Genomic DNA, 57,671 nt, shown 5'->3' with positions numbered 1-57,671 from the left:
TTTATCAACATATAGACTCTCCTTTTGCTAGAAAATTATTATTGAAAAAATTAATGGAACAAACTTCGGTTTGTTTTGACACAGAAACCACGGGCTTAAAAGCCTTGGAAGTTGAATTAATAGGTATTGCTTTTTCTTACGAAATTGGCAAAGGATATTATGTTTCTTTCCCAGAAGATCAAGAGGAAACCAAAGCAATTTTAGAAGAATTTAGACCATTTTTTACATCCGAAGGAATTGAAAAAATTGGACATAATTTAAAGTACGATATTAAAGTTTTATCAAATTATGAAATGCCTGTAAAAGGGAAGTTGTTTGATACCATGATTGCGCATTATTTGATCAATCCAGATATGCGTCATAATATGGATATGTTGGCAGAAACCTATTTAAATTATCAACCAGTTTCTATTGTAGATTTGATTGGCAAGAAAGGAAAGAATCAGCTTTCTATGCGTGTTGTTCCTTTAGCAGATCAAACAGAATACGCGGTAGAAGATGCAGATATTACGTTTCAATTAAAACAACTTTTTACGAGTGAGTTAGAAAGTGGAAATGTAACCAACCTATTTAATGATATAGAAACTCCTTTAGTTTCGGTTTTAACCGCCATGGAAATTGAAGGAATTAATATTAATATCGATTTCTTAAAGGAATTATCTGTTGCTTTAACCGAGGACATTAACAGACTTGAAAAAAATATTTACGAGCAAGCAGGAGAGGAATTTAATATCGCTTCGCCAAAACAATTAGGAATTGTGTTGTTCGAAAAAATGGAGTTGGTTAAAAAACCTAAAAAGACTAAAACGGGTCAGTATAAAACCGGAGAAGATATTTTATCTTTCTTAGCTAAAGACCATAAAATTATTAGAGATATTCAAGAATATCGTCAGTATAAAAAATTACAAAGTACGTATGTAGATGCCTTACCAAACGAAGTGAATCCGAAAACAGGAAGAATTCATACAGAATACATGCAAGCGGTTGCTGCTACGGGAAGATTGAGTTCTAACAACCCGAATTTACAAAACATTCCTATTAGAACCGAAAGAGGTAAAGAAGTTAGAAAATCGTTTATTCCTAGAAATGAAAATTATGTATTGTTAGCTGCAGATTATAGTCAAATTGAATTAAGAATTATTGCTGCTTTAAGTGAAGAAGAAAACATGATAGAAGCTTTTAAAAACGGCGAAGATATTCATGCTTCTACGGCTGCAAAAGTGTTTAATGTTCCTTTAGATGAAGTTACTCGCGAACAACGTAGCAATGCAAAAACAGTAAACTTCGGAATTGTATATGGAGTTTCAGCATTTGGATTGAGCAATCAAACCGATTTATCTAGAAGTGAAGCAAAAGAACTAATTGATACCTATTATGAAACGTACCCAAAGTTAAAAGCCTACATGGCTGCACAAGTAGATTTTGCAAGAGAACACGGGTATGTAGAAACGGTTTTAAACAGACGTAGGTATTTAAAAGATATCAATTCTAGAAATGCAATGGTTAGATCTGGCGCAGAAAGAAATGCCGTAAATGCACCAATACAAGGTTCTGCAGCAGACATTATAAAACTTGCCATGATTAATATTCATAACCGTTTTGAAAAAGAAGGTTTTAAATCTAAAATGTTATTGCAAGTACATGATGAATTGGTTTTTGACGCACATAAAGACGAGTTAGAAATTATTAGACCTATTATAAAAGACGAAATGGAAAATGCTTTTAAAATGAGCGTTCCTTTAGATGTTGAAGTTGGAATTGGTGAAAACTGGTTACAAGCACATTAAATTACATAAACAATACCGAAACAAGTTCAGTACAAAAAATGGAATTAGATTATATAGAAAATATAGATGGACACGATCAAAATATTGTTCGTTTATACAACTTTGACAAGGCAGAAGCAGTACTTTTTAGAGAACTGATTGTAGAAACAATTATCAATAAAAAACAAAAGTTAGATTTAGCTCAAGTAGATTTTATAACACCACGAAATTGTAATTTAATTTTTGGTTTATTTAAATCTGATGAAGGAATATTATCTGAGGACAACCAAACTTTTTTCTGCGTTTTAACTTTGGATGGCTTTACAAATATGGCAAGACTTTTAGAGCCTTTTTGCAGAAAAGAATCTAAAGGTTATGAGTACTTATATGATATTGACAACCCAACAGATTTATTGTTTTGTCCCACTGCTAGTTATGATGAGGAATAACTAATTTTATAAATCTTTAACTCTAGTGAATGATTCTTTTGCCACGCAATAACCAACACCCATATAGTCAACTAGAAATAAACAAGTTAAAACCATTTTTTATATTCAGAGAGTTGTATAACTAAAAAAGAATTTTAAAAACTACCAAATATTTATCTGGAACTAAATAATTATAGATAGGACGATTAGGTTTTAGTACGATTTACATATAACATAAAATTAATTCAGTTAATAAGATCAATTAAAGATACTTATCGTAAATTATTAATTGAAATTATTAGAGATATCACAGAACGTAAAAAAACCGAAATAGAATTAGTTAAACTTAGAACCGAGGAGGTTAATTCTAAAAATGCTAAACTACGACGAATGAATAAAATATTTATTGGAAGAGAGTTAAGAATGAAAGAACTAAAAAAAGTGATTAAAGAATTGAAGTTAAAAAATGATAACTAAACTTAATAAAAAGAACCTTTTAACTTTGTTAAATACGAAACGTAGTGCTTTTTATTCTTTTTTTAAAAAACCTATTGTATTGGGTTTTGCAACCTTTATAGTACTACTTGTCGTTTCGCAATATATAGCATATCAAAAGTATTTATTAAATGAAAATGAGCAAAAAAAAGAAGTAAATAATAGAGTAGATTTAATTAAAGAAAAACTACATGCCTTAGTAATGTATAGCTACTCTGCAACAAAAACACTAGAATATATTGTTGAAAGAAATGGAGTGCCAACCGATTTTGATAACATAGCTATAGAGTTATTAGATAGAAACAAATATTTTAACGTTGTAGAACTTGTAGATAGTAATGGTGTTATTACACATGTTTATCCGTTAAAGGATAATGAAGTAATTGGTTATAATATTTTAACTAGTATGGAAGGTAGTAGTGGTGCACTAGCTACTATAAAAAATAAAGATTTTTTTATTGCAGGTCCAGTTCGTTTAAAACAAGGTGGTGTCGCTATGGTAAGCAGGCAGCCTATTTTTATAGAAAACAAATTCTCAGGGTTTTCTGCAGTAGTTACCACCTTGTCTACTTTTTTTAATGATTTAAATATAGATACCGCTAATGATAATAGTTATACCTATCAATTATCAAAAGTAAATAATGTTACGGGTATAGAAGATTATTTTTTAGAGCAAGATGTTACGTTGTTTAAAGAATATGCTGTACCCATAGAAATGTCATCTGGTGAATGGAAACTATATGTAATACCAACAACAAAAACATTTAATACAGCAATAGGCTTTGCTATATTTGGTTTGATTATTACCCTTTTAGGCGGTTGGAGCGTTTGGTTCTATACAGGTCAATCTGTACGTCTAAACGAACTAATTAAAGAGAAGTTATTAGAGCAAGAAGCACAATTAAAATTAGTTCATGAAACCTCTAGAGCACAAATAGAAGAAAGTGAGTTGTTGTATCGTAGTCTTACTTCTAACGCGCCAGTAGGTATTTTTAATACAGATAAGCTTGGTGCTTTTACGTATGTAAATGAAGAATGGACAAAGTATTCTGGAATAAATCTTGACGAAGCTTCTGGTTTTGGTTGGCTAAAGGCAATTTATCACGAAGATAGAGATAGAGTAACTAAAGAATGGCAAGAAACCATTATAAAAGATATCGAGTTTAAATCAGCGCTTAGATTTCAAGATAAAAATGGTAAAATTACTTGGCTTCAAGCAAAAGCTGTTAAACTTGTAGATACAAATAATAACATGTATGGTTATATAGGTATTGCATCAGACATTACAGAAATAATTAATTACGAAAAAGAATTATTGGTTTATAAAAATGATCTAGAAAAACAAGTGGACCTAAGAACAAAAGAGCTTCATGATAGTAAAGAAGCCTTGCTAAACCTTCTAGAGGATATGAATTTTCAATCTGTTCAACTCGAAAAAGAAAAAGTAAAAGCGCAGTCGGCAGATTTAATGAAGTCTGCCTTTTTAGCGACCATGTCGCATGAATTAAGAACACCAATGAATTCGATAATTGGTTTTACAGGAATATTATTAAAAGAATATGCAGGACCACTAAACCAAGAGCAGAAAAAGCAGTTGTCTATGGTTAAAAACAGTAGTCAACACCTATTAGGCTTAATTAATGATGTCTTAGATATCTCTAAAATAGAAGCTGGAAAATTAAAAGTATCCTATTATCCTTTTAATTATTTAAAAACCTTAGAAAAAACAATAAACTTCTTGTTACCACAGGCATCTAAAAAAGGACTTACCATAAATTCGGAAATATCTGAAATAGATATCATTATAAACAGTGATGAACGAAGAGTAGAACAGGTATTACTTAATTTATTATCTAACGCTATAAAGTTTTCATATAATGGTATAATACAAGTTAAGGTAGATGTGGTAGATAATTTAATTATTACTCAAGTAATTGATCAAGGTATTGGTATGAATAAAAAAGATCTTAATAAATTATTTATGCCATTTATACAACTAGAGGGAGGTTTAAGTAGAAGTCATGAAGGCACAGGGCTAGGTTTGGCAATTTGCAAAAGTTTAGTCGAGAAATTAGGCGGAACAATAAAAGTACAAAGTGAAAAAGATAAAGGAAGTAACTTTACATTTACATTACCTTTAAAGAATGATGAAAATAAATAACCTATTAAAAATCTAAATATTTTATAATTTATTTAATTTTAGTATATTTATAAATGAACCATTTGATAATAAGGTGGCTATGTAAATTATTCTATGAAACAAACTATTTTAATTATTGAAGATAACGAGCAGAACATGTATATGTTATCTTTTTTGCTTACTCAAAATAATTATACTATAATTAAAGCATATAATGGATTAGATGGCCTAAAGTTTGCACACGAAAATAATCCTGAAGTTATTTTAATAGATATTCAACTTCCAGATATGGATGGTTATGAAATATGTACTAAACTAAGATATAACGGCCTACCTGTAAATACAACCATCATAGCGGTTACATCTTATGCAATGGGTGGCGATAGAGAAAAAGCAATGGAGGCAGGAGCAGATGGCTATTTAGAAAAACCCATAGATCCGGAAACCTTTGTAAGTCAAATGGAAAGCATTATTAAGGCAAAAGAAAAATGAATAAAAAAACTATTTTAATAGTAGATGATACTTTTGAAAACCTTTACCTGCTAAAAGTGATCCTTAAAGAAGAAGGTTATAACGTACTTGAAGCAACTAACGGTAGTGAAGGATTAGAAAAACTGCACCAAAATAGTAATGTAGATCTTATTATTTCAGATATTTTAATGCCTATTATGGATGGGTACTTGTTTTGTAAGGCATGCCAAAAAGAAAAGTTGTTTGCAAATATTCCGTTTGTTTTTTATACCTCAACCTACACAGAACGTTCGGATGAAGAATTGGGCTTAAAATTAGGGGCTGCGCAATTTTTAAGAAAACCAATTGACCACGACGAATTACTTTTAACCATAAACCATATTTTTAATAATAAAGAAGAGCAAGAAGCGCGAGTAAAAAAGGGGCAAATTTCTGAAAATGAGGTTTTAAAACTCTATAGTGAGCGACTCATTAATAAGTTAGAGCAAAAAAGTTTAGATCTCGGTAATGAAGTTCTAGAAAGAGAAAAGGCACAGAAATTATTAATACATAAAAATGAAATTTTAGATTTAATTTCGGTAAACACACCTTTAAACGAAATATTTGATCAATTACTTTTAAATTTTCAATCAATATACCCAGATTATATTGGCTCTATTAGTTTGTTAGATGAAGATGGTATACATCTTAATCTAGAGTCTGCACCTTCCCTACCGATCTCTTATAGTTTAGCTATAAAAAGGCTTTTAATTGGTAAACGTACTGGTTCTTGTGGTACTGCTGCATTTACTAAAAAATCAGTTATTGTTGCAGACATAAGTACAGATAAGTTATGGGTAGATTATAAAGACCTTGCATCAAAACACCATTTAAAGTCTTGTTGGTCTATTCCAATATTTTCAAAAGACAAAAAAGTGTTAGGTACTTTTGCTATTTATAGTAAGTATATAAAGACTCCGTCTTTAGAAGATATTCACGAACTTAATTTTGCGGTAAATTTAGTATACATAGCCATTGAAAAATCTTTAATTGTAGCAGAAATAAAAAAGAAAGATGAGTCTTATATCGCATTAATAGATCAAGCTAGTGATGCTATTATATCCTATTCTTTAGATGGAGAAATACACCTCTTCAATAAAGCAACTTATATAAATTTAGGATATACCAAAAGTGAGTTTTTAAAATTAAAAATTCAAGATTTAATTGCTGGAGATTTCATACATAAAGAAAAGAATAACAATAAGTTACTCTTAGGTGAAGCTGTAATTTTTGCTAGGAAATTTAAACGAAAAGACAGATCTCTATTAGAGGTAGAAGTATCTGCAAAACTTCAAAAAGATGGTAAAATACTTGCCATTGCACGTGATGTAACAAAACGTAAGGAAGCAGAAAGAAAACTTAAAGAAAGTGAATACTATTTAAGGCAATCTCAAACAGTTGCCAATATTGGCTCGTATGTATTGGATTTAAACACTGGTATCTGGGAAGGTTCTGCAGTATTAAATAATATTTTTGGTATCCCAGAGACCTATGTAAAAACAATAGAAAGTTGGGGCCATCTTATTCATCCGGATGAGAAAGACGAGATGTTAAATTATTTTAAAAAAGGCATTGGAAGTAATGTAAGATTTAATAAAGAATATAGGCTGTTGAAGCCGAATACAAAAGAAGAAATATGGGTACATGGTATAGGAGAGTGGATTTTTGATAAGGATGGAAATGCCATAAAGTTAATTGGTACCATGCAAGATATTACCGAACGTAGAAAAGCAGAAACAGACTTAAAACTAGCTAAAGAGTTTAATGACAAGCTAGTTATGTCTATGCAAGAAGGCTTGCTAATTCTTGACATGTCTGGTAACATTATTAAAGTAAACGATTCTTTGTGTAAGCTTCTTGGCTACTCAAAAAAAGAACTTATTGGATTAGAATTTCCACATCCCTTTTCTAATTTAGAAGACTACGATAAAATTCAAAAATTAAAAGAAAAAGTAGCAAAAGATGAAGCCCCTTCCTTTCAATTAGAATTAGTGAGAAAAAATGGCACACCATTTTTGGCCTCTTTTTTATCAGGTACTATTAAAAATGATAATGGAGATGTAATGGCTATTTTTGCAACCATTAAAGATATCTCTGAAGAAGAAAAAGCAAAGAGAGTTTTAGAAGATAATGCCCAAAAATCATTAGAAAGAAAAAATGTTATTATTGAACTAGCTAGCCTAGTAGGTACCGACTATAAAGAAGCATTAAATAAAATTACGGCACTATCTGCAAAAACATTAAATGTAGAAAGAGGAAGTATTTTTAAATTTAATAAAGAAAAAACAGAAATAATCTGCGAAAAATTATACACTCGAAAAAGTGATGATTTTGAAAGCGGACAAGTACTTAGCGGAATAGGGAACGAAAGATTTTTTGATACCTTAATAAAAAATACAATAGTTGCCGCTTCCCATGCCTTAACACATGAGCTTTCAGTAGGATTTATTACAGATTACCTCATTCCATTAAATATAAAATCTAAATTAAGTATTCCTATTCAAGGTATCGATGAAGTGTACGGAATTTTATGTTTCGAAGAAGTAGGTAATACACATCTATGGACTACAGATGAAGAAGAATTTGCAACTTCTATTGCTAATTTGGTCTCTTTAATGATTCAAAGTGCAGAAAGAAAATTGGCAGAAAAAGCATCTATTTTAGCGAACAATCAACTTACAATAGCCAATAAGGAGCTACATCGTTTACGCAACCAATTAGAACAAGAAAATGTATACCTAAGAAATGAGTTAGATCTAGTATTTAACTATGAAGAAATGGTTTATGGTAGTACTGAGTTTAGTACTGTTTTAACAGAAGTAGAAAAGGTAGCACCCACAAATGCTACAGTTTTGCTTTTAGGAGAATCTGGAACAGGAAAGGAATTGCTAGCCAGAGCTGTTCATAACACGAGTTTACGTAACAATAAGCCATTAATTAAAGTAAATTGTTCTGCAATTCCAAGAGAGCTGATTGAAAGTGAATTGTTCGGACATAAAAAAGGGTCTTTTACAGGTGCAATTAGTGATAAAATAGGAAAATTTGAATTGGCAGATAAAGGAACTTTGTTTTTAGATGAAATAGGAGAGCTACCATTAGATATGCAACCTAAAATATTAAGATTTTTACAAGAGGGAGAAATTGAAGTTGTTGGTGGCACCACAGGATTAAAAAAATTAGATGTTAGAGTTATTGCTGCTACCAATCGAAATCTAAAAGACGCTATTGAAAAAAAGGAGTTTAGAGAAGATTTATATTTCCGTCTAAATGTGTTTCCAATAGAAGTACCTCCTTTAAGAGGTAGAAAAGATGACATTCCTTTACTGGTAGAGCATTTTGTAGATAAATTTAATAAAGCTTACGGAAAAAGTATTAAATATATTACAGATGATGCAATGAGTCAGTTAAAAGCATATAAATGGCCCGGAAATATTAGAGAGTTAGAAAATCTAATTGAGCGAGCTTCTATTTTATCAAACACAGATACACTAGTTATCCCAGGTTTTGAGTCTTCTACACAAAAAGCTAAACCAATCAATAATAAAGATTTAAGTTTAGATGCTGTACAACGTAATCACATCATACAAGTGCTAGAACAATGTAAATGGAAAATTAGTGGACCTCATGGAGCTGCAGTTGTATTAAATTTAAAAGCAAGTACCTTGCGTGATAGAATGACCAAACTAAACATAAAAAAAATAAAATAAATTAACGGAATACCGTGAGTACATGTATTTCGTCTAAAATTTACACGGTATAGCAATTTTACCTTTATCCGTTAAAAAACAAATAACACCCACAAACAACTGAAAATCATTATTTTGTGTTTTTTTTTTGTTTTTAAATGATTTTTGGCATTTAAATTGAAATCTGTTTTTAAAACATAATAATAACAATGGAAAACTATTGGTTTTAATACTTCCTTTAATTTTCTAGCTAATAAATCAAAAAATGAAGAAGGAAGTGCTTTGATACACTTTCTTTGTTAATTCTTATTATTTAATCCCCCATTTTTATTCCTTCAAAATTTTATGCAAACATCAATTCCCCCAGATGCAGTTTTTAAAAAACTTTTAAGCTGCAGTGCGCTATTATACTAACTACAACACAGTATATAACTAGCTAAACTAATTTATGGTAAAACTTTTTTTACTATAAATTAACTATGGCAATATGCCATAGTTAGTACTAACCCCCAACCCCCTAATCCATGAGAAGTAAACACTTTCTTTTTTACTGCCTGCTTCTATTTAACTTTTTATGCAGTTATGCACAAATAGTAAATAAAGGCATATTGCAGATTACAGCATCCACAGATGTGTATTTTGAAAACGAATACACGAATAAAAATACTGGAACCCACAACAGCAACGGAAACCTTTATTTAAACAATAGTTTTATAAATAACGGAACTACCTCATCCGTATCAGGAACCACGTATTTTAAAAGTATAGCAAACCCATTAGTAACTATTTCGGGTACTTCAAAAGCTATTAATTTTAATAATCTAGAAATAGATATAACAGCGACAAATACAAAAGGATTATCTGTAGCAAATGGTTTTGCATTAAATGTAGAGAACTCCTTAAATTTAAAGAGTGGAGATGTTCGGTTAACTGGTGAAGCTCAACTTATTCAAACACATTCAGGTCTAGACGCAAATACAATAGGCTTTGGTAAGGTTTTAATAGACCAACAAGGATACGCCTCGGCTTATAAGTTTAATTACTGGTCGTCACCAATAAATAATAGTGGTGTATTTTCTTTAGTAAGTGGTAAGTTTGATGGTACAGATGCTAGTATTAATCCATTTAATCCACAAGAAATGCTATTTAGCGCTGGCTCTCCATACAATGGCTCACCATCGGTAGTAGATGGTAGCAATAACGTCACCAATGCATTGACCATAAATACCAGATGGATTTATAAATATTTACAAAGCGGTGGTTGGGTTTCTTTAAATAATAATAGTAGTTTAAATCCTGGTGAAGGCTATATTATGAAAGGAACAAATACGCTTTTGGCAGATCAAAATTACACCTATTATGGCGCACCAAACAATGGCGACTATTCAGCACCAATAAATTCTGCAGAAGAATCTTTGTTAGGCAACCCATATCCTTCTGCTTTAGATGCAGATCAATTTATTAATGATAACATATTGCTTTTTGATACGCTTTATTTTTGGGTAGATGGAGGTTCAACCTCACATAATAAAACAACTTATTTAGGTGGTTATGCTATGCGTAATTTATCTGGAGGCACACCTCCATCGATTGCATTATCGTCCCCAGGAGGTTTAGGTAATTCCTCTAGTGTAGCGCCACCTACACAATATGTGTCTGTAGCTCAAGGTTTTTTTGTTACTGGCCTATCAAACGGGTCTATTCTTTTTAAAAATTCGCAAAGAGCATTTAAAAAAGAATCTTCAGAAGATGCCCATTTTTATAGAGCTGATGACACAGAAGTAAATACAAAAGAAAATAAAGCGATTGGTGCTGATAATCAATACATCAGATTAGGCTATCAAGATCCCGAAGGATTTCATAGACAATTACTTTTGGCTTTTTTACCAGATACTAGTGCAGATATTCACTATAATTTTGGCTATGATGCCATAATAATTGACAACAGAGCAGACGATCTATTTTTTGTAATTGACAACGACTTAAATAATACGTTCGCTATTCAAGGTGTTCATAATTTTAATAAAGCATTAGAGTTTCCTTTAGGATTATTTATTTCGGAAACTGGTTCTCATGAAATTATGATTGATGAAGTAGATAATTTTGAAAACACCATTTATTTAAAAGACAATGTTTTAAACACTACACATAATTTAAGCGATTCCAACTTTCAAGTGAATTTACCAATAGGAGAGTATTTAGATAGGTACTCTTTAGTTTTTTTACCCCAAGAATCTTTATCGGTTTCCGATGATAAACTCTTAAGTATAGGTGTTTTTTATGATGGCAATAAACACATTGTACTGAATAATACCGCTAGAGTTAAAATAGAAAGCATAAAAATATTCAACGTTCTAGGGCAAGAAGTTTTAAGCAGAAATAAAAATCTAAACAATAAAGATAAGCTGCAAATACCGTTTAACCAAAGCAAAGGAATTTATATAGCAAATATAAAAACGAGTAACGGCAAATTAACTAAAAAAATATTAAATTATTAATTATGAAAAATTTAAACTTAAAAATAGCCATATTAACAATAATAACGGTTATTAGCTTTAACTATAATGCCTTCTCTCAAGTTGGTATAGGTACAGTAACACCAGACGCTTCCTCTATGTTAGATATTAGTTCTACAGAAAAGGGTATGTTAGCACCAAGAATGACAACAACAGAAAGAGTAGCAATAGCAAGTCCAGCAAATGGCTTGTTAGTCTATGATATTTCTGAAAATGCATTTTATTTTTATCAATCAAGTACTTGGGTAAAAATGGAGTCGCAGTCGGCTTCTAGAGTAAATCATAAAATAATCAAATCTGCAGCAGACTTAAGCGAAGAACTTGCAGCTGGCGGTGGCAGTAAGTATTTATTAACAACCAATACATTATATGAAATAAACGGAACAGTTGCTTTAGCACATCCCATCGATCTAAATAAAGCCTATTTAATTGGTTTAGATACTAATGAAGATATATTAGTAAAATCTGGAGGAACTATGTTTGTAAGTTCTAAGGGAGGAACTATAAAAAACCTAACGCTAACGGCTCCTCTAGGAACTATTTTTAACATGACAGGAAGTAGTACTGAAAGTTTTGTTTTTAGAGATTGTATCGTTGTCAATTCTGCTTCTATAGGTACTATTAGTGGCTATGGACTCGTATTTTTGAGTATCGTTCAGTTTTCTGGAAATACCACAGGAATAACATATAGTAATATTTCAGATTTGTTATTAAGTAATATTGGTTGGTTCGCTAATAACTCAGGAACCTATGAAACATTAACGGGATCTTTTGACATTGTTGAAAAACAAGGTGGATTTTCAGAATTAAATGGAGCTGCCATTGGGTTAGATGTGAGTTCTAATCCCACAGTTGGAAAAGGTGTATTAACAGGTGCCAGTTTTAGTGGTACTAGTACACAGTATGTAAAAAAATATACCCTCGGGTCTTATTCGGGGTATAATTTTAATAATGCATGGACCGTAGATTGCCCTGGGTTACCTGTAGAATCAGACCAAGTGGCATCTGGTAATATTTATTATGACGGAGGTATTACTTCTGGATTTGGGCAAAGCCTATCTAATTATATCCCAATAAATTTGTCAGGAAATAGTAGTACAAACTCAACAACTGCAGTTAATTTATTAAGAATGTCTTCTCCTCAAGATAATAGATTAATCTATTTAGGACAAAAAACAAGAACGTTTCAAATAAATGCAACTCTGTCTGTTAGAGGTGATAATAGTATTGGTAATTATTATGCATTTTTTATTAGAAAAAATGGTTCAGAAACTTTAACGGAAACAAATACTTTAATGCGTGTTAATAATACATCAGATATTTCTAGTAATGCTATTTCCGGTACTGTAAAGCTAGATCCAAATGACTATATAGAAATTTGGGGACAACGACTAACTGGAAGTACTGGTAATACTTTAATATCAATATTTTCTTTAAATATGAATATCAAATAAAGTAGTAGTTCCTTAGTGTAAAGTATCTTCTATTTTAAAAATAAAATAGAAGATACTTTTTTTAGTTTTAGATAAGTGTAAACTTGACTTCTAAATTTATAAGACAATCATTTATGTTTATATTATTACCTCAAAAATATTACTAATTTAGACCTGCTTCGGCTTGGGTGGTACTTATAATTTATTTGAGTGTTTTAAGCTTATAAGAAATTAACGGTATACCGTCAGTCAACTCTTTTTGTACTCAAATTGTACAATATATCGTTATCTAGTAGTTCTAAAAACTTTAAAACGTAAGAAACGAAACAACAAGTGCTTATAAATAGTTTTAGCAATTCTATTGGCATTAGCTTACAAGAATACAAGGGTATAGCAAAAAGTACTAATAATATAAGTCTATACTAGAATAGTAATAAAAGTTTTTTAATCGCAGTTAGGTCCCCCATCCTATTTCACCGAAAAGCCCGATTCAATTGAATCGGGCTTTTTATTTTTACTGACATTTGAAATCACGTAATTAAAAGAGGTAATCTAAAAAAAGGTCAACCTATACACATATATTATAGTCTTATAGACGGATAATCTTAAGGACATGGAAATCATTAAAGATTGAACCTAGATCAGAATAATGCTCTTAATTCAACAATTCTGGATTGTTAAGAATCAATTCTATCTTTTTTATTATTACAGTAATTTCATTCATTTGTGCTTCTATATTTCTAAAATAAAGGCTAATATCTCTATTTACCCAACTTTCTGAAATAACTCTTGCCCCTAAACTAATTCTTAAAACGGCACTTTGTAAATCATTTTCATATTTTACATTTACTGCCTGACCAATATGACATTTTTGAGCTGCAAGTCTAATAATTTCTAAAGGAGCTCCTTCAAATTTATTGGATAAATCAGAATTTAGCAACACATACAATTTTTTTACTTTATCTACAGATAATGCTTCTTTATTTTTAAGGATGAAAAAAGGAAAAATGGTACGAATATTTCTAATACCGAATTCTTCATTATCTACATTTGGTTTATCACCATAAACGGGTTCTAAAAAACTAGCTTCCTTTATAGAATCATCTACAAAATTACAGAACATCTCAATCCCCATATTTCTATATAAAATAGGTGTTTTATAGTATCGATCCATTTCTACAATAGCAGCATTCCAACGCATATAAGAACCATAATTAAATCCGTCAGATAAATCTTTAGAACAAAACCAAGATGTTGGCCAATCTGAATGATTATAGTATTTGGTTAACCCTTTTGGCAACTTCTTTTTAGCTACATTAATCTCTTTAGTAACAGTTTCTGGAAAAATTAAAGCCCCAGAATACGGAGGTCCTGTAAAATACTTACTTCCGGTAATACTAACAATATAGTCCTTTTTTAAATAATTTTGTATATCTGTTGGATCTAATCTTAACTGAGCAGCGTCTACAATTACTTGTAATGACAAATTTTTAAGCCCATCTATTTTTTGCATCATTTTTACACTTGGAGATTGATATCCTAGTTTAGAATGATCCATTACATGTAACACAATTTGTCTTCCTAATTTATGCGTTTCAGTGATGGCAGCAAAAACTTCTGCATCTAATTTTTCTGTTGATTTTAAAGCTCCTTTTTCATCTCTAAAAGGAATTTTAATCAAATCTATATCTCTAAAACCTTCCATTTTATCACCCTTTTTAACTGGGTAATTTAAAGCGGTATTATTTTCGAAATGACATCCTTTAAGCGCTGCAGGTACTCCACTACCCGTTTCATCAGAAGCAACTAAAATATGTGTAATTTCTTTATCAGTAACAATTTGAGTTATGGCTGCTATTTGTAGTGAAGAATCGGTTCCTGAAGGTGAAAAAATTATTTCGCAAGCGTCATTTAAAGTAAAAATTTTTCTCAAATTACTTTTTAATAACTCCGAAAATTCAATTGCAGTATTTTTAAAACCATTTTTTAAGCTATTCTTAATTAAAATACTTCTGGCTTTATCTGTTTTATCAAAAGCAAAATTAGAGACACTTGTTGCAGTAGAAGAAGCAAACGTAAAAGCTTCTGGTCTTGGAAATGGCCTACAACCATATTTATTTAGTAAATCTATTTCGTCTATATTTAATCTAAAATCGCCACCATCCATTAATAAATACTCGGTAGGTTTAGCAAGATTATCAACAATAGGCTTCCAAGCTTTCTCAAAGATTTTATCTCCTGTATTTAATCCATGAAATGATTCTAATTCTTCATGATTTAAGAGAGATTCCGCATTTAAAGCATCCGCATTTTTAATCAAATTAATTAAAGAATAATCAACATCTACTAACTTTTCTTTATCTTCTTTAGGCAATAAATTGTAAAATATTCTAGTTACTTCTAAAGCTGCAATATTACATAAAGCAGTTTCTTTTTTTTCGCCCTCTAAAGCTTTGTACCAAAGTTGCCATTCAATTCCGTATCTTAAATAAACTAATGCTAAAACAGGATTTTTTAAATATAAAGCACCAATAATTATCGATTTATTTGGTTCAATTTTAAAAACATCCGGTACACTTGTAGAAGTAATAATATTAATGTTATTAATTTTTGGTACCGTATTAAATCGCTTTAAAACATGGACTAGGTAATTCACATTTTCTTTTTCAAATAAAGATGTTCTTTTATATTGATTTTCTATAGCTATATTATTTGTCATAAACGCTTACTTTTAATCGTTCTTTAGAACGTATTTCTCTAAGGAGAGTATTATACTGATTTTCTGACCAGTAAAAATTTTTTTTTTTCAGTTACAAAACTCTGAAAAAAAAGGGTTAATTTTTTAAATAATCTGTTAATTTAATCTATTTATCGTTTCAAAATTGGTTGTGAGTCTCTTTTCGACAAAACTAGGAATTTTTTGAGGTAAACGCGACTGAATATCCACAAAAACAACATCTGATTTCGCTTTGCATAAAAGTACATTTTGTTCATTCTTTACTTCAAAATAAAAACTAAAGCGAACTTTTGGCATTTCTCTAATAGTTGTTTTTATAGTGATAAGCTCATCAAAGTGAGCTGGTTTTTTATACTTTATATCAAAAGAAATTACTGGAAGCATTATTTGGTTCTCCTCTAATTTAACCTCATCTAAACCCAATTTCCGCAATAATTCATTACGAGCTTGATGGCAAAAAGTTACGTAATTTGCATGATATACGTAACCCATTTTATCAACTTCTCCGTAACGAGGCCTCAATTGAAATACATCAGTTATCATAGCATTTATTTTTTGATTTATCATTATTCAATTGATGTCCCATTTGACTCTCTTTAGTTTCTAAATAAAATTTATTGAATGGGTTTGAAGGTATTATTAATGAAACACGCTCTACAACCTGAATACCGTTTTGTTCTAACCCAATAATTTTATCAGGATTATTAGTTAACAAGTTTACTTTTTGTATACCAAGAGCACAAAGAATATCTGTACCAACTTTATAATCTCTTTCGTCTGCAGCAAAGCCTAATTCTAGGTTTGCCTCTACCGTATCCATCCCTAATTCTTGTAGCTTATACGCTTTCATCTTATTCATTAGACCAATTCCTCTGCCCTCTTGTTGTAAATACACAATAATTCCGCTTCCATTCTTTTCAATCATTTTCATTGCTTCTATAAGCTGATCTCCACAATCGCATCTTAAAGACCCAAATAAATCTCCGGTAGCACAAGCAGAATGGAACCGTGTTAGCACAGGTTCATTTGGCGTAAATTTTCCTTTTATAAGCGCCATATGCTCAAGACCACTTTCCTTTTCTTGAAATGGAATCAACTCAAAATGCCCATATTTGGTAGGTAACTGAACTCTTTCTCCTTGTATAATAGTTGCAGACATAACTTTTTACTTTAAAATTTATCTAATTTTAAGAATTACTCTGGCAATCGCTTTTAAATTTTATCAAATATAAATTTGCCACGAATTTATGAATTCGTGGCAAATATTTTTAAAATCGATTTCCATAATCATTATTAATGATTACATGCATGTGCATGACCTTTTTTGTGTTTGTGACTATGACTTGCACAACCAACGCCATTATCCGTAATTTTGCCATCAACAAATTCTAAAATAACGTCTGCAGATTTACCAGAACAACCGCGTATTACACCAATACCTGCAACAACCAATTTACTCATTGCGCTATCGCCTATATTACCTGCTAACATAAATGTTACACCTTCTTTTACCAAAACACTAACAATATTAGATTTACATCCACATTTTCCATCAGATTCTAGTAATTGCAAGTCTATAATTTCATTGGCATCAGAAAACGTATAGATTTCATAGAACTTACATCGTCCAAAATGATCTTCTACTCTATTGTCTTTTGTAATGGGTATTGCTATTTTTTTCATAACTAATCATTCATTTTTATTATTGTTCTCGTATTATCTTTTTTACGTCTGCCTTTTCCAAAGGGTCTGTTTATTGGAAATGCATCCGTATCTGATTTTGTTTTTCTACATTTTCCTAGTTTCATTCCTGTTTTCGGACCTAAACCCTCAGGGCCCTTTCTATCAAAATTTGGCATAATTTATTCATTTAGATTCACTAATTCGTCTTTATCATTGGTAGCACAATCTCCACATGCTGTGGGATTTTTAACACTATCAATTAACTTAAAGCATGTTTTGCATTTGTACCAATCTTTATCAAATTCGAAGTTTCCTCCTTTAATAATAATCGATTTACCTTCTACAAATCCTTGTGCAATTTTTTTTAAAGCACTGTTATAAATCCGAGTAAGTGTAGGCCTAGAAACTCCCATCTTTTCTGCTGCATCTCCTTGAGAAAGGTTATCATACACCACCAATTTAACAGCTTCATACTCTTCATACTGCATATCTACATGTTCCGTATCACAAAACCGAATTCCAAAAGGCTTAAAACCAAGCATTTTTGGCGGATGATCTACTTTTCTTTTCTTTTTAGGTCTCGGCATGTATCAAATTTTACACAAAGGTAATGAACCTGCGTTCATAACAAAATAAAAATAGCACTTTTTATAAAAAAAAATCATAACTTTATTTCTTATCAAATGAAGTAAACCTATTTGTGCTATTTTATAATTAAATTTGCGGTCTATAAGAACTATCAATGAGCATCATTTCTAAAGACATACAAAAAGCCATACATTTATTAACCAATGAAGAATTGGTTGCCATACCCACAGAAACAGTTTATGGTTTAGCTGGTAATATTTTTAGCGAAAAAGCGATAAAAAGTATTTTTTCGACTAAAAAACGTCCATTTTTTAATCCATTAATTGTACATATTCCTTCTATTGATTCTTTAGACGGAATTGTAACTCACATTCCTGAAAAGGCAAAATTATTAGCAGCTGCTTTTTGGCCAGGATCTATGACCTTGGTTTTAAAAAAGAACAAAAATATTCCTGATATTATTACAGCTGGTAAAGATACCGTTGCCGTTCGTGTACCGAATCATCCAGTAACTTTAGATTTATTAAGACAATTACCATTTCCATTAGCCGCACCAAGTGCAAATCCTTTTGGAAGTATAAGCCCTACAAAACCAGCACATGTAGAACGTTATTTTAAAAACGATATAAAAATGGTGTTAGATGGCGGATCTTGTACAAACGGAATTGAATCTACCATTATTGGCTTTATAGATGATGAACCCATTATTTACCGATTAGGCGCATTGGCCATAGAAGATATTGAAGCTGTGGTAGGCAAAGTTCCTATTAAAAACAACAAAGAACAAAGTCCGGATGCTCCAGGCATGTTGGCAAGACATTATGCGCCTGCTACTCGTACTTTTTTGGTTGATGATATTGCGACCGAGGTTAAAAAACATGTAGGTAAAAAAATTGGTGTACTACCTTTTAAAAACTCTTTGGATGATGCGTCTCTGACAGAAATTATTCTATCAGAAAAAGGGTCTATGCATGAAGCTGCTTCTAAATTATACGATTCTCTACATGAGTTAGATCATCTAGCATTAGATGTAATTATTGCAGAAAGATTCCCTGAGTTTGGTTTAGGAAAATCGATTAACGACCGTTTGCAACGTGCCACTTTTAGCCTTTAACTTCATAATTTTTAAATTTGAATTATTTCCAAAAATTTCAAGCAGATATTTCTGACATTGAACTTCCTAAAAAATTTACTTTTCCGTTTTATTACCAACCTCATCAACTTGCAAAAATTGCAGTAAATGAGTTGCAAGAGTATTTAGAAAATCAAACGGATTTTACACATAATTTCGGACTTTCTGAAACAGAAAATAATGAGCTGCCCATTGGAAAAATGTTTGGGGTTTTAATCGTTAAAAATAAACAAAATGAAATTGGGTATTTAGCCGCCTTTTCTGGAAAACTAGCAGATAAAAGTTTGCCGGAAAAATTTGTTCCGCCTGTTTTTAATATGAGAACAGAAGGCAGCTTTTATATTAAAGGAGAAAAAGAGATAGACCAAATAAACGCTCAATTATCTCTTTTAAAAAAGGATGAAAATTATTTAAAACTGAAGAAATCTTTTTTAAAAATATCCAAAGAAATTGAAACGGATTTAGTACTAGAAAGAAAAAAATTGAAACTTCAAAAAAAAGATAGAAAGGCTAGAAAAACAACCGGACAATCAAACTTAAATGAAGTTGATTTTAATGCTCTTAACAAAAAGTTAGTTCAAGAAAGTTTTAACGACCAGTTTTATTACAAAGAATTAGTAATATATTACGAAGATAAAATTGACAAAAAAAGAACAGAATTGACTCTTTTTGAGGATAAAATTGCATCTCTAAAAAAAGATAGAAAAGAAAAATCTAATTATTTACAACAAACTCTTTTTAGTAAATATGCTTTTTTGAACAAGGAAAAAGAAGAACGTAATTTATTAGATATTTTTAATAATCCTGCTATAAAACCTCCTGCTGGTTCAGGTGAATGTTCTGCTCCTAAATTATTACAACATGCTTTTTTAAATGAGTATACACCTATTTCTATGGCAGAATTTTGGTGGGGAATTTCGCCAAACTCGGCAATTAGAAAACACAAAAACTTTTATCCTGCCTGCCAAGGCAGATGCAAACCTATTTTAACACACATGTTAGAAGGTATTGCTATGGATGAAAATTTATTGTTAGAAAATTTAGCTGAAAAACAAGAATTAGAAATCATTTATGAGGATGATGTTTTATTAGTTGTAAATAAACCAACAGAGTTTTTATCTGTACCCGGAAAAGATATTTCCGACTCTGTGTATACTCGAATTAAGGAGAAATATCCAGACGCTACAGGACCTTTAATTGTACACCGATTAGACATGTCTACTTCCGGAATTTTATTATTGACCAAAACAAAAGAAGCCAATAAAGTACTACAAAGTCAGTTTATAAACAGAACTGTAAAGAAACGTTACGTTGCTTTATTAGACGGAAACTTAACCGAAGAAAAAGGAAAAATAAAACTCCCTTTACGTGTAGATTTAGATGACAGACCTAAGCAATTGGTAGATTTTGTTCATGGAAAAAATGCTGAAACCGATTGGAAAATCATCAAAAGAGAAAACGGAAAGACAAGAGTTCATTTTTACCCTATTACAGGACGAACACATCAATTAAGAGTTCATGCAGCGCATAAAAAAGGACTAAATACACCTATTATTGGTGACGACTTATACGGAAACAAAGAAAACAGGTTGCATTTACATGCTGAATTTATTGAATTCTCGCATCCGACAACTCATAAAAAAATGAGCTTTACAGTAGCCCCAAATTTTTAGAAAAACGAGAAACCTATCCCTAAAGAAACACTATCTAACCTATCATTTTCGAAACCAATTATTCCTTTTCTATGAAAATCTAATCGAATAATTGTGTTCCATCTTTCTTCTCCTGCAATTTGAGTACCTAAACCTATTCTGTAATAATTTCCATCAGGATAATTAGTAGAAGGTCGCCACATTTTTCCGTAACTCACTTCCGTAAAAAAAGTATCATCTTCATCTTCTGTAATATTATATTTTAGACTTACATAAGCAGGAAAAGCACTAACGGCATAATTCCAATGATAATCGAAACCGCCGTTTACACTAACGGCTACTCTTTTTTTAAATTCGTAACCGAACCCCATTCTAAAAAAAATTGCTGAAGGAATAAAAAACGTTTCGCCATCATCTGGGTCTAACGTATAATTTTCATTAACTGCAAAAGTTAAGTTTGCAGAACCTGTAAAAAAGGGTCTTCCAAGTTTTTCCTGTTTTTCTTGGGAAAACAACGTTTGAATCCAACAAAAAAGCACGATTGAAAATAGTAATTTTTTCATAGCATCATTTTGGTTATCAAAACGTAAGCAATAATTATTCCACTACCACATTTTACAAAAAATATTAATGACTTAAGGCTTTAATATTTTTAAAAAGACATCTCTTTCAATTTCTTTTGCACCTAAACTCGCTAAATGATCATTATACATTTGACAATCTATTAATGTGTATTCTTTCTTTTTAGCCAAATGAATAAATGCTCGTTTAGAAGCATTAGAAACTTTACTAAACATACTTTCTCCACAAAAAATAGTATTCACTTCTAAACCATACAAACCACCAACTAATTGATTGTCTTGCCATACTTCTATTGATTTTGCGATGCCTTTTTTATGTAAATTAATGTAGGCCTGCTCCATATCATCTGTAATCCAGGTACCAAAACCATCACTCCTTTCAATATTTTTACAGTTGTAAATTACTTCTTCAAATGCTTTATTTTCTGTGATGGTAAACTCATTTTTATTGATGACTTTTCGCATCGATTTAGAGACTTTTATTTCACCTGGAAGTAACACCATCCTTTTAAACGGACAATACCAAACAATAGGTTCTCCTTCTGAAAACCAAGGAAAAATACCGTTTTTATAGGCACAAATTAACCGTTCATCAGACAAATCTCCACCTAAAGCGATAATTCCGTCATCTGTAGTAAACTCATAAGGAGGGAATTCAATTTTGTCTGTAAGCCAAATCATAGTAATTTATTTGCTGCTAATTTACGGAATTCATAAAAAAGTAGGAATCTAAATTATTGTTCATTTTATAAAAATTAAGTCCTTATTTTTGTAAACTATTTAAAGAAAAAGAGAAATCTAAGAAATGGCAAAAAAAACAAAGAAAAAAACGAGTACGCATAGAGCTAAGTTGATGCACTTCTATTTTCATAGAACAGGGTTTTATTTGTTTATATGGGAAAGTTTAAAGAAAGCTTTTTGGCCAATTGTTATTGTTGTTGCAAGCTTACTTCTGTTTAATAAATATGTCTATAATATTAATGATGGACTACATCATTTTACAGAGAGCGTTTCTAGACTTACCGTTTTATCTTTTTTCTTTGTTTCTGAAACTATACTAGGTTTAGTCCCGCCGGAAATGTTTATTGCTTGGTCTAAAAAAACACCTGAACCGATTTTAAATCTGGCAATTTTAGCTACTTTATCTTATTGTGGTGGTTTAATTTCTTATTTTATCGGAAAAACTGCTTTAAAAATAGCATCAGTTAAAGAATATTTAGAGGTAAAAATGGCTAAAAACTTAAAAAACACTCGAAAATGGGGTGGAATTTTAATTCTTGTTGGGGCTTTATTACCTTTACCTTTTTCTATTGCTTGTTTAGCCGCGGGAATGATTAAGTATCCATTTAAAAATGTAGCCCTTTTTGGGTTATTTCGTTTTCTTAGATTTGCAATATATGCTTGGGCAATTTTTCAGGTCGTACATTAAATTTAGATTAAAAAAATTATATTAATATTATGGGATTATCAAATAATGACATTTTAAAAAAACTACGTGTAGCACATAAATTACGCGATACAGATATTGTGGAGATTTGTGCTTTGGTAGACTTTAAAGTAAGTAAGGCAGAATTAGGCGCTTTATTTAGAAGTGAAGAACATCCAAAATATATGGAATGCCAAGATCAAATTTTACGTAATTTCTTAAACGGACTGGTTATTCATTTACGTGGACCAATGCCTAAGAAAAAAGAAAAATAATTTTTCTTTTTTAGACGTTTAGATTGCTTCGCTTTTAGATGTAAGAAACAAGACTATAAAAACAAAAAGGTAGAAAACAATAAATTCTTACACCAATTTTTGCTCTAAGAATACATACAAACCTTTATAAAATACAAAAGAGAGATTTCAATAATGAAATCTCTCTTTTTATTTGTCTTGATTCTTAATTCTAAAAATCTTAATTCTTTTTAAAACGGTAAATCGTCTGGCTCTTCATCAGAAACTTTAGATGCTGGCTCAAATTGATCTACTGGAGGTAAACTACCACTAGCTGCTGCACCTTGAGATAAACTTTCTATTCTCCATCCTTGAATAGAGTTAAAATATTTAGCTTCTCCTTGTGGGTTAATCCACTCTCTACCTCTTAAGTTGATTGCTACTTTTACATCTTGCCCAACCTTGTAATTGTTTAATAAATCACATTTATCTTGCACAAACTCTATCATTATCATTTGCGGATATTGATCATCTGTTGTAACTACTAATTCTCTTTTTTGAAACCCATTAGCTCCAAATGTTTGAACGTCTCCAATTAATTTTACTTTACCAATAACTTCCATAATTTCTAATTTAATAAAAGTACTTTCCAAGCACTCTCTACATCATTCTTTTTAAATACTCTTGTGCAAATGTATGTTTTTTTACGTGTTTTAATCCAATAAACTCAAGATGTTCTTTTTTAAAGTTATTAACATCCACTACAAATAGTAAATACTATATAATAACTAACACGTCAAAATTATTTATTATTAATAAGATTACTTCACTAGTGTCAATAAAAAGACGTAAGACCGCTTCACTAAAACACACAAGAAATAGCACTTCCTTAATTAACTGTTTTTAAGTGTTTTATATGTTTAAAAACCGTTTTAATAAAATATTTTTATTCATAATCCTATTTTCTAATTCAAATCTCCACGCAATAACTTCTGTCTAAACAAATTGAATTTTATAAAGTTTACTGAAGCATTAGATATTTTTAGTAGCCCCTAATACTATTACATAGTATTCAAATATTTTTGGTTTGTAAAGATACTATCTCATCTTTAAATGAGTTATACACATGAAACCTTATATTTGTTTTGATGAAAATTTTTTCTAACACCCTTTTATTTAAACGAATTACAATTTTTATTTCGTTTATTATTGTTTCTTTAATTTTATGGAACACCTATACTTTCTTTCAGAAATTTAAACATGAAGAACGTATTAAAATGGAAATCTTAGCAACTGCACAAAAAGAAATTGCGAGCGATACCAACTTAGATGCCAACGTAGATTTACCTTTAAAAATAATTGAGAATAACAATAATATTCCCATGATTCTGGTAAACGACAAAGGAGAAATAGAATATTTTCAAAATCTTGATTCTGTAAAAGCCTTAAATCCTAAATACTTAGAAAAACAACTGACAGAAATGAAGGCAGAAAACCAGCCTATAGAAGTTAGTTACAAAGGAAAAAACAAACAATTTATTTATTATCGAAATTCAGATTTACTAAACAGATTAACCTATTATCCTATTGCGTTAATTTTAATTTTATTTCTATTTTTGAGTGTTATTTATATGTTTTACAGCTCTAATAAAGTTGCAGAAACCAATAAACTTTGGACAGGTATGGCAAAGGAAACGGCACATCAAATTGGCACACCATTATCTTCTCTTCTAGGTTGGATTGCCATTTTAAAGATGGAAAAAGTTGATGATAAATATGTAGAAGAAATACAAAAAGATGTTAGTAGATTAAATACCATTGCTAATCGTTTTTCTAAAATTGGTTCTACTCCAGAGTTAGAAAAAGAAAACGTAGTTGCCATTACTAAACAAGCTTTCGATTATTTAGAATCTAGAAGTTCTAAGCAAATTTCTTTCTTTTTTACAACTTCAGACACCGAGATTTATACCCTTTTAAATACTGAGTTATTTGGTTGGGTTATAGAAAACCTTATCAAAAACGCTATTGATGCCATGTTAGGCAAAGGAGAATTGAGACTTAACATAGAAAACACACCCAAAAAAGTAAAAATCACCGTTTCAGACACCGGAAAAGGAATGTCTAAAAAACTATTTAAACAGATTTTTAAACCTGGTTTTACTACTAAAAAACGTGGTTGGGGCTTAGGTTTATCACTTTCTAAACGTATTGTTTCCGATTACCATAAAGGAAAAATATTTGTTCAAAAATCTGAAATTGACAAAGGAACTACTTTTGAGATTTTATTGAATAAAGTGTAGTTTTTTTTAAACTAAAAAGAAACTACATACCATCCTTCCTCATAAAATAACGAAAATAATAGCATTAAAACACCAACCACAGCTACTATTAGTGCTTTTTTAATCCGTAAAAATACCGTTTAAAGAAAGTAACTTGCAGTTCACCTTGCTTAACGAGGGTAATCAAATAATAATTTTCTATTTTTCTAAAGCACTTTTTATCTTTGTACAGTAATACACTGTAATACAACACCTTAAAAGTGTAGCGTAAAATTTAAAAAGACCTATCTAATGAAAAATAATTTACATAAAATATTCATCTTTATAATTTTATTAACCATAACACAAGTTGGTTATAGTCAATTAAGTGACTTACATATCCTTCCGCCATTAAAACAAGACGCTAATAATCAAGCTATTCAGCAACAAACCATCTATTTATCCACACCAGAAACTTCAAGTTTCAATGTAAAAATATATAGAGGTACAAGTACTACAGCAATTACTACATTATCACTATCAAAAGCAACTCCAAAAACCTACAACCCAGGTAATGGAGATAACAATATAACTTTAGTAACCAATGCTAATACAGGTATTGTATTATCTAACAGTGGTTTGCGTTTTGAATCTGAAAACGGAGAAAAATTTTATGTAAATTATAGAGGTAGATCTGGTTCACAAGCAGCTTCAATTACCTCTAAAGGTAGAGCTGCTTTAGGTCAGAAATTTAAATGGGGAGGCGCTCCTATTGAAGCAAATCATAAAACAATGAGTGCTACATTAGGTATTATGGCTACAGAAGACAATACCCAAATAAAAATAAGTGGTTATAATACAGCATGTAAATTTAGAGCTACAAATACGGTAGACGGAATTACTGATAATACTATTAATATTACACTAAACAAAGGACAATCTTATGTACTTGAAGCTGCAAAAGATGCTACTACAGCAAATATAGACGGATGGATTGGTGCCTCTATTGATGCTGACAAAGATATTGCCATTAGTAACGGAATGTTAAATTTTGGTGTAAACCCAAGTAGTGCAAGCAGAGATGCAGGTGCAGACCAACCTGTACCAGAAGACAAATTAGGAAAAGACTATGTTTTTGTGCGTGGTAACGGTGGTACAACTAATGAGTTTGTAATTATCATAGGAACCCAAGCAAACACAGAAATTTATGTAAATAATGAAACTACTCCTTTTGCTACGATAGGTATTGGAGAATATGCTGAAATACCATCTTCTAAATACTCTGGTACCACAAGCGGTAAAAATATGTTTGTGTCTTCAACCAAAGACGTATACGCTTACCAAGTACTTTCAGGTAGTTCATCTATTATTACAGTAAGTTTAAATTTTGTTGCTCCCGTAAACTGTTTATTGCCTGACGCAATGGATCATATTTCTAATATAGAAGATATTTCTGGAATTACGGCATCTGGAGGTTTATTTATCATAGCATCAACTACAACAGCTAACTCTAATATTATTGTTACTGATGATAATGGTGTAGCCAGCTTACCTGCAGAAGAAGCTGTTTCAGGTACATCAGACTGGAAAACATTTTATATTACGGGACTTACAGGAAATGTATCGGTAAATTCTACAGGCCCTATAGCAGTAGGTTTTTTAGGATTTAATGGAGCAAGAGGTATCGCTGGGTATTTTTCTGGCTTTGATACTGTACCTGCTACAGAATTAGCCATAACCGGTGGAGATGGTTGTTTACCAGGTAGTGCTATTGAAGTAGTTACTAAAAATTTTGAATCTTACCAATGGTTTGATAATGGGGTTTTAATGCCAGGAGAAACCAATGCAACTTACACCCCAACAACATCTGGAGATTATTATGTACGTGTTTCTAAAGGAGGTTGTACCTATGATTCTCAACCAATTTCCGCTTACTACTGTAACCCAGATATTGTGGTAAACAAAACCGCTGACAAAACAGAAGTACTTGAAGGTGAAAACATTACTTTTAAGATTACCGTAGAAAATAAATGGGTTAATCTAGCTACAAATATTAACATTTCAGACGTGATGCCTAATGGATTAACAATTGTTAGTGCAAGCCCAAGTAGTGGTTCTTGGACAACTTCTAATTGGACATTAGGAAATCTTACAAGTGGCCAAGTGGAAACAATTACAATTGTTGCAAAAGCAGACGATATGACTGGGATTAACTCAATTGCCGCTACAACAAATACAGCTACAAACACACAAGATCAAATAGACACCAATAGAACCACTGATTCTCCTTCTGTTTCTTTTAACATCTTAAGAGATTATGATGGAGATCTTATAGCAGATATATATGATATAGATGATGACAACGATGGCGTTTTAGATACAACTGAAGGAAATAATGACACCGATAATGATGGTATACCAAATCAATTAGATTTAGATTCTGATGGTGATGGTTGCCCAGATACTATTGAAGCTAGTGTGCCTGCAGTATTAGAAAGTGCAAACGTAATTAATACCACCACCACATACACGGCAGATGCTGTAATAAATATTACTAATAACCCTGTTGGAGATAATGGATTAGCTGCTAATTTAGAAGTTAATGATACCCCTACAACCTCTATAAACTATACTTCTAATTACAATACGTATGCATTAGATAAAAACACAAATGTCTGTGGGGTTGCTATGATTACACAAGTATATCAAACAGCCACAGAACGTTGGATAGAAATTACCAATAGTCATGCTGCAAATATCATTGCACCAAATGCAACAATTATTGCGCTCTTTAAAAACACTTCTGGAGATCAAACAGGTAATGCTCCCACTGCTTTTACCTCTAATACTAGTGTTATTAACCCAGGTGAATCTATATTAATATCTGCAGGAACTGTTTCTAATAAGCTTTCTACAACATCAGAAATTGTAAATACTAATGTTACCAATTTTGATGCTGCAAATGATATTATAGCTTTAACAAGAATATCTAATACGAATGCTTGGGCATCAAGAATTGATGTGATATCAGCTATAGAAGACAATACAAGCTATGTTCGTATTGATGAAGTTTCTGCACCAAATAAAACTGCAGACACCACAGAATGGGTTGCTTTTATTAACGATGACATTATTTCTTATTCAGATGAAGCAAATGATAATACTATAGAACGCCATGCACACGATCCTTTATTATCGGAAATAGCTACTGCAAATGACGAAGCCAATATAAAACCAGGTTTACATAGATTTCAATTCACAGACAGAACTACCGTATTAAGCAGTAGTGTTTGGACAAACGGATACCCAGATAGGTCTAGAAACGTAAAGGTTTCTGAAAATTATAATCATATAGGTAAGTTCAGTGCTAGAAAATTAGAAGTTAAAGAGAGTAGTATTTTTACAATTACAGACAACCTATTAGTAGTTACCAATGAAATAATTATTAAAGATACAAACGATGAAATACGCTTAATTAGTTCAGACAACACTAATAAGGCACAGTTAATTCAAACGCATAAAACAGCTTCTAAAGTTACTGGTAATGGTAAATTATTAGTAGACCAAAACTCTACAGTACCAAGTAAATACAGATACAATTACTTAAGTTCTCCGGTAAATACTATTGGAAGCACAACCTTTACTGTTAAAGACGTATTAAAAGACGGAACAATACCAACCTCTGCAACTTCTGCAATTACAGACATTAACTTTGTAGGTGGTTATGATGGTAATACTACAACTCCTATTTCTATAGCAGATCATTGGATATACACGTATGCAACAGGATCTAACGGAAGATCTGGTTGGACTCATAAATACAAAGGTGGTACCATTTCACAAACCGATGGGTTTACCTTTAAAGGACCTGGTGCTGTGCAAAATTATACTTTTGTTGGGACTCCTAAAGACGGTGAGTTAACAACATCTATTAGCGCAGGAGATTCTTATTTAGTAGGTAACCCTTACGCATCTGCTATAAGTGCTAAAAAGTTTATTCAAGATAATTTAGAAGTTACTAGCGGTAGTTTATATTTTTGGGAACATGTAGATGAAAAGGCTTCTAGCAATGGTTCTGAAGGACATAATTACGGAGGATACGTTGGCGGATATGCTGTAAGAAACTTATCTGGTGGAGTTGCCGCAAACAGTGTTGTTGTTAATAATAACAGTAATAATGGTACACCTACTTTAGGTAGTGGATCTTATACAGAGCCAAAATCTTTTATAGCAATCGGACAAGGGTTTTTTATAGAAGGAGACGATGTACTTTCTGGACCTATTGTTTTTAACAACAGCCAAAGAGAATACATACAAGAAGGAGACAATTCTCATTTCTTTAAAAGTGAAAACAAAAAATCAAAAGCTAAAACAAGCTTTACAAATACATTGCCAATTATTAAATTAGGAATGAGTTATACTGATGACAATAACGTCAGTTTACATAGACAATTAGCTATTTCATTTAAAAACAATAACTCTTTTGACTTTGATAAAGGATACGATACTGAAATTTATGATGTAGGAACTACAGATATCTATTGGAAATTTCCTAATACTGATGAAAAATATGTAATTACCGGTGTACAAAGTATCTCTAACGAATTAGAAATTCCTTTAGAGTTGGTAATATCTAATGACGGACAAGTAACAATTAGCTTAGATGAATGGAATGCGATTGACAGAAACGTTTATATTACAGATAAATTAACAAATACATCTTATTTACTTAATAATGATAGTATTATTTTAACCCTTACAAAAGGAACCTACACAGACCGCTTTGTCCTTGCTTTTTCTGAAGTTTCTAAAAAAGTAGTTTTAGGGATAGAAGATACTATTTTAGAAAATACAGTTTCTGTATACTTAGATAATAACGCTAAAGAAATAGTAATAAACAACAACAGTAATTTAGAATTAAAAAAGGTAACTTTATTTAATCTATTAGGTCAAAAAGTAGCTGAATGGAATACTATTGAAACTACTACAACAGAAAATAGATTAAAAGTAAACAACCTTACTAAAGCTATTTATATTGTAAATATTGCTACAGAAAACGGAAGAATTACTAAAAAAATACTAGTAGAATAATTTTACTTTAAGAAAATAAAAATCGACAAATACTTTTTAGTTGAATATTTAAAACCACGTTTTCACAACAGAAAACGTGGTTTTTAAATATTAAGAAATTGTTTAGAAAGTATAGAAATTAAAAAATCATAAGGATCTGAATTTATTTCAGATTGACAAAAAAACTCTTTAGAACACTTCCTTAATTTTTTTTACGCACAGCATAACCAAATAAACATCAAACTGACTAAAAAAAATTGTTATAAAAATTCTGATGAAATACTTGCCGCCAACGCAACAAACTCATCATTTGTTAATTTTACTTTTTGATTAAATTGCATGTCTGCCATTGCATTTGTTGGCACTAAATGTACGTGTACATGAGGCACTTCTAAACCAATAACACTCATACAAACTCTTTTACAAGAAACTGCTTTTTCTAAAGCTTCTGCAACTCGGTAAGAAAAATCCATCAAGCTTAAATAATCTTCTTTAGATAAATCAAACAACTTGTTTTCTTCTTTTTTAGGAACTACCAACGTATGCCCTTTTGCATTTGGGTTAATATCTAAAAAAGCAATATAATTATCGTCTTCTGCTACTTTGTAACAAGGAATTTCTCCTTCTATGATTTTTGTAAAAATGCTCATTTTTTAGCTTTTAGTTATTCGCTTTTGGCTATTTGCTAAAGGCTAATCACCAAAAGCCAAAAGCATTTTTTTATCTAGAAATATTTACAATTTCGAATTTCATAATACCATTTGGCACTTTAATTTCTGCAACATCGCCTACTTCTTTACCTAATAAACCTTTACCAATTGGTGAGTTTACAGACAACTTACCGTTTCTAACATCTGTTTCTGAATCTGCAACCAACGTGTAAGAAAACTCCATTTTATTAGCTACGTTTTTTATTTTTACGATAGAATGAATCAATACTTTAGAAGTATCTAATTGAGACTCATCTATAATTCTTGCACTAGAAATAACGTTTTTTAACTTGGCAATTTTAAATTCTAAGTGAGATTGCTCTTCTTTTGCTGCATGATATTCTGCATTTTCACTTAAATCTCCTTTATCTCTTGCATCTGCAATTTCTGTAGTTACTCTAGGGCGTTCAACTTGTTCTAGTTGCACCAATTCATCTTTCAATTTCTTTAATCCTTCTGCTGAATAATATGATATTTCACTCATTTTTTTTTATTTTAATTTGGAACTCAAATTTAATAAACTTCTTAAATTTATTAAAAACAAGTTGCTTTTACACTAAAAAAACCCAACACGGGTTTATATTAAAAAATCCCATTACCCTAACAGGAATGAGATTGAATAACAAATATACAAAATATTTGTAACTTGCTAGCGTTTTAAATAAAATGAAACTTTTGTATGATTAAAAAAACAATGTTTTTCTGCTGCTTTTTAGCGTTTTATAGCTGTGTAGAGGATAATCTTCCTTCCTACTGTTTAAGACCATTCGATATTAGTATTAGTAAATCTTTAGACAATCCAGATTTCAACAAAATACTAACTATTGGTAGTGTTGAAATCAATGGTGGATATAAGGGAATATTATTAATAAATAAAGGATTAGATAGATTTCTTGCGTTTGATAGAATGTGCCCAAATAATGATTGTGATTTACCTATGGATTTTGATGGTTTAGTTTTAAAATGCCCTTGTGATGAATCAAGATATAGTGTGGATTTAGGAGGAACTCCACAAACAGAAGGTATTGAATGCCCTGCAATAGAATACAAAGCTGAAAAAATTGGAAATTCAATTCGAATCAGTAATTATTAATAGGGTACTTTAGATAAGTTGCTTATTTTTGCCTAAACACAACAATTCTCAACGTGAAAAACTATTATTCTTCAGATTTTAAATTAGGCGTTCTTGGTGGCGGACAATTAGGTAGAATGCTTTTAGCAGAAACCCAAAAATTAGACATTCATACTTCTATTTTAGAAAGTAATAAAAATGCGCCTTGTGCAAAAATTTGCAACACTTTTGTAGTTGGAGATTTATTAGATTTTGATGCCGTTTACAACTTTGGTAAAACCGTAGATGTTTTAACTATTGAAATTGAAAACGTAAACTTAGATGCTTTAGATCAATTGGAAGATGAAGGTTTAACAATTTTTCCGAAACCAAAAGATTTACGCATTATACAAAGCAAAGCAAGACAGAAAAACTTTTATGTAGATCATCAAATTCCTACTGCAGCTTTTTCTCATTATGCCTATTTAGAAGAATTAAAACACGCTGTAGAAAACAATATCATCGACTATCCTTTTGTTTGGAAAGCAGCTCGTTTTGGATATGATGGCACTGGTGTTAAAATTGTTAGAAATATAGCTGATTTAGAATCTTTACCAAATGTTGAGTGTATTACTGAAAAACTGATTCCTTTTAAAAATGAATTGGCAGTGATTGTAGCGAGAAATATTACTGGAGAAGTAAAAACATACCCAGTTGTAGAAATGGAATTTCATCCAGAAGCAAACCAGGTTGAGTATGTTATTTGTCCGGCAAGAATAGACGATAGTATTGCAGAAAAAGCAAGAGCATTGGCTTTAAAGGTAGTAAGCGATTTAGATTTTGTTGGTTTATTGGCTGTAGAAATGTTTCAAACAGTAGATGATAAAATTTTGGTAAACGAAGTTGCCCCAAGACCACATAATTCTGGGCATTATTCTATTGAAGCGAGTTATACCAATCAGTTTGAGCAACATTTGCGTTCTGTTCTAAACCTTCCGTTAGGAAATACAGATAGTAAAGTTGCCGGAATTATGGTAAATTTAGTAGGTGAAGAGGGTTTTTCTGGTGATGTAATTTATGAAAACATAGAAGAAATTCTAAAAATTGACGGAGTTACTCCTCATATTTATGGGAAGAAAGAAACGCGTCCTTTTAGAAAAATGGGACATGTTACTATTGTAAATAAAGACATTGAAGTTGCTAGAAAAGTAGCGCAAGAAGTAAAAGAAACGATTAGAGTAATTAGTAAAAATAATTAACAGTAAACAATTATCAGTTATCAATGATAACTGATAATTGATAATTGAAAAAATATGGTAGGAATAATAATGGGAAGCGATTCTGATCTTCCAATAATGCAAGAAGCAATTGACATTTTAGAGAGTTTTGATATTAAAATAGAAGTAGATATTGTGTCTGCTCACAGAACTCCAGAAAAATTGGTTGACTATTCTAAAAACGCACACAAAAGAGGAATAAAAGTAATTATTGCAGGTGCCGGTGGCGCAGCGCATTTACCAGGAATGGTAGCTTCTATGAGTCCGTTACCTATAATTGGAGTTCCTGTAAAAAGTAGAAATTCTATTGATGGTTGGGATTCTGTTTTATCAATTTTACAAATGCCAGGTGGTGTACCGGTTGCAACAGTTGCTTTAGACGGTGCAAAAAACGCAGGTATTTTGGCGGCACAAATTATTGGCGCTTCAGACGAGCTTGTTTTAAATAAAATTATTGCTTACAAAGAAGAATTGAAACTGAAAGTTTATCAAGCTTCGGAGAGAGTAAAAAAATAGATTTTCGCTTTTTACAATTACACGTTTACACAAATAAACAATTACACATTTTTTTAAAATGAATCCACTTTTACAAGATTTTAATACGCCTCCTTTTTCTAAAATTTCTAATGAAGATTACAAACCTGCTATTAAAAAAGGAATTGAAATTGCCAAAGCAGAAATTGATGCAATTACAAATAATGTTGAAAAACCAACTTTTGAAAACACAACGGTTGCATTAGATTTTTCTGGTGAAAAACTGAATAAGATCACTAGTATTTTCTTTAACTTAAATTCTGCAGAAACCAATGATGAGATTCAGAAAATTGCACAAGAAGTTTCTCCTTGGCTAAGTGAATTTAGTAATGACATTACTTTAAATGAGGAGTTATTTAAAAGAGTAAAATCGGTTTTTGATGCTAAAAACAGTTTAGATTTAACTCCAGAACAAACCATGCTTTTAGACAAGCAATACAAAAGTTTTGCTAGAAATGGTGCTAATTTAAAGGAAGCAGATAAAACGAAACTTCGAGAAATTGATGCAAAACTTTCTAAATTATCTTTAAAGTTTGGAGAAAACGTATTAGCAGAAACGCAAGCTTTCGAAATGCATTTAACGGATGAAAAAGATGTAGCTGGTTTACCAGAAAGCGAAAAAGAATCTGCTAAAGAAGTAGCAAAATCTAGAGATAAAGAAGGGTATGTTTTCACTTTAGATTACCCAAGTTATATTCCTTTTTTAACATACGCGGACAATAGAGAATTGCGTAAAAAAATGGCAATTGCAGCTGGTAAAAAAGCTTTTCAAGACAATGAGTTTAATAATGAACAAGTTGTTTTAGACATAGTAAATCTTCGTCATAATAGAGCTAATTTATTAGGTTATAAAACACATGCTCATTTTGTTTTAGAGGAAAGAATGGCAGAAACGCCAGAAAAAGTAATTGAATTTTCTAACAACCTTTTAGAAAAAGCAAAACCTGCTGCCTTAAAAGAGTTTGAAAATTTAGAAAATTTCGCTAAGAAATTAGACGGAATAGACCAACTTCAAAAATGGGATGGTTCTTACTATTCAGAAAAACTGAAGAAAGAATTATTCGATTTAGATCAAGAAGCTTTAAAACCTTATTTTAAATTAGAAAATGTAATTGATGGTGTTTTTGAAATTGCCAATCGTTTATATGATTTAAAATTTGAAGAAATAAATAACATCGACAAATACCACGAAGATGTTAAAACGTATAAGGTAACCGACACAAACGGAAACTTTGTATCGCATTTTTATGCTGATTTTCATCCTAGAAAAGGAAAAAGAAATGGTGCGTGGATGACAAGTTACAAATCGCAACAAATTAAAAACGGAATTAACGAAAGACCACAGGTTTCTATTGTTTGCAACTTTACCAAACCAACCGCAACCAAACCGTCTTTATTAACGTTTAACGAGGTTACCACCTTATTTCATGAATTCGGACATGCATTACACGGAATGTTAGCAAACACGACTTACAACAGCTTATCTGGAACTTCTGTTTCGTGGGATTTTGTAGAATTACCAAGTCAGGTTTTAGAAAACTGGTGTTTCGAAAAAGAGGCTTTAGAATTGTTTGCAAAGCATTACGAAACAGGCGAAGTTATTCCGATGAAATATGTAGAGAAAATTAAAGAATCTGCAAGTTTCCATGAGGGAATGCAAACTTTACGTCAGCTTAGTTTTGGCTTACTAGACATGCAATGGCATGGTGGCGAGTCGCCACAGACAATTACTTCTATTAAAGAATTTGAAAATGCAGCTTTTGAAAACACAAAATTATATCCTGATGTTGCAGAAAACTGCATGAGTACCGCATTTTCTCATATTTTTCAAGGTGGATATTCTGCCGGATATTACTCTTACAAATGGGCAGAAGTTTTAGATGCAGATGCATTTGAGTATTTCTTAGAAGAAGGAATTTTTAATAAAGAAGTTGCTACAAAATTTAAAGACAACGTACTTTCTAAAGGTGGCACAGAAAAACCAATGGAATTGTACAAACGTTTTAGAGGAAAAGAACCAAAACCAGATGCACTTTTAAGAAGAGCGGGGTTGATTTAGGGTTTAGTAAGCAGTCTTCAGTTTGCAGTAACCAGTCAGTTGATTACTGAAAACTGAGACTGCCAACTGAAGACTGCTTACTTATTTTTAGCCTCTATCCATTTACTCATGTATTTTGTAGCTTGTAAAGTTTGATGTTGCAACAAGCTCCCTAAAAAATTCTGAGTTCTGTGCTGTTCTAAATTATATTGAATTTCTTTTATTTGATTGATAAAAGGCACTCCAAGTTTCTCTTTATCATAAATTTGGTTGATGATTTCTACACCGTTTTTTTGATATTCAATCAAAAGTTTTTCATCAGTATATAATTTGATAGCTTTGTTTGAAAACGCTGTAAAATCATTTTCAACAAAACCATTCCAAGGAAATCTATAGCACATTCCCTCTGCTCCAATTTCTGTTGTAACACTTGGTGTTCCGCAAATCATTGCTTCTGTTAGTTTTCCTTTTATTCCTGCACCAAAACGTAAAGGTGCTAAAACTACCCTCGCATTTCCAACAACTTCTTTAGCGTCTTCCGCAAAACCTTTAATAATAAAACCTTCCTTTTTATTATGTAATTGGTTTATTTGCTGACTTGCATACGCGCCATAAATATGCACTTCTGCTTTTGGAAGTTGCTTTCTAATTTCACTCCAAACTTCAGTTTTCAAAGTTAAAACAGCATCTACATTTGGTTTGTGAAAGAAATTACCAATAAATATAAAATGTTCTCTTTCTTCAAAAGGCTTCCATTCTTTAGTTTGATTTTCATCAATCTTATCTAATAAAAAAGGTAAATAATACAAAATTTTTTCATCAACCTTAAAAGTAGATTTCAATAAATCCATTTCATAGGTAGAGATAATCAAACTCATGTCGCAACGTAAAATAGAGGAAATTTCTCTTTTTGCATCATCAGATTTTAATAATGCTTCTGTTGTAAACTCTTCTCCTTTTTTTAATTGTTGATGACGTGTTTTACGTAAAAAATGTAAATCTTCTGTATCTAAAATCCGAATTGCATTAGGACAATTTTCCGCAACGCGCCAACCAAATTGCTCTTCCATCATAAAACGATCGAATAGTACAATTGTTGGTTGTAACTCTTTTATAAAATCGTTAAACGAGGCATTATTTAATTCAATAGCAACTTCATCAATTCCTAAAGAATTTAAACTTGTAGCTTTCTCACTTTTTTGAGATGGAGAAGAAAAGGTTATTTTAAACCCTTGTTGTAAAAACTGTTCAATCAACTGTAACATTCTACTTCCGGCAGCAGAAGAATTGGGCTCTACCCAAACGTAACCTATAATTAAAACCTGCTGTGTATTCAATTATTTAGTATTCAATTGTTGTTGATAATCTACTTGTACTTTTTTACCCCAAGAAACAACTGCATCTATTTGCGCTTCTGTTAAATTCGCGTCTCCATGCGTCCATGTATAAGAATCTAACGGCATCTTTTTCTCGGCAACTTCTTCATGAAGTTCCTCCATTTTATGTTCTTTCTTTTTTAATGAATAAGTACTCCAAGTAGAAAAATTAAAATGCTTTTTACCGTCTTTTACATGATCTGCTAACCAAAAATTTACGGGTGTAATATTATTATACCAAGGATAATTGGTTTTACTAGAATGGCAGTCATAACAAGTAGTTTCTAAAATCTTTCTTACATCTGCTGGCGGCTTTGTTTCTGCTATAAACATTTCTACAGAATCTAAATTTCCTTCATTTTTTTCAGGACCAAAAAATTGTGCAACTACTAATATTAATACGATAACAATCCCTATTTTTTTGAGAATTTTCATTGGGTAAATTTTAAGGTTTTTAAGAGTGTAAAACTACTGAATTCCCTCTTTATTTTGTGAAAATATCCGTATTTTTGTCAACTATCATTAAAAAATAAACCGAAAGGTTACATTATACGCAAAACAAACGCAATCATGAAATACGATATTATTGTAATTGGATCTGGTCCTGGAGGATACATTTCTGCAGTTAGAGCTTCTCAATTAGGTAAAAAAGTAGCAATTATAGAAAAATATTCAACTTTAGGAGGAACCTGTTTAAACGTTGGTTGCATTCCATCTAAAGCATTGTTAGATTCTTCGCATCATTATTATGATGCTGTTAACCATTTTGAAGAACATGGAATTTCTGTGGAAAATCCTACGTTTGATTTCAGTAAAATGGTAACAAGAAAAGAAAAAGTTGTAGAAACCACTACAGGCGGAATTAAATATTTAATGGACAAAAACAAAGTTGATGTTTTTGAAGGATTAGGTTCTTTTGAAGATGCTACTCATGTAAAAGTTACAAAAAAAGATGGTTCTTCAGAAATAATTGAAGGAACAAATATTATTATCGCAACAGGTTCTAAACCGTCTACTTTACCGTTTATTTCTTTAGATAAAGAACGTGTAATTACATCTACCGAAGCTTTAAAATTAACTGAAGTACCAAAACATTTAATTGTAATTGGTGGTGGTGTTATTGGTTTAGAGTTAGGTACCGTTTACAAACGTTTAGGAGCAAATGTAACTGTGGTAGAATACGCACCAAAAATTACGCCAACTATGGATGCTGATGTTTCTAAAGAACTTACTAAAGTTTTAAAGAAACAAGGTATTAAGTTTGCTGTAAGTCATGGTGTTACTTCTGTAGAAAGAAAAGGTGATGAAATTACAGTGAAAGCAACCAATAAAAAAGGTGATGAAGTAGAATTTAAAGGTGATTATTGTTTAGTTGCTGTAGGTAGAAAAGCATATACAGAAGGCTTAGGATTAGAAAAAATTGGTGTAGAAGTTAACGAACGCGGACAAGTTTCTACAAACGATCATTTACAAACCAATGTTTCTAATATTTACGCAATTGGAGATGTAGTTAAAGGTGCAATGTTAGCGCATAAAGCGGAAGAAGAAGGTGTTGTAGTAGCAGAATATTTAGCTGGCGAAAAACCACATATCGATTATAATTTAATTCCTGGTATTGTGTACACATGGCCAGAAGTTGCTGCTGTTGGTAAAACAGAGGACGAATTAAAAGCTGCAAAAGTAGATTACAAAGTTGGTAAATTTTCTATGAGAGCTTTAGGTAGATCTCGCGCAAGTGGAGATTTAGATGGTTTTGTAAAAGTATTAGCAGATAAAAATACAGATGAAATTTTAGGAGTTCACATGGTTGGTGCACGTGTTGCAGATTTAATTATGGAAGCTGCAGTTGCAATGGAATACAGATCATCGGCAGAAGACTTGGCAAGAATTTGTCATGGTCACCCAACGTACTCAGAAGCAGTAAAAGAAGCTGCAAAAGCTGCTTGGGACGGAAAGCCTTTAAATGCTTAAAAAGATTAGATTTTATTATCATCTTTAATAAAACTATTCACTAAATAAACCCATACAAAATGTCACTTCGACGATAGGAGAAGTCCCATAATATTTAGTGTCTGGTTAAAAATACTGCAAAAAGAAAACTACTCTTTTTGCAGTATTTTTTTTTCTGACTAAACACTATTTTGAGAATTATAATTGAGCAACATTATGTGATTTATACCTTTGGTCGAAAAGACAAAACTGGGCGACACCTCGTTTCAACCTCTATTCTATGCTCAAGATAAATTATAGTAGAAGTCCATAATACTATAAAAACAGAATAGTGCTATTTTTTTAAAGGTGCTATTTTTTTAATTTCTTCATTCGTTTCTAAAGCAGTATAATCTAGTTTCCAACCAATAGTTTCTACTAAATTCTCCATTAATAAAATAGCTTCTAAAGCTTCTTTGTTAGCCAATTGAATTAAGTTACTTTCTGGTATTTTACTAAGCACATGCTCTTTTGCCTCTTTATTTAAAGTAGTAAAATCTTCTGAATCAAATTTATTTAAATAGCCATTTTTTATATCGTAAAACTTAATATCACATTCAATAGAAACCACTTCTGGTTGTGGAAAATCTGATAAAATGATTTCCTTTTTTTTAGTATCCGCTTCCAATTTAATTTTTCTAAAATCGAACCCTATGTGTGCTTTTGCTTGTATTAAAACAATCGCTTTTTTCTTACTGCTAAATCCCCAAAAGTTTTCTTTGGTGTTTTCATGATGATAAATCTCAGAAAAATCACCTTCTACCGTAATCAATTTAGATACTTTTTTAATTTTATCTAACAGAATAACAGATTGTTTTTCTACTAAGTTTTTTTTCTTTGATAAAGAAAACCGTTGTGATATTAAATAGGAAATTCCTAATCCAATAATCAACCCTAAAATAATTAACTCCATACTGTAAATATACTATTGTTTTCTTAATTTTTAACGAGTTTTAATACTGTTAACAGCAAAATTGAAGCCAAAAAATGTTTATCTCATATAATCTGTTAATGTTAAAGAAGTTTTTTTTTAAATAACTTTAATGTATTTTTATCCTATGAAAAAAAACAATTTCCTATTCTTTTTTCTAATTATTCATGGAATTTATTTCTCACAAATAAAAGATACAATTCCTCTTAAAAACGGAATAGATAAACCTAGCTTATTGCCTATTCATCATTTTGGAATGTTTTCTGCGAGAATAAATCAGAATTTTAAAATTCGACCGCCCAAAAAATCTACTTTAAATATTTCTTATGCTAGTGCAAACACGTTTCATCCTTTTGTAGAAATGTATCTTCCAAAAGACGAAGGTATTAGACAAGAAATGAGCCAAAAAACATGGTTTGACAGACATTATTATAAAAACCAACAGACAACACCTTCAGATTATGAAAACATTATTATAGATGCCGTTTTTAAAAATTTTAGAGTTGATTATAATACCAAAATTAGTAAAAATCATGAATTAGGAATTACACTTCGCTCCTATTTAGTTAGTAAAGGAAAATATCCTTTTTCTGTCTTTGCAAGTGATGAAACTATAGAATGGTTTCATAGTAATATAGCCGGTGGAGAAGATCCTTTTGGACGAAAATATTATGGACTCAATAAAGTAAATGTTAAATATAAAGATAGAAATGGCAACGTTTTAGAATTAAAAGACGGACAATTTATTTTTGCCGGAATTGAATTTAACCATTTTTACTATCCAGATTTCATCAACCTAAAGAAAAAAAATATTCATGTAAATTTTGGGTCTCATTTAGGAGTTAATACATCAAAACACAACCCTTCTATAGATATTGGTGTTTCTGGAAATATCTTAAAAAAATGGAAATTAAACGAAGAATCAGAAATTAGAACTGCCTTTGGAACCAGTGTTCTAAGAAAAAATACTATCAATTTTAAAGAGAATTTAGTACGTTTTGGTAATAACAAATATCTAGGGAGCCTAGAAGCTATGTTTGAGTTTACCAAATACACAAGGCAGAGAAACTATCATTCTGTATCCGTAAATTATCAAATTCAGTCTCGATTTAGTAAAAAAGAAGAAGCAAATTATTATCAATTGGTTGGTCTTTGGCAAGAAATTCATGCTGGTTGGCAAAATGGTTTCGAGCAATTATACGAATACCAATCTGCATGGAGTTGGTTGTACACTTATGGCAGAAAAAATTATAGTTTTACATTATATATTAAAGAAGACTTGTATTTAAACAACTCGCCAGATATTCAAACAGGAATCAGTTTAAAAATTCCGCTTTCTAACAAATAAGATTTGTATTTTTGACGCAAATATGCAAAGAACAATTCGCACTTTCTCTATTGATAATATCATTGAATTCAAAAACAATTTATTGTCTTGGGCACAACAATTTGAAACCATTATTTGGTTAGATTCTAATAACTATCATCAAAAATATGCTAGTTTCGATGGTGCTTTGGCAGCAGATGATTTTACCTCTATAAAAACAGATTATTACAATGCTTTTGAGAAGCTAAAAGAATACCAAACCATTACCAAAGATTATATTTTTGGCTATATTACGTACGACGTTAAAAATGATGTAGAACAACTTTCCTCTATCAATTTTGACGGTTTAGATTTTGCAGATTTATACTTCTTTCAACCTAAAAAACTTGTTTTTATTAAAGGAAATTCTGCCGAGTTTCATTATTTAAGAATGGTGGATGATGAGATTGAAGATGATTTTAAAGAGATTCTTAAATCTAAAAATCCAACAATCCAACCAACGAAAAGTAACATCAAAATAAAACTAAGAATTCATAAAGATGAATATCATGCTAAAGTAACTAAAGTTTTAGAACATATTCATAGAGGCGATATTTACGAAGCCAATTTTTGCCAAGAATTTTATGCAGAAAACGCTACCATAAATCCGGTTGAAGTTTACAAACACCTCAACCAAATTTCCGAACCACCTTTTGCTTCTTTTTTAAAATTAGATGATAAATACGCCTTATGTGCATCTCCAGAAAGATATCTTAAAAAAGAAGGTACTAAAATAATTTCTCAACCTATAAAAGGAACTGCAAAAAGATTGGTTAGCGAATTTGATGATGCTCAATTAGCTTTAGACTTAACGAGAGATGAAAAAGAACGGGCAGAAAATGTAATGATTGTAGACTTGGTTAGAAACGACCTCTCTAAGACAGCAAAAATAGGCAGTGTAAAAGTAGAAGAATTATGCAAAGTGTACTCTTTTAAACAAGTGCATCAATTAATTTCTACCGTAGTTTCTGAAGTTGAAAAAAACACGCACCCAATAGATGTGCTTCAAAGCACTTTTCCGATGGGTAGTATGACGGGAGCTCCAAAAGTTTCTGCCATGAACATTATTGAAGATTTAGAAGAAACCAAACGCGGTTTATACTCCGGAACTATCGGTTACTTTACCCCAGAAAACAATTTTGACTTTAATGTAATTATAAGAAGCATCTTATATAATGAAGCAGAAAAATACATCTCCTACTCTGTTGGAGGTGCTATTACAGCAAAATCTGTTGTAGAAAAAGAATATGAAGAATGTTTACTAAAAGCAAAAGCAATGAAATATGTTTTAATGAATTCTAAGTAAAATTATTATTAGAAGCTATTTCCTGCTTTCACTACTCGCTTTTTTTGCCCTAAAAAGCAAAAAAGAGCTCAAACATATCGTTCAATCAGGGCTAAACTAGTTTGCCAACTATTTTTATATTTTAAATATAAAGGCAATATATTTTACCTTTACGGCAAAGGCAAGAATCTATTTTTTATCTTTGTTAATATGATCATAAATCAAGAAGAACTTTTCACAAAAACCTTAGAAGGATTAGATGAAAAACCAACAGAACAAAATATGTTTAACATGTTTTTAAAGTTGTACCCCGCAGAATGGAAAGCACTAAAAGTTACCTTTTCTAAATTTAACCGAAGCAAACAATTTGGTAAAACTATTCCGTTGCCAAAACCAGAAGTTGCTCTTCGAAAAGAAATTCGTGGTTGGTTAAAAAAGCAAAATTAACGCACATATTTCTAAAAGAAAAATGCAACAAAAACTCTCTGATCACCTCAACAAAAACCTTCCTTTTTTAAAGGATAAAAAACTATTAATCGCCATTTCTGGCGGAATAGATTCTGTGGTTTTAGCACATCTTTTATCCGCATTAAATTTTAATATTTCTTTAGCGCATTGTAACTTTAACCTTAGAGGAAAAGAAAGTGATTTAGATGAAGAATTTGTAAGAGAATTAGGAAAAAAACAAAACATTAATACTTTTGTAACCCATTTTAAAACTGAAGAATTTGCTAAAGAAAACAAACAATCTACACAAATTGCAGCCAGAAACTTACGCTATGATTGGTTTAATGAACTGATTAAAAAACACCAATTCGATTATATTTTAACAGCACATCATGCAGATGATAATTTAGAAACTTTTCTAATTAATTTAACGCGTGGCGCTGGTTTAGATGGTTTAACTGGTATTCCGGAAATTAACGGAAATATTGTACGTCCGCTTTTAAAATTTTCTAGAAATGATATTTTAACGTTTGTAAAAGAAAACAATATTTCTTGGCGAGAAGATAAAAGTAATGCCTCTACAAAATACATCAGAAATAAAATTAGACATCAGATTCTTCCTGTTTTAAAAGAAATTAACCCAAGTTTGTTAGAAACCTTTGCTAAAACATCCGAACATTTAAAAGAAAGTCAGCAAATAATTGAAGATAAAATTGGTGAAATTTCTAACGAAATCACAACAACAGAAAATAACATTTTAAAGATTGATGTTTCTAAAGTTGAAAAATTATCGAACCCGAAGGCTTATTTATATCAGCTTTTAAAAGACTATAATTTTACAGAATGGGACGATGTTTCTAATTTACTTTCTGCACAATCTGGAAAACAAATTCACTCTAAAACACATACATTATTAAAAGATAGAGGTTTTTTATTACTTGCTAAAAAAGATTTCTCGACTGCGCCAGAAATGACTACTGAAATAAACGAAAATACAACCTTAATTACCCAACCAATTCATTTAAAATTAGAAACCGTAGAAGAAAAATCAACAGAAAATAAACAAACCATTTATGTTGATAAACAACGTTTACAATTCCCTTTAAAACTTAGGAAATGGCAAGACGGAGATTTCTTCTATCCTGCTGGAATGACTGGAAAAAAGAAATTAAGCAAATATTTTAAAGATGAAAAATTTTCACTTTTACAAAAACAAAACACTTGGTTACTTTGTAATAATGACAATGCCATTATTTGGGTTGTAGGACATCGAAAAGATAAACGTTTTATAGTAAACCAACAAACCACAACACATTTTAAAATATCTGTTTTTTAATATTTAATTGATCAAAATAAAAACAAAAACACCAAAGAGAAACAGAAAATAAACAATTCACTAAAAAATGATATAATTTATATCGTTTTCGCAAATAAACACTTGATTATTCGTTAAAAAGTAGGTTTAATCATTTCCCTTTTTCGTAATTTTAATCCCGTAAAATCATAAGAACATGAACAATTTACCTAAGCTAGATAGATTTAATGAAAACGTACTGTCTAAATATCAGATTTACAACAGTATTTTCACAACGCTACCTTTTGACACCATAGACGATACGGGGGTTTTATTACCTCTTTTACATAAAGTATGTAGTAAAGGTTTTAAGTTAGGAAAAAACCCTACAGAAATTGTAGAGCACTTTTTTAGTAAATACCAAGAAGAACCTACAGAAAAAGAAAAATCGGATTTACTGTTCCGTTTTATTCAATTTATAGAACGGCAAGTCGTTTTATTTGATGCCGTAGAAGACGCTGCCTACCCTATTGTAAATAATATGGATGGTTTTGGAACACTGAGAAACTCTAAAGAACTTGCGTTATTAAGTAACAAAAAAGACGAATTAAAAGCACATTTAGAAGACTTTAAAGTCCGTATTGTATTAACAGCGCATCCAACACAGTTTTACCCTGGATCTGTTTTAGGTATTATTACAGATTTAGACAAAGCAATACAAAATGACGACTTATTACTAATTAGAAAATTATTAGCACAATTAGGAAAAACGCCTTTCTATAAAAAAGAAAAGCCATCTCCTTTTGATGAAGCTGTAAGTTTAATTTGGTATTTAGAGCACGTATTTTATCATTCTGTACCTAAAATTTACAATTACGTTCAGCAACATATTTATGATGGTGAACCCATAGAAAATGAAATTATAGAGCTTGGTTTCTGGCCAGGTGGAGATAGAGATGGTAACCCATTTGTAACGACTAAAATTACGTTAGATGTTGCAGAAAGATTGCGTCAAACAATTTTAAGAAACTATTATAGAGACATTAGACGTTTAAAAAGACGTTATACTTTTGATGGGGTTCAAGAAATTTTTGCCAGATTAGAAAAAAGACTTTACAAGCATGTTGTTAGAAGCTATACCAAAGTTAATTTTTCTCAAAAAATCTTGTTAGAAGAATTATATACAGCAAGAGAAATTATTGTTAACGAACATCAATCTTTATTTGTAGAAGAATTAAATGATGTTATCAATAAAGTTAGAATCTTTGGTTTTCACTTTGCAACTTTAGATATTAGACAAGATAGTAGAGTACATCACCATGCGTTTACGCAAATAGTAGAAGACTTACTTAAATCTGGAGATACTACTTTCCCTGAAAACTATTTAAGACTTTCTGATGCAGAACAAGTAGAAGTTTTATCTGTTGTAAAAGGAAGTATTGACCCAAGTATTTTAACCGATGAAACTTCTGTTAAAACCATAGAATCTATTTATGCGCTAAAAGAAATTCAGCAAAGAAATGGTGAGCGTGGAGCAAACCGTTACATTATTAGTAACAACCAAAGTGCTTTACACGTAATGCAAACTTTTGCAATGCTAAACTTATGTGGTTTCGAAAACGAATTACCAGTAGATGTTATTCCGCTTTTTGAAACTGTAGATGATTTAGAGAATTCAGAAGAAGTAATGAGAACCTTATACTCTAATAAAGTATATAGACATCATGTTGCCAAAAGAAAAAACAAACAAACTATTATGTTAGGTTTTTCTGATGGAACAAAAGATGGTGGTTACTTAATGGCAAACTGGGGTATTTTTAAAGCGAAAGAAGCTTTAACAAGAATCTCTAGAGAATTTGATATTGAAGTAATTTTCTTTGACGGACGTGGTGGACCACCTGCTCGTGGAGGAGGAAAAACACACCAATTTTATGCTTCTTTAGGCCCAACAATAGAGGATAAAGAAATACAGTTAACCATACAAGGACAAACGATTAGTTCTAACTTTGGTACGCTAAACTCATCTCAATATAACTTAGAACAATTGATAAGTTCTGGTATTAAAAATGATGTATTTACCAAAGATCAATTAAATGATAGCCATAGAGAATTAATAAATGATATGGCTACAACAAGTTACCAAACTTATGTAGACTTTAAAAATCATGATAAATTCTTACCGTATTTAGAAAAAATGAGTACGTTAAAATACTACGCAAAAACCAATATTGGAAGTAGACCAAGTAAACGTGGTGGATCTGACAAACTTGACTTTTCTGCATTAAGAGCCATTCCTTTTGTAGGTAGCTGGAGTCAGTTAAAACAAAACGTACCAGGTTTCTTTGGTGTGGGTACTGCACTTAAAAAATATGAAGATGCTGGTAGATTTGAAGAAGTTAAAGAATTTTACCATGCTTCAGACTTCTTTAGAACTCTATTAGAAAATAGTATGATGAGTTTAACCAAATCTTTCTTTGGCTTAACTTCGTACATGGCAGATGATGAGGAATTTGGTGAATTTTGGAAAGTAATTTTTACAGAATACGAAACTACTAAAAGACTACTTTTAAAACTTACAGGAGAATCTGAATTAATGGAAAATTTCCCGGTAGGAAAAGCATCTATAGAAGTAAGAGAACAAATTGTATTGCCTTTATTAACAATACAGCAATTTGCTTTAAAGAAAATTCAAGAACTTCAAAAAACTGATGGTAGCGCAGCAGAAATTGAAGTGTATGAAAAAATGGTAATGCGTTCATTATTTGGTAATATTAATGCAAGTAGAAACTCTGCTTAAAATAGTATCAAAAATTAATTTATATTTAAAATGCACTCAACTTATGAGTGCATTTTTTTTGTGTTATTAATTTAGTATTTCAAAAAATAAAACAAATTTTATATATTTGTAAAGCAAATACTTTATAAATATGAACACTTTAGAGATAATCTACAATTATGATACTGTAATAAATAAATTAATAGAAGATATTAAAAAGAGTGATTTTAAAACAGCCTACTTTTTAAAACTGTTAAATTTAAAAGACAGTTTTTTCTATAAAAAAATGCGTGAAAAACGTTTTACAAATGAAGAAGTTAAACTCATTTCTAAACACTTATATCCAGAAGAATACCAAGCTTATAAAGATGTTTTAATTGGTGAATTGTTAGAAAAATCGAAAGCTCAATTAAAAGCAGGTTTAGGTGTAGATTTTGAAACTGTTTTAACCAATTCTAAGCATAAATATGGTGTATAATATTGTTGCATCACCTTTAGCGAATAGTACTTATTTACAAAATATAGAGTTTTTAGAAACCTATTGGTCAGAAAAAGAAGTTGTTAGTTTTATTACTAAAGTTTCAGATATAGTTACCATTTTAAAAGCGAGTCCTCAAACCTTTAAAAAATGGGAAAAGAACATCAATATTCATCAAATAGAAATTGTAAAACAGATTACATTATACTATCAAATAACAGATAATAGTGTTGAGTTTTTGCTATTTTTTAATAACCTACAAGACCCAAACGAATTAACCGAGTTCTTGTAAAATTCTTTTTTTTTAAAGATTCTTTTTTTTAATGCTGAAATAAAATCGTATTTTTATAAAGTAAAATTTCGTACCATGAAAAAATACACTTTCTTACTTTTAACTTTATTTGTTGGTAGTTTTTGTTTTTCACAACAACAAACTACCAACAATAATTTTATTCCTGTTAGTATTTACACCTCTTCTTTTCAGCTTACAGCTGATGACACTCCTTCTTATTCTTCCATTAACAAGGAGTTAAATTTTAAAAAAAAGTATAAATTTTCTACAGTTTCTTTTGAAGAAATTGACGATAATCAATTTGTAATTTCCACTGAAAATCTTTCTACAAAAGCAACTAAATTTATCTATGACGATTATAAAAGTTATAGAGATGAAAACTTGTTAAAAGGATTTTTACAAAAACACGACCCAACCCGATGGGATCCTATCAACTTTAAACCACAGAAGCTTAATTAATTTTCTTTATCTTTAGAAAAAAGAAAAAGAATGCTTGTTAAAGTTTATGGCTCTGCCGTTTTTGGTATTGAGGCCACCACAATTACCGTAGAAGTAAATATAGATAAAGGAATTGGCTATCATTTGGTAGGTTTGCCCGATAATGCTGTTCGTGAAAGTTCGTATCGAATTTCTGCTGCACTGAATAACAATAATTACAAACTTCCCGGAAAGAAAATTATTATTAACATGGCTCCAGCCGATATTCGGAAAGAAGGTGCTTCTTATGATTTAACTTTAGCCGTTGGAATTTTAGCAGCATCAGCGCAAATAAAATCAGATCATATTGATGAATACATTATTATGGGCGAACTTTCTTTAGACGGAAGTTTACAGCCCATAAGAGGTGCCTTACCAATTGCCATAAAAGCAAGAGAAGAAGGTTACAAATATTTAATTCTTCCGAAGGAAAATGCCAAAGAAGCTGCTATTGTAGATGATTTAGAAGTGTTGGGGGTAGAAAATATCTTAGAAGTAATCAATCATTTTAATGATGATAAAAAAATTGAACCCACTATTGTTGATACAAGAGCTGAGTTTTATAAAAATATAGATTTCCCTGAATTTGATTTTTCTGATGTAAAAGGACAAGAATCTATTAAACGTTGTATGGAAATTGCCGCTGCAGGCGGACATAATATTATTTTAATTGGACCTCCAGGATCTGGAAAAACTATGTTAGCAAAAAGATTGCCGTCCATTTTACCACCAATGACTTTACATGAAGCGCTGGAGACTACAAAAATTCATTCTGTGGTTGGCAAAATAAAAAAAGAAGGTTTGCTGTACCAACGTCCTTTTAGAAGCCCACATCATACGATTTCTAATGTCGCCTTGGTCGGCGGCGGTCAATACCCAAGACCTGGAGAAATTTCTTTGTCTCACAACGGCGTTTTATTTTTAGATGAATTACCAGAATTTAAGAGAGATGTTTTAGAAGTAATGCGTCAACCTTTAGAAGACAGAGAAGTTACTATTTCTCGTGCAAAATTTACAGTTACCTACCCAAGTAGTTTTATGTTGGTGGCAAGTATGAACCCGAGTCCGAGTGGTTTTTTTAACGACCCAAATAGCCCAATGACTTCCTCTCCACAAGAAATGCAACGTTATTTAAGTAAAATTTCCGGACCATTATTAGATAGAATAGACATTCATATAGAAGTTACTCCTGTTCCGTTTGCAAAACTATCAGAAGAACGAAAAGGAGAATCATCCGTAGAAATTAGAAAACGAGTAACCGCATCTAGAGAGTTACAATCTGAGCGTTTTAAAGATTTTGAAAACGTACATTATAATGCACAAATGAGTGTAAAACAGATTCGTGAATTTTGTAAGTTATCACCAGAAAGTTTAACGTTATTAAAAACGGCTATGGAAAAACTAAACCTTTCTGCTCGTGCTTATGACAGAATTTTAAAAGTTTCTAGAACAATTGCCGATTTAGCTGCCACTAAAGATATTTCTCCAGATCATATTGCTGAAGCCATACAATATAGAAGTTTAGATAGAGATGGTTGGTTGGGCTAGAAATTGACTTTTTAAAACGCAAAGACTCAAAGAAAACTCGCTAAGTTTGCAAAGAATTATGGTTGAAAATCTATGTGTTTTTTTGGCTAGTCTATAAAATTAACTACGTTTTCTTTTTAAATAGATATTATAAAGCAAACCAAACATAATTAAAAAGACGCCAAGTAAAGTCCATAAATTATAGATTTCTCCAAACCAAAATGCACCAATAGCAATCATAAAAACCACTTCTAAATACTTTAAAGGAGCAATTACATTTGTTTCATGAGATTGTAATGCCTTGGTCATATATATCTGACCAACATAGCCAAAAACACCTAGACTCAATAACAATAACCACTCTATTAAATTTGGGTTCTTCCAGTGATTGATAGACATAATTCCTCCAAATACAAAAGCCATTACCATAAAGTAATTGATAATTACTAATGGATTTTCTGTATCTCCTATTTTACGAATTACCACAAAAATTACCCCTAATGAAATTGCAGACAAAAGAACTAATAGTATTCCAATAGAATTTACATCTACACCAAAACCTTTAATAATTAATACTCCTGCGAATGCTAATAAAAATAAAAACCATTGAACTGGTTTTATTTTTTCTTTTAAGAAAATAAGTGCTAAAATAGCAGCAAAAATAGGAGAAGTATATCTTAACGAGACTGCCGTACCAATTGCTAAATAATTTAAAGCCTGAAAAAAACTGGTTAATGAAATTACGCCCGCCAAACCTCTAATTAACAATAACTTTTTATTGTTACCCAGAAAAGGAATCTTTGCTTTTAAAATTAATGGCACCGTAAAAAATAACGTACCAATAGATCTAAAAAACACAATTTGATACGCACTAAAATCATTTAAGTATTTTACAACTGTATTCATTAGTGAAAACGCAATGACACTAAAAATCATATAAAAAATTGCCTTTGAGCTTTTCATTAAAAAATTGTTTGTACTATTTTAATATAAGGCACAAAAATAACATTAAAATAAAGAAAACCCTTACAAATTAATGCAAGGGTTCTTATATTTATACAATTATTACCTTTATAGAAATGGCTTATAATTTACTTTTTGCTTTATTTAATTTTATCTTTAATTTTTGAATTTTCTCAGCATATTTTGCTTCATCAAAAGGTGAAAGTTTTCCTGCTATTTTTAATTTATCTCGTTTTTCTGTAGCTTTTTTAAGATTTCTTTCTGCTTTTACAAACTTCTTTTTTGACTTTTCTTTGTTTTTTAAAGCCTTTTCTGCTGATTTTTTTTCTTTTTCTACTTTTTTAGCTGCTTTCTCTTTTTTCTTTTGTTCCTTTTTTATGGCTTTTTCTTTGGCCTCTTTCTCTTTTGCTACTTTCTTTTCTGCTTTCTCTTTTGCTTCTTGTGCTTTTTTTGCTGCTTCAGCTTTCTTTAATTTTGCTGTAATTAAAGTAGCCTCTTTTAAAATAGCAGCTTTTTCTTCTATTTTTAAAACTTCCGTAACGTCTGCTTTATCTAAAAATATTTTTTCTTTTTTAACTTCGTAAACCTTACCTTGTTTTGTTACCTGTTGAGAGAATGTGTTTAAAGACACTGCTAAAAGTACTAGTACTATATAATATTTCATTTTTATTTGTTTTGTTATCCTATTTATAAGACACCTAAATATCAAAAAAGTAACTTCTTTTTTTAATGATTAAATTCTATTTAAAGTTTACAAACTAGCAATCAATTATTTAATACAGATTTATATTGAATAATCTTTAATTAAAAACTCCAGTTTTTATAACTACTAGAACTTTCTAACTTATTTTCGGTAGCATCATCTAATTCTTTAAAGAAATCGATACCCGTTAAAGCTTCTATCTTATCTACCGAAACTACAAATTTATATAAAGGCAAATTAGATTCTTTATGAGGCATTAAAAAAGCCAACATTTTTACCCTACCATTCGTTTTGTCTAAGATTACTTTATAAAACTGATTTGGCACAGCAACTGCTTCACTTCCAATCGTTTTTAAATTGTTTTCTAAAACGCCACCTGTTATTACAAAAACTCCATCGTTTTTCTTTGCCCAATAACGTACTTTTTGTTCTAATCTGTTCCAAACACCTGCATTAAACTTGTGTTCTTGCGGGCTAATATTACTTGTTAAAAAGGTTTCATCATGTGCTTCCTTTGAAAAACGTCTGTCTGCTGCAGGACATAAATGCCCTTTATCGTAACCCGATTTTTTATAATTACGCCAATTTGCTGCTTTGGTTTTTACGGCATTATCAATTTCAAAATAAGGTCTTTTGTAATTTGTACTACTTAAATCGGATGCTTTTAACTCGTAAGCAACCCATTCTGCTTGTTCGTATTTTTCATTATAGGATAACGAATAGTTTTGATGATGCACCACTTGATTAGTAGTACTTGTTGGTAGAAAATATTGGTTTGTAGTCGCTTTAGGAATTTTACCGTTTTCTATGATACCATTTTCTTTTTTAGCATCTAATAGTTCTTCAGAACCTAAAACAGCTACTAATATGATAATGGCTATGATGGATAGTACTTGTTTTTTTTTCAAGGTGATTATTTTAAGTTGTAAAGGTATGAAAGAATGAGAAAAAAGGATTAGGACTTTATATGAGATTCCTCAATCGCCAAAAAAGGCTCATTTCGGAATGACAGGATAATTGAGAATTCAGATATAAAGAAGTGTAAACTAATTTTAAAAAACAGGTGTTTAACTTATAGATTGGAACAAATCTATTTTTACTATATTTGTTAAGTATGAATATCCAATCAGAAAAAAATCAATTAATTCAGCAAATCATAGAACTACAAGACGGTTCTGTAATTAAAAAAGTGCGTGAATTTCTATTGAAAGAAACTAAAAATGATGATTGGTACCATTCACTTTCTTCTTCCGAAAAAGAATCTATTGCTAAAGGATTAAATGATTTAGAAAACGGAAATATTGTTTCTCATGAAGATGTTATGATTTCTGTTAAAAACAAAATTATTGCCCTTAAACAACAATAGTGGAAATTATTTGGTCTGTTGCTTCCGAAAAATCTTACTTAACGATAATTGAACAACTTTTTGATAAATGGGGAATTGAATTTGTCGAGAAATTTGAATTTCAAGTAAATCAATTGTTAACTAAAATTACAAAACATAATTATTTTTGTCCAAAATCTGAGTATTTAGATTTACATAAATGTGTTATAAATAAACATATTTCTTTGATTTATAGAATTAATAATCATCAAAAAATTGAAATTGTTTTACTAATTTTTAATAAAAGTGAACACATTTTTTAAATGCTAAAATCCGCGTTAAGGATTGAGCGGTCTGTTTGAGCTCTTTTTTATTTTTCATAAAAAAAGCGAGTAGTGAAAGCCTGTTAAAACGCCCAAAAGAGTATAGTTATTATGAGATTCCTCAATCGTCTAAAAAGGCTCATTTCGGAATGACATAAAAAAGAAAAACCCTTTCAAATTAATGAAAGGGTTTGTGTATTATGAGATTCTGAAACGAGTTCAGAATGACAGATAGATTTAGTATCTATAGTGTTCTGGTTTATAAGGACCATCTACTGTTACACCAATATAAGATGCTTGCTCTTCGCGTAATTCTGTAAGCTCTACTCCTATTTTTGCAAGGTGTAATTTTGCTACTTTTTCATCTAAATGTTTTGGTAACATATACACATCATTTCCGTATGCTTCTTTGTTTTTCCAAAGTTCTATTTGTGCTAAAGTTTGGTTTGTAAATGAGTTAGACATTACAAAACTTGGGTGACCAGTTGCACATCCTAAATTTACCAAACGTCCTTCTGCTAAAAGAACAATATCATTACCGTTGATGTTATATTTATCAACCTGAGGTTTGATAGTATCTTTTGTATGACCATAGTTTTTATTTAACCAAGCCATGTCAATTTCATTATCAAAGTGCCCAATATTACATACAATAACTTTGTCTTTCATTGCTTCGAAATGACGTCCTTGTATAATATCTTTGTTACCTGTAGTTGTAATAATAATATCTGAATTTGCAACAACAGTTTCTAATTTCTTCACTTCAAAACCGTCCATTGCAGCTTGTAAAGCACAAATAGGATCGATTTCTGTAACTGTTACAATAGAACCTGCTCCTTTAAAAGAAGCTGCTGTTCCTTTACCAACATCTCCATAACCACAAACAGTAACACGTTTACCGGCTAACATAATATCTGTTGCTCTACGAATTGCATCTACGGCAGATTCTCTACAACCATATTTGTTATCGAATTTAGATTTTGTAACAGAATCGTTTACGTTAATTGCTGGCATTGGCAATGTTCCGTTTTTTACTCTTTCGTACAATCTATGAACTCCTGTTGTAGTTTCTTCTGATAAACCGTTGATTCCTGCTGCTAATTCTGGATATTTATCCAAAACCATATTAGTTAAATCTCCACCATCATCTAAAATTAAGTTTAATGGTTTTCTGTCTTCTCCAAAGAATAAAGTTTGCTCAATACACCAGTCAAATTCTTCTTCTGTTAAACCTTTCCAAGCGTAAACTGCTGTTCCTGTAGCTGCAATTGCTGCTGCTGCTTGATCTTGTGTAGAAAAAATATTACAAGAACTCCAAGTTACTTCTGCACCTAAAGCTTGTAAAGTTTCTATTAAAACTGCTGTTTGAATTGTCATGTGTAGACAACCTGCAATTCTAGCTCCTTTTAAAGGTTGCTCGTTTTTATATTCTTCTCTTAAAGACATTAATCCTGGCATTTCTGCTTCTGCCAATAAAATTTCTTTTCTTCCCCAAGCTGCTAAAGAAATATCCTTAACTTTGTTTGGTACGTAAGCTAATTTAGTGCTCATATTATGTATATTTATATTCTAATTTTTCGAACTGCAAAGTTACGACATCCATTTTAAAAAAGTATGCCTCTTTACAAAAGTTTAACGATTAACGAAAACACCAAAGTATTCATTTGGAAAATTGATGAATCCTTTAATGAATTAAACAAGAACGTTTTACTTTCTGATAAAAGCCAGATTCGTTTAGATAGTATGAAATCTGACTTGCATCAAAGAGGATTTTTAAGTGTCCGTCATTTATTAAAAGAAGCGGGTTATTCTGATACTGATTTAATTTATGATGAATTTGGAAAACCGCATTTAAAAGATGGAAAGTATATTTCTATTACACATTCCTTTACTTTTTCTGGCTTAATTGTTTCTGATGATTTACATGTGGGTATTGACATTGAAATGCAACGTGATAAAATTTTGAAAATAGCTCATAAATTCACACATGTTAAAGAGTACGTTACCATTGCAAACCATGATGATTTAATTCGTAAACTAACCATTGTTTGGGGAGGAAAAGAGAGTTTGTATAAAATCTACGGAAAGAAACAACTACGTTTTTTAGAAAACATTTATATTGAAGATTTTAAGTTTTCTGATGTAAAAACAACCGGAGAAATTAGGTATAAAAATAGAACAACTTCTTACAAAATTCAATTTTTAGAATTTGATGGTTTTACGTGTGTCTATGCATATTAAAATATAAAGTAGTGGAATTACAAAAAATTAATCAATTTTATTTTTAAAAACATCGCTACAGAACCAATTTTCTATTAATTATCATAAAACATATAAATCCAAATAGATCTAGAAAGTCTTAAATTAAAGGTACTCAATAAAATAATCGTTGTAATTGCTAAAAGCGCAACAGTTATGTAAGAGAAGTCTAATATAAACTTAAATAAAACCATACCTGCTATCATTTCTGCTGATACAAGTGCATAAGTTACAAACATAGCTCCAAAAAAGAAACCTGGTTCTTTCTCGAATTTAAAATGACACTCACTACAAGTTGTATACATTTTAGGAGACCTAAACATAAGAAGATTCCCTAATTCACTATACATTTTCCCTTTTTTACAATTAGGACATTTACATTTTAACATATCAATTACATTTGCCATAGCATCTAATTTAATTGGACAACAAAATTATGGTGATAAAATTCTAATTAACATATAGTATAATCGCCATTTTTTGTACTTTTAGGACATTATTATGAAAATACCTGTTTTAAAAATTGATCAATTTCAAGAATCCGAGTCGTTAAAGAATTTGTATATCAATTCTTTTTCAAATCATTTGGAATTGAATAAGAAGTTAATTGACAAACCTCACAGTCATAATTTTTATTTATGTGTGCTTTTTACGGAAGGGTTTGGTAAACATGAAATTGATTTTAACTCTTATCAAGTAAACCCAGGCAAGGTTTTCTTTTTAAAACCGGGACAAACTCATTCTTGGCAGTTTGATACAAAACCAGAAGGTTTTATCTTTTTTCACTCTCAAGAATTTTACGAAATTAAGTTTTTAGATCATACCCTTCACTCGTTTCCTTTTTATTATTCGAATCAGAATCCGCCTTTCTTAGAATTGTCTCCATTAAAAATGACCGTATTAAAACTAAAGTTTGAAGAAGTTTATGCAGAATATCAACAACAAAACTTGTTAAGAGAATTAAAAATAATAAATCTTATTAATAGTATTTATATAGATTTAACAAGAGCGTACACAGCAGATGTTAATTTAGAAAAACTCGTTTCTCCTAGTTATTCTATGATACTTGAAAATCTAGAAAACTTAATACACCAACATTTTTATAAAGAGAAATTACCTAAATTTTATTCCGATCAATTAAACATCACCACCAAACATTTGAATAGAGTTGTAAAAAAAGCACTGAACAAAACCACAAGTCAATTAATTTCTGAAAGAATTATCTTAGAATCGAAAAGGTTAATTATTCATTCTGGAAATAATTTAGCTGCTATTGCAGATACGCTTCAATTTTCTGATTACGCTTATTTTTCAAGGTTCTTTAAATCTAAAACAGGTTGTACGCCAATGGATTTTAGAAAAAAATATACTTCTTAAATAAGTAATTAGTATATACATGAAAAACAGATCACTTTAATATTAATCTACTTGTAATTTCTTATTTTCGCAGTTGTGAATATTTATAAGAACATTTTATTAGCAAAAAAGGAAAACAGAAAATTACTCGCAGTTTTAATCGACCCAGAGAAAATTGATTTAAATAATATTGCTTCTTTTTTTGAAAAAGTGCATCAATCTATTACAACACATATTTTTGTTGGTGGAAGCACCGATAAAGACAGCGTAACAGATAAAGTGGTTGCAGCAATTAAAAAAGAAACTCATTTGCCTGTTGTTCTTTTTCCTGGTGATGTAAAACAAATAACACAAAAAGCAGACGGAATTCTGTTTCTAAGCTTGCTTTCTGGCAGAAACCCGGAGTATTTAATTGAACAACAAATAAAAAGTGTCCCTTTTTTAAAGGATTCCTCTTTAGAAATTCTACCAACGGGTTACATTTTAATTGACGGACAAAAAGATACAGCAACCCAAAAAGTAAGTAACACAAAACCAATTGCTCAAGAAAACACCGAACTC

51 protein-coding genes (2 of these 51 only partly in view) are annotated in these 57,671 nt (G+C 30.7%); 32 read left to right on the top strand and 19 right to left on the bottom strand.

Annotated features, from left to right (window positions below):
* The 7 genes from polA to MPF19_RS03060 all read left to right on the top strand — a co-directional run.
* A protein-coding gene (polA, locus tag MPF19_RS03090) for a DNA polymerase I (protein WP_249986731.1) crosses the window boundary here: on the top strand, positions 1 to 1,787 show its 3' portion. Its footprint begins 1,066 nt before the window's first position; 1,787 of the gene's 2,853 nt are visible here — the last part of the coding sequence; its start codon lies beyond the left edge, outside the window; it ends in the stop codon at positions 1,785 to 1,787.
* A gap of 38 nt (positions 1,788 to 1,825) precedes the next feature.
* Entirely contained in the window at positions 1,826 to 2,215 is a 390-nt protein-coding gene (locus tag MPF19_RS03085; RefSeq protein WP_203392538.1) for a hypothetical protein, read from the top strand.
* Between the two features lie 445 nt (positions 2,216 to 2,660).
* Positions 2,661 to 4,850: a sensor histidine kinase gene (locus MPF19_RS03080; RefSeq protein ID WP_249986730.1), complete on the top strand. Its 2,190-nt coding sequence runs from the start codon at positions 2,661 to 2,663 to the stop codon at positions 4,848 to 4,850.
* Positions 4,851 to 4,943: 93 nt separating this feature from the next.
* A complete protein-coding gene (locus tag MPF19_RS03075) occupies positions 4,944 to 5,321 on the top strand; it encodes a response regulator (protein ID WP_203392540.1) in 378 nt (125 codons plus the stop codon).
* Positions 5,318 to 9,046: a sigma 54-interacting transcriptional regulator gene (locus MPF19_RS03070; protein WP_249986729.1), complete on the top strand. Its 3,729-nt coding sequence runs from the start codon at positions 5,318 to 5,320 to the stop codon at positions 9,044 to 9,046. Before MPF19_RS03075 ends, MPF19_RS03070 begins: the two co-directional genes overlap by 4 nt.
* A gap of 503 nt (positions 9,047 to 9,549) precedes the next feature.
* On the top strand, positions 9,550 to 11,523 hold the full coding sequence (locus MPF19_RS03065) for a T9SS type A sorting domain-containing protein (protein WP_249986728.1): 1,974 nt from the start codon (positions 9,550 to 9,552) through the stop codon (positions 11,521 to 11,523).
* 2 nt (positions 11,524 to 11,525) lie between these two features.
* A complete protein-coding gene (locus MPF19_RS03060) occupies positions 11,526 to 12,995 on the top strand; it encodes a phage tail-like protein (protein ID WP_249986727.1) in 1,470 nt (489 codons plus the stop codon).
* A gap of 634 nt (positions 12,996 to 13,629) precedes the next feature.
* Here MPF19_RS03060 and MPF19_RS03055 read toward each other — a convergent pair.
* From MPF19_RS03055 to MPF19_RS03030, 6 genes are all read right to left on the bottom strand, one after another.
* Positions 13,630 to 15,693, bottom strand: coding sequence for a hypothetical protein (locus tag MPF19_RS03055; protein ID WP_249986726.1), 2,064 nt, complete (start codon positions 15,691 to 15,693; stop codon positions 13,630 to 13,632).
* Positions 15,694 to 15,828: 135 nt separating this feature from the next.
* Positions 15,829 to 16,254 carry an acyl-CoA thioesterase gene (locus MPF19_RS03050; protein ID WP_249986725.1) on the bottom strand — a complete coding sequence of 142 codons (426 nt, stop codon included), beginning with the start codon at positions 16,252 to 16,254 and terminating at the stop codon, positions 15,829 to 15,831.
* The gene (ribA, locus tag MPF19_RS03045; RefSeq protein ID WP_249986724.1) at positions 16,244 to 16,870 is read right to left on the bottom strand and encodes a GTP cyclohydrolase II; all 627 of its coding nucleotides are present in this window, start codon (positions 16,868 to 16,870) and stop codon (positions 16,244 to 16,246) included. The genes MPF19_RS03050 and ribA overlap by 11 nt, the downstream gene beginning before the upstream one ends.
* A 134-nt stretch (positions 16,871 to 17,004) precedes the next feature.
* A complete protein-coding gene (locus MPF19_RS03040) occupies positions 17,005 to 17,394 on the bottom strand; it encodes a NifB/NifX family molybdenum-iron cluster-binding protein (protein WP_249986723.1) in 390 nt (129 codons plus the stop codon).
* Between the two features lie 2 nt (positions 17,395 to 17,396).
* Positions 17,397 to 17,570 (bottom strand): DUF5320 domain-containing protein, encoded by a 174-nt coding sequence (locus MPF19_RS03035; protein WP_284041352.1) that lies wholly within the window; start codon positions 17,568 to 17,570, stop codon positions 17,397 to 17,399.
* Positions 17,571 to 17,573: 3 nt separating this feature from the next.
* Positions 17,574 to 17,981, bottom strand: a complete 408-nt coding sequence (locus MPF19_RS03030) for a DUF134 domain-containing protein (RefSeq protein WP_203392547.1) — start codon at positions 17,979 to 17,981, stop codon at positions 17,574 to 17,576.
* A gap of 155 nt (positions 17,982 to 18,136) precedes the next feature.
* Here MPF19_RS03030 and MPF19_RS03025 point away from each other — a divergent pair, with 155 nt between their 5' ends.
* The gene (locus MPF19_RS03025; RefSeq protein WP_249986721.1) at positions 18,137 to 19,096 is read left to right on the top strand and encodes an L-threonylcarbamoyladenylate synthase; all 960 of its coding nucleotides are present in this window, start codon (positions 18,137 to 18,139) and stop codon (positions 19,094 to 19,096) included.
* Between the two features lie 17 nt (positions 19,097 to 19,113).
* Positions 19,114 to 20,787, top strand: coding sequence for an RluA family pseudouridine synthase (locus MPF19_RS03020; protein WP_249986720.1), 1,674 nt, complete (start codon positions 19,114 to 19,116; stop codon positions 20,785 to 20,787).
* Here the strand turns inward: MPF19_RS03020 and MPF19_RS03015 are convergent.
* Positions 20,784 to 21,329: a hypothetical protein gene (locus MPF19_RS03015; RefSeq protein ID WP_249986719.1), complete on the bottom strand. Its 546-nt coding sequence runs from the start codon at positions 21,327 to 21,329 to the stop codon at positions 20,784 to 20,786. The two genes, MPF19_RS03020 and MPF19_RS03015, sit on opposite strands and share 4 nt — an antisense overlap.
* A gap of 72 nt (positions 21,330 to 21,401) precedes the next feature.
* Positions 21,402 to 22,028, bottom strand: a complete 627-nt coding sequence (gene aat, locus MPF19_RS03010) for a leucyl/phenylalanyl-tRNA--protein transferase (protein WP_249986718.1) — start codon at positions 22,026 to 22,028, stop codon at positions 21,402 to 21,404.
* A 124-nt stretch (positions 22,029 to 22,152) separates the two neighbouring features.
* Between aat and MPF19_RS03005 the strand changes: the two genes are divergently transcribed.
* Both MPF19_RS03005 and MPF19_RS03000 read left to right on the top strand, forming a co-directional pair.
* Positions 22,153 to 22,776: a YqaA family protein gene (locus MPF19_RS03005; protein ID WP_249986717.1), complete on the top strand. Its 624-nt coding sequence runs from the start codon at positions 22,153 to 22,155 to the stop codon at positions 22,774 to 22,776.
* A gap of 29 nt (positions 22,777 to 22,805) precedes the next feature.
* A complete protein-coding gene (locus MPF19_RS03000; RefSeq protein WP_203392553.1) occupies positions 22,806 to 23,048 on the top strand; it encodes a DUF1456 family protein in 243 nt (80 codons plus the stop codon).
* 209 nt (positions 23,049 to 23,257) lie between these two features.
* On the opposite strand, the gene MPF19_RS02995 is transcribed toward MPF19_RS03000, so the two are convergent.
* Positions 23,258 to 23,629: a DUF3127 domain-containing protein gene (locus tag MPF19_RS02995; protein WP_203392554.1), complete on the bottom strand. Its 372-nt coding sequence runs from the start codon at positions 23,627 to 23,629 to the stop codon at positions 23,258 to 23,260.
* Positions 23,630 to 24,154: 525 nt separating this feature from the next.
* Between MPF19_RS02995 and MPF19_RS02990 the strand changes: the two genes are divergently transcribed.
* Both MPF19_RS02990 and MPF19_RS02985 read left to right on the top strand, forming a co-directional pair.
* Entirely contained in the window at positions 24,155 to 25,306 is a 1,152-nt protein-coding gene (locus MPF19_RS02990) for a sensor histidine kinase (protein ID WP_249986716.1), read from the top strand.
* 270 nt (positions 25,307 to 25,576) lie between these two features.
* Positions 25,577 to 30,355 carry a DUF8693 domain-containing protein gene (locus MPF19_RS02985; RefSeq protein WP_249986715.1) on the top strand — a complete coding sequence of 1,593 codons (4,779 nt, stop codon included), beginning with the start codon at positions 25,577 to 25,579 and terminating at the stop codon, positions 30,353 to 30,355.
* Positions 30,356 to 30,594: 239 nt separating this feature from the next.
* Here MPF19_RS02985 and MPF19_RS02980 read toward each other — a convergent pair whose 3' ends face one another.
* Both MPF19_RS02980 and greA read right to left on the bottom strand, forming a co-directional pair.
* Complete coding sequence (locus MPF19_RS02980) at positions 30,595 to 30,984, bottom strand: HIT family protein (protein ID WP_249986714.1); 390 nt, start codon at positions 30,982 to 30,984, stop codon at positions 30,595 to 30,597.
* 70 nt (positions 30,985 to 31,054) lie between these two features.
* Positions 31,055 to 31,528, bottom strand: a complete 474-nt coding sequence (greA, locus tag MPF19_RS02975; RefSeq protein WP_068449307.1) for a transcription elongation factor GreA — start codon at positions 31,526 to 31,528, stop codon at positions 31,055 to 31,057.
* Between the two features lie 195 nt (positions 31,529 to 31,723).
* Here greA and MPF19_RS02970 point away from each other — a divergent pair, with 195 nt between their 5' ends.
* The 4 genes from MPF19_RS02970 to MPF19_RS02955 are packed head-to-tail and all read left to right on the top strand — an operon-like array spanning position 31,724 to position 35,965.
* Positions 31,724 to 32,137, top strand: a complete 414-nt coding sequence (locus MPF19_RS02970) for a Rieske (2Fe-2S) protein (protein ID WP_249986713.1) — start codon at positions 31,724 to 31,726, stop codon at positions 32,135 to 32,137.
* A 53-nt stretch (positions 32,138 to 32,190) separates the two neighbouring features.
* Positions 32,191 to 33,354, top strand: a complete 1,164-nt coding sequence (locus tag MPF19_RS02965; protein WP_249986712.1) for a 5-(carboxyamino)imidazole ribonucleotide synthase — start codon at positions 32,191 to 32,193, stop codon at positions 33,352 to 33,354.
* Positions 33,355 to 33,408: 54 nt separating this feature from the next.
* Positions 33,409 to 33,888 carry a 5-(carboxyamino)imidazole ribonucleotide mutase gene (gene purE / locus MPF19_RS02960; RefSeq protein ID WP_249986711.1) on the top strand — a complete coding sequence of 160 codons (480 nt, stop codon included), beginning with the start codon at positions 33,409 to 33,411 and terminating at the stop codon, positions 33,886 to 33,888.
* Between the two features lie 58 nt (positions 33,889 to 33,946).
* Positions 33,947 to 35,965 (top strand): M3 family metallopeptidase, encoded by a 2,019-nt coding sequence (locus MPF19_RS02955; protein ID WP_249986710.1) that lies wholly within the window; start codon positions 33,947 to 33,949, stop codon positions 35,963 to 35,965.
* A 77-nt stretch (positions 35,966 to 36,042) separates the two neighbouring features.
* Here the strand turns inward: MPF19_RS02955 and MPF19_RS02950 are convergent, their stop codons facing one another.
* The gene (locus MPF19_RS02950; RefSeq protein ID WP_249986709.1) at positions 36,043 to 37,281 is read right to left on the bottom strand and encodes a glycosyltransferase family 4 protein; all 1,239 of its coding nucleotides are present in this window, start codon (positions 37,279 to 37,281) and stop codon (positions 36,043 to 36,045) included.
* Positions 37,282 to 37,755: a heme-binding domain-containing protein gene (locus MPF19_RS02945; RefSeq protein WP_203392565.1), complete on the bottom strand. Its 474-nt coding sequence runs from the start codon at positions 37,753 to 37,755 to the stop codon at positions 37,282 to 37,284.
* A 135-nt stretch (positions 37,756 to 37,890) separates the two neighbouring features.
* Here MPF19_RS02945 and lpdA point away from each other — a divergent pair, with 135 nt between their 5' ends.
* On the top strand, positions 37,891 to 39,291 hold the full coding sequence (lpdA, locus tag MPF19_RS02940) for a dihydrolipoyl dehydrogenase (RefSeq protein WP_249986708.1): 1,401 nt from the start codon (positions 37,891 to 37,893) through the stop codon (positions 39,289 to 39,291).
* Positions 39,292 to 39,604: 313 nt separating this feature from the next.
* On the opposite strand, the gene MPF19_RS02935 is transcribed toward lpdA, so the two are convergent.
* Positions 39,605 to 40,222 carry a DUF4230 domain-containing protein gene (locus tag MPF19_RS02935; protein ID WP_203392567.1) on the bottom strand — a complete coding sequence of 206 codons (618 nt, stop codon included), beginning with the start codon at positions 40,220 to 40,222 and terminating at the stop codon, positions 39,605 to 39,607.
* 145 nt (positions 40,223 to 40,367) lie between these two features.
* Between MPF19_RS02935 and MPF19_RS02930 the strand changes: the two genes are divergently transcribed.
* The 9 genes from MPF19_RS02930 (at position 40,368) to MPF19_RS02890 (ending at position 50,203) form a co-directional block, all read left to right on the top strand.
* Positions 40,368 to 41,588, top strand: coding sequence for a hypothetical protein (locus MPF19_RS02930; protein WP_249986707.1), 1,221 nt, complete (start codon positions 40,368 to 40,370; stop codon positions 41,586 to 41,588).
* A gap of 22 nt (positions 41,589 to 41,610) precedes the next feature.
* Positions 41,611 to 42,912, top strand: a complete 1,302-nt coding sequence (locus tag MPF19_RS02925; RefSeq protein WP_203392569.1) for an anthranilate synthase component I family protein — start codon at positions 41,611 to 41,613, stop codon at positions 42,910 to 42,912.
* A 189-nt stretch (positions 42,913 to 43,101) separates the two neighbouring features.
* Positions 43,102 to 43,338, top strand: a complete 237-nt coding sequence (locus MPF19_RS02920) for a hypothetical protein (protein WP_203392570.1) — start codon at positions 43,102 to 43,104, stop codon at positions 43,336 to 43,338.
* 22 nt (positions 43,339 to 43,360) lie between these two features.
* A complete protein-coding gene (gene tilS / locus MPF19_RS02915) occupies positions 43,361 to 44,674 on the top strand; it encodes a tRNA lysidine(34) synthetase TilS (protein WP_203392571.1) in 1,314 nt (437 codons plus the stop codon).
* Between the two features lie 175 nt (positions 44,675 to 44,849).
* Entirely contained in the window at positions 44,850 to 47,429 is a 2,580-nt protein-coding gene (locus MPF19_RS02910) for a phosphoenolpyruvate carboxylase (protein WP_249986706.1), read from the top strand.
* Positions 47,430 to 47,559: 130 nt separating this feature from the next.
* Positions 47,560 to 47,886 (top strand): hypothetical protein, encoded by a 327-nt coding sequence (locus MPF19_RS02905; RefSeq protein ID WP_249986705.1) that lies wholly within the window; start codon positions 47,560 to 47,562, stop codon positions 47,884 to 47,886.
* Positions 47,876 to 48,178 carry a type II toxin-antitoxin system RelE/ParE family toxin gene (locus tag MPF19_RS02900; RefSeq protein ID WP_203392574.1) on the top strand — a complete coding sequence of 101 codons (303 nt, stop codon included), beginning with the start codon at positions 47,876 to 47,878 and terminating at the stop codon, positions 48,176 to 48,178. Before MPF19_RS02905 ends, MPF19_RS02900 begins: the two co-directional genes overlap by 11 nt.
* 75 nt (positions 48,179 to 48,253) lie before the next feature.
* Entirely contained in the window at positions 48,254 to 48,637 is a 384-nt protein-coding gene (locus tag MPF19_RS02895) for a hypothetical protein (protein ID WP_203392575.1), read from the top strand.
* 30 nt (positions 48,638 to 48,667) lie between these two features.
* On the top strand, positions 48,668 to 50,203 hold the full coding sequence (locus MPF19_RS02890; protein ID WP_203392578.1) for a YifB family Mg chelatase-like AAA ATPase: 1,536 nt from the start codon (positions 48,668 to 48,670) through the stop codon (positions 50,201 to 50,203).
* Between the two features lie 99 nt (positions 50,204 to 50,302).
* Here the strand turns inward: MPF19_RS02890 and MPF19_RS02885 are convergent, their stop codons facing one another.
* The 3 genes from MPF19_RS02885 to MPF19_RS02875 form a co-directional block, all read right to left on the bottom strand.
* On the bottom strand, positions 50,303 to 51,145 hold the full coding sequence (locus MPF19_RS02885; protein ID WP_249986704.1) for a DMT family transporter: 843 nt from the start codon (positions 51,143 to 51,145) through the stop codon (positions 50,303 to 50,305).
* A gap of 121 nt (positions 51,146 to 51,266) precedes the next feature.
* Positions 51,267 to 51,809 (bottom strand): hypothetical protein, encoded by a 543-nt coding sequence (locus MPF19_RS02880; protein ID WP_249986703.1) that lies wholly within the window; start codon positions 51,807 to 51,809, stop codon positions 51,267 to 51,269.
* A gap of 140 nt (positions 51,810 to 51,949) precedes the next feature.
* Positions 51,950 to 52,756 (bottom strand): DNA/RNA non-specific endonuclease, encoded by an 807-nt coding sequence (locus MPF19_RS02875; protein ID WP_249986702.1) that lies wholly within the window; start codon positions 52,754 to 52,756, stop codon positions 51,950 to 51,952.
* 206 nt (positions 52,757 to 52,962) lie between these two features.
* On the opposite strand from MPF19_RS02875, the gene MPF19_RS02870 reads away from it, so the two are divergent.
* Both MPF19_RS02870 and MPF19_RS02865 read left to right on the top strand, forming a co-directional pair.
* Positions 52,963 to 53,214 carry a hypothetical protein gene (locus MPF19_RS02870; protein ID WP_203392581.1) on the top strand — a complete coding sequence of 84 codons (252 nt, stop codon included), beginning with the start codon at positions 52,963 to 52,965 and terminating at the stop codon, positions 53,212 to 53,214.
* A complete protein-coding gene (locus MPF19_RS02865; protein ID WP_249986701.1) occupies positions 53,214 to 53,495 on the top strand; it encodes a type II toxin-antitoxin system RelE/ParE family toxin in 282 nt (93 codons plus the stop codon). Before MPF19_RS02870 ends, MPF19_RS02865 begins: the two co-directional genes overlap by 1 nt.
* A 237-nt stretch (positions 53,496 to 53,732) precedes the next feature.
* On the opposite strand, the gene ahcY is transcribed toward MPF19_RS02865, so the two are convergent.
* A complete protein-coding gene (gene ahcY, locus MPF19_RS02860; RefSeq protein WP_203392583.1) occupies positions 53,733 to 55,046 on the bottom strand; it encodes an adenosylhomocysteinase in 1,314 nt (437 codons plus the stop codon).
* A 63-nt stretch (positions 55,047 to 55,109) separates the two neighbouring features.
* Here ahcY and MPF19_RS02855 point away from each other — a divergent pair, with 63 nt between their 5' ends.
* Complete coding sequence (locus tag MPF19_RS02855; protein ID WP_203392584.1) at positions 55,110 to 55,736, top strand: 4'-phosphopantetheinyl transferase family protein; 627 nt, start codon at positions 55,110 to 55,112, stop codon at positions 55,734 to 55,736.
* A gap of 74 nt (positions 55,737 to 55,810) precedes the next feature.
* On the opposite strand, the gene MPF19_RS02850 is transcribed toward MPF19_RS02855, so the two are convergent.
* Positions 55,811 to 56,161 carry a DUF983 domain-containing protein gene (locus MPF19_RS02850; protein ID WP_203392585.1) on the bottom strand — a complete coding sequence of 117 codons (351 nt, stop codon included), beginning with the start codon at positions 56,159 to 56,161 and terminating at the stop codon, positions 55,811 to 55,813.
* 184 nt (positions 56,162 to 56,345) lie between these two features.
* Between MPF19_RS02850 and MPF19_RS02845 the strand changes: the two genes are divergently transcribed.
* Both MPF19_RS02845 and MPF19_RS02840 read left to right on the top strand, forming a co-directional pair.
* A complete protein-coding gene (locus MPF19_RS02845) occupies positions 56,346 to 57,131 on the top strand; it encodes a helix-turn-helix domain-containing protein (protein WP_349666054.1) in 786 nt (261 codons plus the stop codon).
* Between the two features lie 75 nt (positions 57,132 to 57,206).
* Positions 57,207 to 57,671: the 5' portion of a phosphoglycerol geranylgeranyltransferase gene (locus MPF19_RS02840; protein ID WP_249986700.1), read on the top strand. Its footprint extends 258 nt past the window's final position; 465 of the gene's 723 nt are visible here — the first part of the coding sequence; it begins with the start codon at positions 57,207 to 57,209; its stop codon lies beyond the right edge, outside the window.

The organism is Polaribacter sp. Z014, assembly GCF_023555435.1.
Taxonomy (GTDB): Bacteria; Bacteroidota; Bacteroidia; order Flavobacteriales; family Flavobacteriaceae; genus Polaribacter.
The sequence above is the reverse complement of the archived record's forward strand: the minus strand, read 5'-3'. Positions and strand labels throughout refer to the sequence as shown.

Coding starts and splice junctions, on each gene's coding strand:
- MPF19_RS03085 (WP_203392538.1), top strand. CDS start 1,826: ATGGAATTAGATTATATAGAAAATATAGATGGACACGATCAAAATATT.
- MPF19_RS03080 (WP_249986730.1), top strand. CDS start 2,661: ATGATAACTAAACTTAATAAAAAGAACCTTTTAACTTTGTTAAATACG.
- MPF19_RS03075 (WP_203392540.1), top strand. CDS start 4,944: ATGAAACAAACTATTTTAATTATTGAAGATAACGAGCAGAACATGTAT.
- MPF19_RS03070 (WP_249986729.1), top strand. CDS start 5,318: ATGAATAAAAAAACTATTTTAATAGTAGATGATACTTTTGAAAACCTT.
- MPF19_RS03065 (WP_249986728.1), top strand. CDS start 9,550: ATGAGAAGTAAACACTTTCTTTTTTACTGCCTGCTTCTATTTAACTTT.
- MPF19_RS03060 (WP_249986727.1), top strand. CDS start 11,526: ATGAAAAATTTAAACTTAAAAATAGCCATATTAACAATAATAACGGTT.
- MPF19_RS03055 (WP_249986726.1), bottom strand. CDS start 15,693: ATGACAAATAATATAGCTATAGAAAATCAATATAAAAGAACATCTTTA.
- MPF19_RS03050 (WP_249986725.1), bottom strand. CDS start 16,254: ATGATAACTGATGTATTTCAATTGAGGCCTCGTTACGGAGAAGTTGAT.
- ribA (WP_249986724.1), bottom strand. CDS start 16,870: ATGTCTGCAACTATTATACAAGGAGAAAGAGTTCAGTTACCTACCAAA.
- MPF19_RS03040 (WP_249986723.1), bottom strand. CDS start 17,394: ATGAAAAAAATAGCAATACCCATTACAAAAGACAATAGAGTAGAAGAT.
- MPF19_RS03035 (WP_284041352.1), bottom strand. CDS start 17,570: ATGCCAAATTTTGATAGAAAGGGCCCTGAGGGTTTAGGTCCGAAAACA.
- MPF19_RS03030 (WP_203392547.1), bottom strand. CDS start 17,981: ATGCCGAGACCTAAAAAGAAAAGAAAAGTAGATCATCCGCCAAAAATG.
- MPF19_RS03025 (WP_249986721.1), top strand. CDS start 18,137: ATGAGCATCATTTCTAAAGACATACAAAAAGCCATACATTTATTAACC.
- MPF19_RS03015 (WP_249986719.1), bottom strand. CDS start 21,329: ATGAAAAAATTACTATTTTCAATCGTGCTTTTTTGTTGGATTCAAACG.
- aat (WP_249986718.1), bottom strand. CDS start 22,028: ATGATTTGGCTTACAGACAAAATTGAATTCCCTCCTTATGAGTTTACT.
- MPF19_RS03005 (WP_249986717.1), top strand. CDS start 22,153: ATGGCAAAAAAAACAAAGAAAAAAACGAGTACGCATAGAGCTAAGTTG.
- MPF19_RS03000 (WP_203392553.1), top strand. CDS start 22,806: ATGGGATTATCAAATAATGACATTTTAAAAAAACTACGTGTAGCACAT.
- MPF19_RS02995 (WP_203392554.1), bottom strand. CDS start 23,629: ATGGAAGTTATTGGTAAAGTAAAATTAATTGGAGACGTTCAAACATTT.
- MPF19_RS02990 (WP_249986716.1), top strand. CDS start 24,155: ATGAAAATTTTTTCTAACACCCTTTTATTTAAACGAATTACAATTTTT.
- MPF19_RS02985 (WP_249986715.1), top strand. CDS start 25,577: ATGAAAAATAATTTACATAAAATATTCATCTTTATAATTTTATTAACC.
- MPF19_RS02980 (WP_249986714.1), bottom strand. CDS start 30,984: ATGAGCATTTTTACAAAAATCATAGAAGGAGAAATTCCTTGTTACAAA.
- greA (WP_068449307.1), bottom strand. CDS start 31,528: ATGAGTGAAATATCATATTATTCAGCAGAAGGATTAAAGAAATTGAAA.
- MPF19_RS02970 (WP_249986713.1), top strand. CDS start 31,724: ATGATTAAAAAAACAATGTTTTTCTGCTGCTTTTTAGCGTTTTATAGC.
- purE (WP_249986711.1), top strand. CDS start 33,409: ATGGTAGGAATAATAATGGGAAGCGATTCTGATCTTCCAATAATGCAA.
- MPF19_RS02955 (WP_249986710.1), top strand. CDS start 33,947: ATGAATCCACTTTTACAAGATTTTAATACGCCTCCTTTTTCTAAAATT.
- MPF19_RS02945 (WP_203392565.1), bottom strand. CDS start 37,755: ATGAAAATTCTCAAAAAAATAGGGATTGTTATCGTATTAATATTAGTA.
- lpdA (WP_249986708.1), top strand. CDS start 37,891: ATGAAATACGATATTATTGTAATTGGATCTGGTCCTGGAGGATACATT.
- MPF19_RS02935 (WP_203392567.1), bottom strand. CDS start 40,222: ATGGAGTTAATTATTTTAGGGTTGATTATTGGATTAGGAATTTCCTAT.
- MPF19_RS02930 (WP_249986707.1), top strand. CDS start 40,368: ATGAAAAAAAACAATTTCCTATTCTTTTTTCTAATTATTCATGGAATT.
- MPF19_RS02925 (WP_203392569.1), top strand. CDS start 41,611: ATGCAAAGAACAATTCGCACTTTCTCTATTGATAATATCATTGAATTC.
- MPF19_RS02920 (WP_203392570.1), top strand. CDS start 43,102: ATGATCATAAATCAAGAAGAACTTTTCACAAAAACCTTAGAAGGATTA.
- tilS (WP_203392571.1), top strand. CDS start 43,361: ATGCAACAAAAACTCTCTGATCACCTCAACAAAAACCTTCCTTTTTTA.
- MPF19_RS02910 (WP_249986706.1), top strand. CDS start 44,850: ATGAACAATTTACCTAAGCTAGATAGATTTAATGAAAACGTACTGTCT.
- MPF19_RS02905 (WP_249986705.1), top strand. CDS start 47,560: ATGAACACTTTAGAGATAATCTACAATTATGATACTGTAATAAATAAA.
- MPF19_RS02900 (WP_203392574.1), top strand. CDS start 47,876: ATGGTGTATAATATTGTTGCATCACCTTTAGCGAATAGTACTTATTTA.
- MPF19_RS02895 (WP_203392575.1), top strand. CDS start 48,254: ATGAAAAAATACACTTTCTTACTTTTAACTTTATTTGTTGGTAGTTTT.
- MPF19_RS02890 (WP_203392578.1), top strand. CDS start 48,668: ATGCTTGTTAAAGTTTATGGCTCTGCCGTTTTTGGTATTGAGGCCACC.
- MPF19_RS02885 (WP_249986704.1), bottom strand. CDS start 51,145: ATGAAAAGCTCAAAGGCAATTTTTTATATGATTTTTAGTGTCATTGCG.
- MPF19_RS02880 (WP_249986703.1), bottom strand. CDS start 51,809: ATGAAATATTATATAGTACTAGTACTTTTAGCAGTGTCTTTAAACACA.
- MPF19_RS02870 (WP_203392581.1), top strand. CDS start 52,963: ATGAATATCCAATCAGAAAAAAATCAATTAATTCAGCAAATCATAGAA.
- ahcY (WP_203392583.1), bottom strand. CDS start 55,046: ATGAGCACTAAATTAGCTTACGTACCAAACAAAGTTAAGGATATTTCT.
- MPF19_RS02855 (WP_203392584.1), top strand. CDS start 55,110: ATGCCTCTTTACAAAAGTTTAACGATTAACGAAAACACCAAAGTATTC.
- MPF19_RS02850 (WP_203392585.1), bottom strand. CDS start 56,161: ATGGCAAATGTAATTGATATGTTAAAATGTAAATGTCCTAATTGTAAA.